Source organism: Aquirufa sp. OSTEICH-129A (assembly GCF_054558355.1).
Genome location: NZ_JBPXKC010000003.1, coordinates 115,343 through 173,013 on the forward strand (window position 1 = coordinate 115,343; position 57,671 = coordinate 173,013).

The 57,671-nt window shown below is 38.1% G+C and carries 47 protein-coding genes (1 of these 47 cut by a window edge); 27 read left to right on the forward strand and 20 right to left on the reverse strand.

The genetic code is table 11. The annotated features are described in order from the left end of the window. Positions 1 to 24: 24 nt before the first annotated feature. Complete coding sequence (locus SKC36_RS07045) at positions 25 to 741, forward strand: SDR family oxidoreductase (protein WP_459453532.1); 717 nt, start codon at positions 25 to 27, stop codon at positions 739 to 741. A 168-nt stretch (positions 742 to 909) separates the two neighbouring features. Then, entirely contained in the window at positions 910 to 1,860 is a 951-nt protein-coding gene (locus SKC36_RS07050; protein ID WP_459465377.1) for a carbohydrate kinase family protein, read from the forward strand. A gap of 139 nt (positions 1,861 to 1,999) precedes the next feature. Here SKC36_RS07050 and SKC36_RS07055 read toward each other — a convergent pair whose 3' ends face one another. After that, positions 2,000 to 2,890, reverse strand: a complete 891-nt coding sequence (locus tag SKC36_RS07055) for a sugar phosphate isomerase/epimerase family protein (RefSeq protein ID WP_459465379.1) — start codon at positions 2,888 to 2,890, stop codon at positions 2,000 to 2,002. Positions 2,891 to 3,065: 175 nt separating this feature from the next. Here SKC36_RS07055 and SKC36_RS07060 point away from each other — a divergent pair, with 175 nt between their 5' ends. Next, positions 3,066 to 4,148: a Gfo/Idh/MocA family oxidoreductase gene (locus SKC36_RS07060; protein WP_459465381.1), complete on the forward strand. Its 1,083-nt coding sequence runs from the start codon at positions 3,066 to 3,068 to the stop codon at positions 4,146 to 4,148. Positions 4,149 to 4,206: 58 nt separating this feature from the next. Here SKC36_RS07060 and SKC36_RS07065 read toward each other — a convergent pair whose 3' ends face one another. Next, entirely contained in the window at positions 4,207 to 6,246 is a 2,040-nt protein-coding gene (locus SKC36_RS07065) for a S9 family peptidase (RefSeq protein ID WP_459465383.1), read from the reverse strand. Between the two features lie 70 nt (positions 6,247 to 6,316). On the opposite strand from SKC36_RS07065, the gene SKC36_RS07070 reads away from it, so the two are divergent. Next, entirely contained in the window at positions 6,317 to 8,350 is a 2,034-nt protein-coding gene (locus tag SKC36_RS07070; protein WP_459465385.1) for a M13 family metallopeptidase, read from the forward strand. A gap of 351 nt (positions 8,351 to 8,701) precedes the next feature. On the opposite strand, the gene SKC36_RS07075 is transcribed toward SKC36_RS07070, so the two are convergent. The 7 genes from SKC36_RS07075 to SKC36_RS07105 form a co-directional block, all read right to left on the reverse strand. Further along, positions 8,702 to 10,147: a RagB/SusD family nutrient uptake outer membrane protein gene (locus SKC36_RS07075; protein ID WP_459465387.1), complete on the reverse strand. Its 1,446-nt coding sequence runs from the start codon at positions 10,145 to 10,147 to the stop codon at positions 8,702 to 8,704. A gap of 18 nt (positions 10,148 to 10,165) precedes the next feature. Continuing rightward, on the reverse strand, positions 10,166 to 13,315 hold the full coding sequence (locus SKC36_RS07080; RefSeq protein ID WP_459465389.1) for a SusC/RagA family TonB-linked outer membrane protein: 3,150 nt from the start codon (positions 13,313 to 13,315) through the stop codon (positions 10,166 to 10,168). 176 nt (positions 13,316 to 13,491) lie between these two features. After that, positions 13,492 to 14,922 (reverse strand): SusD/RagB family nutrient-binding outer membrane lipoprotein, encoded by a 1,431-nt coding sequence (locus tag SKC36_RS07085; RefSeq protein WP_459453522.1) that lies wholly within the window; start codon positions 14,920 to 14,922, stop codon positions 13,492 to 13,494. 21 nt (positions 14,923 to 14,943) lie between these two features. Then, positions 14,944 to 18,150, reverse strand: a complete 3,207-nt coding sequence (locus SKC36_RS07090; RefSeq protein WP_459465391.1) for a SusC/RagA family TonB-linked outer membrane protein — start codon at positions 18,148 to 18,150, stop codon at positions 14,944 to 14,946. Between the two features lie 206 nt (positions 18,151 to 18,356). Further along, on the reverse strand, positions 18,357 to 19,670 hold the full coding sequence (locus SKC36_RS07095; RefSeq protein WP_459465393.1) for a gluconate:H+ symporter: 1,314 nt from the start codon (positions 19,668 to 19,670) through the stop codon (positions 18,357 to 18,359). Between the two features lie 169 nt (positions 19,671 to 19,839). Further along, entirely contained in the window at positions 19,840 to 20,706 is an 867-nt protein-coding gene (locus SKC36_RS07100; protein WP_459465395.1) for a sugar phosphate nucleotidyltransferase, read from the reverse strand. A gap of 8 nt (positions 20,707 to 20,714) precedes the next feature. Continuing rightward, the gene (locus SKC36_RS07105; protein ID WP_459453518.1) at positions 20,715 to 21,791 is read right to left on the reverse strand and encodes a GHMP family kinase ATP-binding protein; all 1,077 of its coding nucleotides are present in this window, start codon (positions 21,789 to 21,791) and stop codon (positions 20,715 to 20,717) included. A gap of 78 nt (positions 21,792 to 21,869) precedes the next feature. Here SKC36_RS07105 and SKC36_RS07110 point away from each other — a divergent pair, with 78 nt between their 5' ends. Continuing rightward, positions 21,870 to 22,955 (forward strand): DUF5009 domain-containing protein, encoded by a 1,086-nt coding sequence (locus SKC36_RS07110; protein WP_459465397.1) that lies wholly within the window; start codon positions 21,870 to 21,872, stop codon positions 22,953 to 22,955. A gap of 106 nt (positions 22,956 to 23,061) precedes the next feature. On the opposite strand, the gene SKC36_RS07115 is transcribed toward SKC36_RS07110, so the two are convergent. From SKC36_RS07115 to SKC36_RS07125, 3 genes are all read right to left on the reverse strand, one after another. Then, positions 23,062 to 23,451, reverse strand: a complete 390-nt coding sequence (locus SKC36_RS07115; protein WP_459465399.1) for a group III truncated hemoglobin — start codon at positions 23,449 to 23,451, stop codon at positions 23,062 to 23,064. After that, a complete protein-coding gene (locus tag SKC36_RS07120; protein WP_459453514.1) occupies positions 23,451 to 24,764 on the reverse strand; it encodes a vanadium-dependent haloperoxidase in 1,314 nt (437 codons plus the stop codon). The genes SKC36_RS07115 and SKC36_RS07120 overlap by 1 nt, the downstream gene beginning before the upstream one ends. A gap of 66 nt (positions 24,765 to 24,830) precedes the next feature. Beyond that, complete coding sequence (locus SKC36_RS07125; protein ID WP_459465401.1) at positions 24,831 to 26,039, reverse strand: NAD(P)/FAD-dependent oxidoreductase; 1,209 nt, start codon at positions 26,037 to 26,039, stop codon at positions 24,831 to 24,833. 86 nt (positions 26,040 to 26,125) lie between these two features. Between SKC36_RS07125 and SKC36_RS07130 the strand changes: the two genes are divergently transcribed. The 3 genes from SKC36_RS07130 to SKC36_RS07140 are packed head-to-tail and all read left to right on the forward strand — an operon-like array spanning position 26,126 to position 28,442. Further along, positions 26,126 to 26,887 carry an alpha/beta fold hydrolase gene (locus tag SKC36_RS07130; protein ID WP_459453511.1) on the forward strand — a complete coding sequence of 254 codons (762 nt, stop codon included), beginning with the start codon at positions 26,126 to 26,128 and terminating at the stop codon, positions 26,885 to 26,887. A gap of 2 nt (positions 26,888 to 26,889) precedes the next feature. Further along, a complete protein-coding gene (locus SKC36_RS07135; protein ID WP_459453510.1) occupies positions 26,890 to 27,558 on the forward strand; it encodes a hypothetical protein in 669 nt (222 codons plus the stop codon). Between the two features lie 2 nt (positions 27,559 to 27,560). Then, positions 27,561 to 28,442, forward strand: coding sequence for an NAD kinase (locus SKC36_RS07140; protein WP_459453509.1), 882 nt, complete (start codon positions 27,561 to 27,563; stop codon positions 28,440 to 28,442). Positions 28,443 to 28,490: 48 nt separating this feature from the next. On the opposite strand, the gene mutS is transcribed toward SKC36_RS07140, so the two are convergent. Further along, a complete protein-coding gene (gene mutS, locus SKC36_RS07145; RefSeq protein ID WP_459465403.1) occupies positions 28,491 to 31,127 on the reverse strand; it encodes a DNA mismatch repair protein MutS in 2,637 nt (878 codons plus the stop codon). A gap of 296 nt (positions 31,128 to 31,423) precedes the next feature. On the opposite strand from mutS, the gene SKC36_RS07150 reads away from it, so the two are divergent. The 10 genes from SKC36_RS07150 (at position 31,424) to SKC36_RS07195 (ending at position 41,953) form a co-directional block, all read left to right on the forward strand. After that, the gene (locus SKC36_RS07150; protein ID WP_459453507.1) at positions 31,424 to 33,178 is read left to right on the forward strand and encodes a GMC family oxidoreductase; all 1,755 of its coding nucleotides are present in this window, start codon (positions 31,424 to 31,426) and stop codon (positions 33,176 to 33,178) included. Next, positions 33,178 to 33,816, forward strand: coding sequence for a gluconate 2-dehydrogenase subunit 3 family protein (locus tag SKC36_RS07155; RefSeq protein WP_459453506.1), 639 nt, complete (start codon positions 33,178 to 33,180; stop codon positions 33,814 to 33,816). The genes SKC36_RS07150 and SKC36_RS07155 overlap by 1 nt, the downstream gene beginning before the upstream one ends. Beyond that, positions 33,809 to 34,555 carry a peptidoglycan editing factor PgeF gene (pgeF, locus tag SKC36_RS07160; RefSeq protein ID WP_459453505.1) on the forward strand — a complete coding sequence of 249 codons (747 nt, stop codon included), beginning with the start codon at positions 33,809 to 33,811 and terminating at the stop codon, positions 34,553 to 34,555. Before SKC36_RS07155 ends, pgeF begins: the two co-directional genes overlap by 8 nt. Before the next feature lie 200 nt (positions 34,556 to 34,755). Next, entirely contained in the window at positions 34,756 to 34,908 is a 153-nt protein-coding gene (locus SKC36_RS07165) for a hypothetical protein (protein ID WP_161566853.1), read from the forward strand. 59 nt (positions 34,909 to 34,967) lie between these two features. Continuing rightward, complete coding sequence (locus SKC36_RS07170) at positions 34,968 to 35,834, forward strand: TOMM precursor leader peptide-binding protein (protein ID WP_459453504.1); 867 nt, start codon at positions 34,968 to 34,970, stop codon at positions 35,832 to 35,834. Position 35,835: 1 nt separating this feature from the next. Next, positions 35,836 to 37,119, forward strand: coding sequence for a YcaO-like family protein (locus SKC36_RS07175; RefSeq protein ID WP_459465405.1), 1,284 nt, complete (start codon positions 35,836 to 35,838; stop codon positions 37,117 to 37,119). A 3-nt stretch (positions 37,120 to 37,122) separates the two neighbouring features. Beyond that, positions 37,123 to 37,842, forward strand: coding sequence for a tetratricopeptide repeat protein (locus SKC36_RS07180; protein WP_459465407.1), 720 nt, complete (start codon positions 37,123 to 37,125; stop codon positions 37,840 to 37,842). Between the two features lie 4 nt (positions 37,843 to 37,846). Then, the gene (locus tag SKC36_RS07185) at positions 37,847 to 38,677 is read left to right on the forward strand and encodes a SagB family peptide dehydrogenase (RefSeq protein ID WP_459453501.1); all 831 of its coding nucleotides are present in this window, start codon (positions 37,847 to 37,849) and stop codon (positions 38,675 to 38,677) included. Between the two features lies 1 nt (position 38,678). Continuing rightward, positions 38,679 to 39,845, forward strand: coding sequence for a zinc metalloprotease (locus SKC36_RS07190; RefSeq protein WP_459453500.1), 1,167 nt, complete (start codon positions 38,679 to 38,681; stop codon positions 39,843 to 39,845). Continuing rightward, entirely contained in the window at positions 39,842 to 41,953 is a 2,112-nt protein-coding gene (locus SKC36_RS07195) for a carboxypeptidase-like regulatory domain-containing protein (protein WP_459465409.1), read from the forward strand. The genes SKC36_RS07190 and SKC36_RS07195 overlap by 4 nt, the downstream gene beginning before the upstream one ends. A gap of 4 nt (positions 41,954 to 41,957) precedes the next feature. On the opposite strand, the gene SKC36_RS07200 is transcribed toward SKC36_RS07195, so the two are convergent. From SKC36_RS07200 to SKC36_RS07215, 4 genes are read right to left on the reverse strand one after another with little or no spacing between them, the layout of a single operon-like run. Next, positions 41,958 to 42,680, reverse strand: a complete 723-nt coding sequence (locus SKC36_RS07200) for a peptidase associated/transthyretin-like domain-containing protein (RefSeq protein WP_459453497.1) — start codon at positions 42,678 to 42,680, stop codon at positions 41,958 to 41,960. A 56-nt stretch (positions 42,681 to 42,736) separates the two neighbouring features. After that, a complete protein-coding gene (locus SKC36_RS07205; RefSeq protein ID WP_459453496.1) occupies positions 42,737 to 43,567 on the reverse strand; it encodes a phosphatidate cytidylyltransferase in 831 nt (276 codons plus the stop codon). Positions 43,568 to 43,576: 9 nt separating this feature from the next. Then, positions 43,577 to 43,783 carry a putative signal transducing protein gene (locus tag SKC36_RS07210; protein WP_459453495.1) on the reverse strand — a complete coding sequence of 69 codons (207 nt, stop codon included), beginning with the start codon at positions 43,781 to 43,783 and terminating at the stop codon, positions 43,577 to 43,579. Further along, a complete protein-coding gene (locus SKC36_RS07215) occupies positions 43,780 to 44,730 on the reverse strand; it encodes a CPBP family intramembrane glutamic endopeptidase (protein ID WP_459465411.1) in 951 nt (316 codons plus the stop codon). The genes SKC36_RS07210 and SKC36_RS07215 overlap by 4 nt, the downstream gene beginning before the upstream one ends. 33 nt (positions 44,731 to 44,763) lie before the next feature. Here SKC36_RS07215 and dusB point away from each other — a divergent pair, with 33 nt between their 5' ends. The 3 genes from dusB (at position 44,764) to SKC36_RS07230 (ending at position 48,015) form a co-directional block, all read left to right on the forward strand. Then, complete coding sequence (dusB, locus tag SKC36_RS07220; RefSeq protein WP_459465414.1) at positions 44,764 to 45,756, forward strand: tRNA dihydrouridine synthase DusB; 993 nt, start codon at positions 44,764 to 44,766, stop codon at positions 45,754 to 45,756. 3 nt (positions 45,757 to 45,759) lie between these two features. Next, positions 45,760 to 46,647, forward strand: coding sequence for a DMT family transporter (locus SKC36_RS07225; protein WP_459453492.1), 888 nt, complete (start codon positions 45,760 to 45,762; stop codon positions 46,645 to 46,647). A 99-nt stretch (positions 46,648 to 46,746) separates the two neighbouring features. After that, entirely contained in the window at positions 46,747 to 48,015 is a 1,269-nt protein-coding gene (locus SKC36_RS07230) for a DUF2851 family protein (protein ID WP_459465416.1), read from the forward strand. Here the strand turns inward: SKC36_RS07230 and SKC36_RS07235 are convergent. Then, positions 48,007 to 49,761, reverse strand: a complete 1,755-nt coding sequence (locus SKC36_RS07235; RefSeq protein WP_459465418.1) for a family 43 glycosylhydrolase — start codon at positions 49,759 to 49,761, stop codon at positions 48,007 to 48,009. The two genes, SKC36_RS07230 and SKC36_RS07235, sit on opposite strands and share 9 nt — an antisense overlap. An 86-nt stretch (positions 49,762 to 49,847) precedes the next feature. Here SKC36_RS07235 and SKC36_RS07240 point away from each other — a divergent pair, with 86 nt between their 5' ends. The 3 genes from SKC36_RS07240 to frr are packed head-to-tail and all read left to right on the forward strand — an operon-like array spanning position 49,848 to position 51,885. Continuing rightward, positions 49,848 to 50,546 (forward strand): fatty acid desaturase, encoded by a 699-nt coding sequence (locus SKC36_RS07240; RefSeq protein ID WP_459453489.1) that lies wholly within the window; start codon positions 49,848 to 49,850, stop codon positions 50,544 to 50,546. Positions 50,547 to 50,597: 51 nt separating this feature from the next. After that, on the forward strand, positions 50,598 to 51,308 hold the full coding sequence (gene pyrH, locus SKC36_RS07245) for a UMP kinase (protein WP_459453488.1): 711 nt from the start codon (positions 50,598 to 50,600) through the stop codon (positions 51,306 to 51,308). Between the two features lie 16 nt (positions 51,309 to 51,324). Next, positions 51,325 to 51,885, forward strand: coding sequence for a ribosome recycling factor (gene frr / locus SKC36_RS07250; protein ID WP_459453486.1), 561 nt, complete (start codon positions 51,325 to 51,327; stop codon positions 51,883 to 51,885). A gap of 79 nt (positions 51,886 to 51,964) precedes the next feature. On the opposite strand, the gene SKC36_RS07255 is transcribed toward frr, so the two are convergent. After that, positions 51,965 to 52,852, reverse strand: a complete 888-nt coding sequence (locus SKC36_RS07255) for a patatin-like phospholipase family protein (protein WP_459453485.1) — start codon at positions 52,850 to 52,852, stop codon at positions 51,965 to 51,967. A gap of 85 nt (positions 52,853 to 52,937) precedes the next feature. On the opposite strand from SKC36_RS07255, the gene SKC36_RS07260 reads away from it, so the two are divergent. After that, entirely contained in the window at positions 52,938 to 53,912 is a 975-nt protein-coding gene (locus tag SKC36_RS07260) for a polyprenyl synthetase family protein (RefSeq protein WP_459453484.1), read from the forward strand. A gap of 96 nt (positions 53,913 to 54,008) precedes the next feature. Here SKC36_RS07260 and SKC36_RS07265 read toward each other — a convergent pair whose 3' ends face one another. Next, entirely contained in the window at positions 54,009 to 56,672 is a 2,664-nt protein-coding gene (locus SKC36_RS07265; protein ID WP_459465420.1) for a TonB-dependent receptor domain-containing protein, read from the reverse strand. 142 nt (positions 56,673 to 56,814) lie between these two features. On the opposite strand from SKC36_RS07265, the gene SKC36_RS07270 reads away from it, so the two are divergent. Both SKC36_RS07270 and SKC36_RS07275 read left to right on the forward strand, forming a co-directional pair. Beyond that, positions 56,815 to 57,375, forward strand: coding sequence for a GNAT family N-acetyltransferase (locus SKC36_RS07270; protein ID WP_459465422.1), 561 nt, complete (start codon positions 56,815 to 56,817; stop codon positions 57,373 to 57,375). 83 nt (positions 57,376 to 57,458) lie between these two features. After that, a protein-coding gene (locus tag SKC36_RS07275) for an N-acetylornithine carbamoyltransferase (protein ID WP_459453481.1) crosses the window boundary here: on the forward strand, positions 57,459 to 57,671 show its 5' portion. Its footprint extends 762 nt past the window's final position; only the first 213 of its 975 coding nucleotides appear in the window; its start codon is at positions 57,459 to 57,461; the stop codon falls past the right edge of the window.

Below are 57,671 nucleotides of genomic sequence, written 5' to 3' on the forward strand. Positions count from 1 at the left end.
TTATCTTAGAAAAAAAATAGAAACATGTCACAAAAACCTCCTGTTGCCATTATCACGGGTGCCTCCAAAGGAATAGGGAAAGCCTTAGCACTCTTATTGGCAGAACATAATTTCCAATTAAGTCTTATTGCTCGAAGCAAAGGAGAACTAAAAGATCTTGCAGAAAGCATTGCTGAGATTGGTCACCGGCCTTTATATTTTGTGGGCGATGTGGCCGACGAAAGCTTTGTAAATTATGCGGTAGAAAAAACAGCGCATACGTTTCAAGGCATTGATTTCCTAATTAACAATGCCGGTTCTGGGGTTTTCGGCCCTACTGAAAGTTATACAGTAGAAAACTGGGACCAAATTTACAATACCAATGTAAAAGGAACATTTCTATTTTCTAAGGCGGTATTATCAAGCATGAAAACTGCCAAAAAAGGTCATATCATTTCCATTGCATCGGACGTTGCTAAGCGTGTGTTTGATGGTGGATCTCTTTATTGCTCCTCTAAATATGCTCAGCACGCTTTTACGGAAGCATTGAGAAAAGAGGTGAGAAAAGACGGAATCAAAGTGTCCACCGTATACTCCGGATTGGTTGATACCATGTTTCACCCAGAGCCTCAGGGAGATGCTAGCCATCAAGCTTGGTTAACATGCGAAAACATGGCAGACAGTATTTATTTTATAATGAATCAGCCTGCGAACGTGGTTATCGATGAGTTAATGATCCACCCTTTGTCACAAGAATATTAAATAAGCATACCTAACATTCGATAAAAAAAGTGAAGCTTTGGGACGATTTTGACAGATACAATTTCCAAGTTCTGGCATTGGAAGATTATTCAATCGATCATAGTCATTGTTATTGAGTGAAACTTATCCATTGTTTTTCGTTTTGAAAGTCCTTAACCTGATTTCCCTATGAGTGTACTCTGTATTGGCGAAGCCTTGATTGATATGATTTGTACCGATAAAGGATCCACTTTAGCGGCTGGAGAAAATTTTCTTAAAAAACCTGGAGGTGCTCCCACGAATGTAGCGGCGGCCATTGCGGCACTTGGTGGAGAAGTCTATTTAAGTGCCAAAGTAGGCAATGATCCCTTTGGAAAGCAATTGCAAGATGTCATGGACAGCTTTGGCGTAAATACCCAGCATGTGCATTTAGACCATCAATATTTTACCACATTTGCTTTTGTATCGCTTATGTTGGATGGAGAGCGGGACTTTGTTTTTAACCGTGGGGCAGACGCACAATTGACGGTAGAAGAAATAAAATTGATTGATTTAAATAAGCAAGATATCATTCATTTTGGTTCAGCTACCGCTTTTTTGGATGGAAACTTGAAAGCCTCCTATTATCATTTACTTCAAGAGGCCAAGGCACTAGGGAAAATTATCAGTTTTGATCCCAATTACCGACACCTATTATTTTCTGATAAACAAGAAAGTTTTATTGAGCAATCCTTGTTTTTCCTTCAAAAGGCCGACTTTATTAAGTTAAGCGATGAAGAAGCCATGCTAATTACCAAGACAGATTCCTTAGAAAAAGCTACCCAGCAGTTGCTTCAATGGTGCAGGGGTGTTTTTGCCATTACATTGGGTAAGGAAGGCACCCTGTTAGGCTTAGCCGGTGAAACTTTTATTGTTCCCAGTATTCCCATTAAACCCACAGATACAACCGGTGCAGGAGATGCCTTTGTAGGGGCTGTATTATTCCAATTAAATGAAGGAGGAGTAAAAAACCTAGGCCAATTAAGTCAGGCAGATTGGACCAAAATTATATTAAATGCTAACAAAGCTGGGGCAAGAACGTGTGAATATATGGGGGCCATGGAAGCATTCCGACATTTGAATTCCAATATCTTTGATTAATTGCTGGTGCCAGTAGATTACCTTAGAAATAAAAAAACTGCCATTGGTCCAAGAAATACATTTCATTAGAAAAAGGCAGTTTATTTTTCAAGCGCACCAGTTTTATATCATGGCGGATTCTTAGGGGATATTTAGGTATTTATAAAATTTTATCCAAAGCACTTTTACCCAAACGAATGCTCTCAAATGCATCTTTTGGCATATCATGCTCCAAGAAATAGTGTTTAAGTCCGCCTATGGAAGCAGCTTTAAAGATAGGTTCATAGTTCACAATTCCTTGTCCTACCGGAACAATGTTTTTATAATCCGTATCAAAGTCTTTAATGTGACAAAGAGGGAAACGACCTGGCTGTTTTTTGAATAATTCAATGATATTCTCTCCAGCTTTGGTAGCCCAACCCAAATCCAATTCAAATTTTAATAAATCTGCTGAGATTTGACTAGAAAATACATCAAAAGCCCTTTGGCCATCAATCACTTTGAACTCCGCATCGTGGTTGTGATAACAGAATGTTAAGCCCGCTTTCTTGGCTAATTCCGCTGATTTACCTAATATATCCACCGATTCCGAAACTTCAGATTTAGACTCTATCGGTATATTGGCACATACTAAATAGCTCAATCCTGCCTCAGCTGCATTGTCAACAATTTGACTTGCATCTGTTTTCAAGGTAAGTAATTTCGGCATTTTACTTGAATCAAAACCTGGACGAGGTTTGAAGGGTGCTCCCAAAACATGGTGTGAAACCCAATTCAATCCTAAATTATTGGTCAATGAACGAAATTCTTTCCCCGTATAACCATAAAACATAGGCTTAAAACTAAAGGCAGATTCCAATTCCTTTATTCCTAAATCAGCTACTTTCTTCAAATTCCCAGGAACATCTTGATCAATCACATTGAATAAAGTGAACAATTGAAGGCCTAGAGGCTTGGATGTCAGCATCTTATCCAAGGCTCCTGATTTTGATAAAAATAAAGATGAGGCAAACAGGGTGCTTGATTGCTGAATAAACTGTCTTCTTTTCATGATTTTCGGGTTTTAATGCTACAAGTTTAATGTATTATTTTGATACAATAAAATATGTTCGACCAGAATTCAAGTTATCGCTTTAATAAAATGTAAGAAAATCACAAAAGCATACAGGCCTTTTCTATTTATCCCCCTTTCTTTTTAATTTCACTTATCAAAAAATGGAAGAGCAATGAGTTCAAAAAATAAATTACGCGTTTTAGTAGTAGGCTGTGGAAATATGGGAGCCTCTCATGCCATGTCTTTTCATACGCATGAGGGTTTTGAGATTTGTGGATTAGTTTCTACGGGAGCCAGCAAAGAAAAATTAAATCAAGAATTAGGCGGTGCATACGATTTGTACTCCGACTATTTGGAAGCCTTAGCTATCACTAAACCGGATGCTGTTTGTATTTCTACCTATCCAGATACACACGAGGCTTATTCCATTGCTGCTTTAGAGTCTGGCTGCCATGTTTTTTTAGAAAAACCTATTGCGGATTCATTAGCTGGGGCCGAAAGGGTTGCCGAAGTAGTTCGCCAAACGGGTAAAAAGCTGGTGGTTGGTTATATCCTTCGTCATCATCCATCTTGGATTAAATTCATTGATATAGCCAAAGGTTTAGGAAAACCTTTGGTTATGCGCATGAACCTAAACCAACAAAGTCATGGATACATGTGGGATGTCCATCGTAATTTGATGAAGAGTTTAAGCCCAATTGTGGATTGTGGGGTTCATTATATAGATGTGATGTGCCAAATGACTCGTTCAAAACCAGTTCGCGTAGCGGCTATTGGTGCTAGATTAACCAACGATATTCCAGCGGGTAATTACAATTATGGCCAGCTGCAAATTCATTTTGAAGATGGTTCAGTAGGTTGGTATGAAGCAGGCTGGGGACCCATGATTTCCCAAACGGCCTATTTCGTCAAAGATGTGTTTGGACCCCAAGGTTCTGTTTCCATCGTGGCTAAGGAGGCGGGAGGAGAAGGAAAATCAGATTCGGTAGAATCGCATACCAAAACAGAATCACTGCGGGTACACAAGGCTGACATCAATGCTCAAAATGAATTTACCCAAGAAGACGAATGGATTAATCTATTGGATGAACCTGATCACCAAGGTCTATGTGATCGAGAGCAAGCGTATTTCTACGATGCCATCACCCATAACTGGGACTTAACAGACCATGTGGCAGATGCCGTAAACAGTTTGAAAATTGCATTTGCTTGCGATGATTCAGTAAAAACAGGCAAAATGATTGAGCTTGATTAATGAATTCCATATACAAAACAAAAGCCCAAGCTGAATTAATGGCTTGGGCTTTTTGTTTTTATTTCAAATAAGTAGCTAACCAATTTCGTATTTCTTGATAATGAAACCGAGAGTTTTCAGCCTTTAAAATCCAGTGGTTTTCTTCTGGAAAAACAATCAATTTACTAGGCACTTTTTGTCGCTGCAATATACTCCAGTTTTCAAGTGTATTATTAATCGGCACCCGGAAATCATTTTCCCCGACTGTCAAGAGGATAGGCGTTTTAAAATTAGCCGCAAATCGCATGGGATTCTGTTCCTTCCAAGTTTTAGTAGGTACCCAAGGTGCTCCTCCATTCATCAATTCCCTTCCCCAAATGACATCAGATGTTCCCCATTGCGCTTCAGAATTGACTAAACCAGCATGTGCAATCAAACATTTAAAATGACTAGTTGTAGCCTGCATCCAATTAGCTAAATGGCCACCATAACTTGCTCCTCCGGCGGCTTGTCTACTTCCATCTATAAATGAAAATCGCTTGATAGCATCATTTGCTGCATCCAATATCTCTTGGCCAGGTCCTTTGAAGGGATCAAACTGGATATCCTGCGTAAATTTTTCGCCATAGCCCACCGAGCCGGTATAATCGGTCATGACAATGACATACTCGGTACCTGCCAGGATATATGGATTCCATCGATACCCATACGTATCTTTAAATGAAATGGCTGGGCCACCGTGCATTAATACGAAAAGAGGATACTTTTTATTCGGATCAAAGGAGGCTGGTTTTAATAAAAAGCTTCTGATTTTCTTTCCTCGACTTGTTGTCCAAAAAACTTCGGCATCTTTCAGATCATAATTTTTAAGGAATGCTTGATTGGCTTTTGAGATGGCTATTTCTTTATCAACATGATGTACAAAAACCTCGGAAGGATTTGCCATACTCTCGTAAGCATATGCAAAAACATTTTCCTGTTGGGATAAGGAAACCTGATTGAATGAACCTTTTTGACCGCCCAAAACAGGCTGAAAAGTCCCATCTTGTAAATTCACTCGAATCAAGCGATCTACGCCCTGATCCTCAATGCTCGCAATCAAATGTTTTGTGGATACTTCTAGTTGATTAATGGGACGATCTAGGGAACTTAACAACTCCGTTTTATTTGACATATCAGGCCAATTGAATCGAAATAAATGGTCTAGTTGATATATCTTATCCTGATGCACACTTCCGGTGGCTAAAGCATATTTCCCATCCTTTGAAAAGTAGATATTTGAATAATCCCATGAATCCTTTACTAATAAGGACTCCTTTCCACCCTGTATATTAAGCTGATAAATCTTAGATGTTGAAAATTGATACGCAGTGGTATTATAATCGGTGCTGGCAATAAAAACTACCGATTGGTTATCAGGAGACCATTTAAATGCCCCTAATTGAAATCCTGGGGATTGAACCAAACTTAGCTCGCTAAATAAATTACGAACCTCTTTGGTTTTCAAATCCAACAAAAAGACATGGGTTTGTTTTTCATCTAGCCAGCTATCCCAATAACGAATGGGGAAAGAAGTATAAACCCTGGCTTTGTATTTCAATTTCTTTTTTTCCTCTGACTGTTTTTTATTCAAAGAATCACTAAAAACTCCAGGAAAAAACCGAGAAGAAAACAAAATTTTACTTCCATCCGAGCTTATTTGTGGACTTCCAATCCCTAAAGAGAAATTGCTTACTCTTTGGGCATCTCCGCCCGCAAAATCTAAACTATATAATTGAGCAGATTCATCTCCTTCACGTTTAGCGGTAAAGAAAATTTTCTTCTCCGTGGGATGCCAAAAGTAATTGTCTTCACCGGCCTTTGTTTGGGTGATTTTTCTAGGAGCTTGCGTTCCATCTGTTGAGGCAATCCACAAGTCACTGGTATTGGATTCTGCCTCATAAGAAACTGCCTGTTGGGAATAAATGACCCATTGACCATCTGGACTTATTTTGGGAGCCCCTACCCGCTTGAGCGAGGTCATGGCTTCATGACTCATGGTTTTCAAAATAGGCTGTTGAGCCAATGTAGAGCCTATTGAAAGAATTAGGATGAAAGAGAATGATAACAATTTGTTCATCGATGAAGTTATATGAGTTTATCTTGAATTTATAAAAAAATCAACAAACTAAAAACAAACTAAACAACTTATGAAGACAATTTACCGATACATTGTTTTATCAGGAATGATGCTGAGTTCAGCACATTTGTTAGCTCAAAGCCCAGCCAAATTCATTGACAAAGCTAACATGAATACCAAGGTTAAACCTGGTGATGATTTTGCTGAGTATGCCAATGGTACTTGGGTTAAGAATAACCCAATCCCTGCTAAAGAAACTAGGTGGGGAAGCTTTAATGAGCTAAGGGATTTTAATATCAATGCTGTTAAATCCATACTAGAGGACCTAAAGTCAAATCAAAAGAGCTTTCCACTGGGCAGTATAGAAAGACGAGTAGCTGACTTTTATACGGCGGCCATGGACAGCCTGATTATAGAAAAATTAGGCTATACACCCATTAAAGCGGATTTAGATAAGGTAAGTGCCATTTCAACAAAAAAAGAAGTGCTAGATGCCCTTGCTCAATTTAGAGTTTCAGGTATTGGTTCTCCATTATTTGGTTTTGGAATAGGACAAGATCGAAAAAATGTGGAAAAAATGGTACCTCAACTGGCCCAAGGTGGGACTACCCTTCCAGATCGTGATTTTTACCTGAAATCTGATGTTCGTAGTGCTAAAGTTAAAGAGGTGTATAAAAACTACATCAAAACTTTATTTGAATTAGTAGGGAATCCGTCTGAACAAGCTAAAGCAAACGCTGAGATAGTTTTTGGTTTAGAGAAGCAATTGGCCAACGCACAAATGTCAAGAGTGGAAATGCGTGACCCATATAAAACCTATAACAAGTTTGCTTGGAATGAATTTCAGCAAAAGACAAATGAAATCGATTGGACAGATTTATTTGCTCAAATGAATGTTCCTAAACAAGACTCTATTCTAGTTTCGGCTCCAAAGTTTTTTGAAGAGGTCAACCGACTAGTTAAAGAAACTCCCATTAATCAATGGAAAGTTTATTTACAATGGTCTATTTTAAAAGGTTCTGCCCCCAATTTGAGTAGTCCTTTCGTAAAAGCAAGTTTTAGTTTCAGTCAATTATTGACTGGCCAAAAGGTACAAACACCCCGTTGGCAGCGTATGTCAAGCCTTACGGATGGCACCGTTGGTGAATTACTCGGACAATTGTATGTTAAAAAATATTTCAAGCCTGAAGCTAAAGAGCGTATGAAGGTTTTGATTGAGAATCTAAGAAAGGCATTTGAAATCCGAATTCAAAAGTTGGATTGGATGAGTGATGTAACTAAACAGAAAGCATTGGATAAATTACATGCTTTCACCCCTAAAATTGGTTATCCTGACAAATGGAAAAATTATGAAGGTTTAGAAATTTCTGGAGATCAGTATTTTCAAAATCTTAGAAATGCCAGCGCTTGGGGCTTTAAAGAAAATGTTAGTCAAGTTGGAAAAAAAGTTGATCGTAGCCGTTGGGGCATGACCCCTCCTACTGTAAATGCGTATTATAGTCCGGTGATGAATGAGATTGTTTTCCCAGCAGGTATATTACAATTCCCATTCTTTGACCCGAATGCAGACGACGCAGTAAATTATGGAGGTATTGGTGCGGTTATAGGCCATGAAATGTCGCACGGTTTTGATGATTCAGGAAGTAAATATGATAAAGACGGAACTTTACGAAATTGGTGGACAGACGAGGATTTGAATAAGTTCAAAGCAAAAACGGCTCTTTTAGGCGCTCAATTTGATGCCTATACCATTTTAGATACCATACATGTCAATGGCAAATTGACCATGGGTGAAAATATTGGTGATTTAGGTGGGCTAAATATGGCTTATGAAGCCTTCAAAATGACGGAGCAAGGACAATCGAAGAAGAAAATTGATGGATTTACACCAGATCAGCGATTCTTTTTATCCTGGGCGCAAGTTTGGCGTGGAACTACCCTACCCGAAACAGCTGCACAACTGATTATAACTGATCCACACTCTCCCAACCAATACAGAACAATTGGTGCACCAGTGAATATGGATGCTTGGTATAATGCATTTAACATTAAACCTGGAGATAAATTGTATAAAAAACCAGAAGATCGAATCAAGATCTGGTAATTCGACTGATTTATAAATTAAAATCCAAACGCCTCCGAATAATCGGGGGCGTTTTTTTATACCTACAGGGAAAAGGCTCGGCCTTTTAAATAAATATATTCTGAATCTTTGGTATAAATTAAATCCTAGAAACATCTTCAAATAACTTCTTATCAAATCATTTAAATTAATTTAACCAATAGGTTATTAAAACCTTAAAGGGTGTAATTATTATCATCAAAATTACAGAAACATCTATTGACCTATTTAATATCAAAAAAAATCACTTCATTAAAAGATTATACTACCTTAGGAGAGGTATAAAAAAAGGGCTTGTCGATGACAAGCCCTTTTATGTAGAAATCACATGAATTACTTACCAATACCAGGGTTGGTTTGAGTTTCAATCAATGGAATTCCATAAATATAACGTGGATCCGTTGGAGGGATGATCGCTCCAGCACCGAATGAATTTATTGAGTCACCTCTACGCAAAACATCATTAGTACGGAAACCTTCTGCAAGGAATTCGATACGACGTTCTGTCAAGATTGCCCTTACCACATTAGCTTTAGAATCTAATCCAGTGAATACATAAGTAGGATCAGAACGCTTGTGTACAGCATTCAAGATATCAATCGCACGATTGATGTTTCCACCTTCTGCTTCAGCTTCCGCAAGGTTCAATAATACCTCAGCATAACGGATGTTTGGCACAAAATCGATGAATGGAGACACGCCACTAAACTTAGTTGACGAAGGAAACTTCGCAATGGTAGTAGTAGGCACTGTCAACTTAGTCTTACGATCATCCGTAGCAGTAAATTGAGGATTACTATAGATACCTGTTGGACCTTGATTTAAATAATACTCCACGTTTCCTGCATTAAAATAGAAGCCCAATTGGTTTTGGGTACCCGGAGGGTTTGTCGCATCCATTGGGAATGAGAAAATCGACTCAGTAGTAGTGTATGGTGCTTTGAACACAGCAGATACGTCTGCTTGCAAAGTATGCGCTACACGAGTATTAGATCTATATGGAGCTGTTGGTGAAACAATTTTATTTGCTTCAGTAATTACACCTGCATAATCTCCTTTAGCTAACAAAACACGAGTTTTCAAAGCAATAGCCGTGTTTTTATGTGCACGAGTTGTGTTCAATAAAGCCGATGCATAGCTATCAGGTAGCTCCGTCTCAGCCTCATTCAAATCTTTCAAGATTTGGTCATATACTTGAGCAACAGTACTTCTAGCTAAATTATTATCCGCAGAGGAAGTCTGTCCTTTCAGACGCAAAGGCAAGCCCGAAGAAGCACCCTTATCTAAGATATAAGGCTTCGCGAAGAATTGTACCAAAGAGAAGTAAGTCAAAGCACGAATGAACTTCGCTTCACCACGGTAATTAGCCGCCAGTGTAGAAGATACTGCATTTGGATTCGCCGCAAGACCTTCCAAAAACAAATTAGCACGGTTGATAGTCAAGTAACCTTGAATCCAAAAACCAGCTAAATAAGTATCTGATGGATCTTGGTTACCTTGATACGTGGAATAACCTGTTACGGAGTTAGTCGTACGGTTAACAAATTCTTCCGCACGAATATCATTATAGATCAAGTAACGACCACCGAATAAGCTACCACTTTTAGCTGATCCATATAAACCATTTACTTGAGAAAGCACGCGAGCTGGGGAATTAAAGACTGTCGCATCAGACAAGTCTAATTCAGGAACTGCACTAAGAAAATCCTTACTGCAAGAGGAAACTGTCAAAGCCAAAGCGATGGTCAGATATCCAATTTTATTTGTGAATAATTTCATTTTATCTATCCTTTAAAATTATAAACCGATGTTAATACCAAATGTGAACGCTCTAGCTTGAGGGATTGAGTTTCTTTCAATACCAGAAGCTAGGTTAGAATCTCCATTGGATGAGATTTCTGGGTCAACACCTTTGTATGGTGTTAATAGGAATAAGTTCGTAGCCTGAGCGTATAGACGTAAGCTAGTAATTCCTAAACGACTTAAATCAGCTGGGATTTTATAACCTAAAGTAGCTGTTTGTAAACGTAAGAAATCTCCTTTTTGGATGTTAGCATCAATCAAGAATGAAGATCCATTCGATACGTTATCTCCGTAAACAGCGCGTGGAATCTCAGTAATATCTCCTTCTTTTTTCCAAGATTTCAACACATCAACTGAGTTATTCCATACACGTTGGTCACGTAGACCCGCTTGAGAACCATTGTAAATGTAGTTTCCTCCTGAGAATGTAAAGTTCAAAGCTAAGTCGAAACCTCCATACTTAAAGGTATTATTAAAACCACCATAGAAAGTAGGAAGTGTATTTCCTAAGATTTGTTGCTCAGAGGATGGAGAAGTTGTAGCCTTACCATCTAAGGTAGTCCAAGCCAATGCACCTCCTAAATGCTGGTATTGTACCTTAGTTCCATCTCTCTTAATATAAATACGGCGACCATTTGCTGGATTAACACCATCCGTTTTAACACCATAAATTTGAGCTGCTGAGTAACCTACTTTGGTAATAGAAGTAGCCTCTAGACCGGAAGTATTCGTCAAAATAGGTGTGTTAGCATCTACCAATGATGTTACCATGTTTTCGTTGGTAGCAAAATTTATGTTGGTATTCCAGCTGAATTTACCTGTATTGATAGGCGTTGCCGTTAGAGCAAATTCAAAACCTTTATTATACATCGAACCAACGTTAGCTAAGATCGAGTTACCTGGAATACCTTTAGAAGGTGCTTGAGGCACGTTCAAGATCAAATTGTTGATATCCTTATAATAGTAGTTCGCTTCTAATGTAATACGATCGTTTAAGAAACTAACATCCAAACCTACGTTGGTTTGAGCTGATGTCTCCCATTTCAAATCCTTATTACCTGCTTGGTTAAATGATAAGGTTGGAATAGATCCGTATAAACCTGATCCAAAGGTAGAATAAGAACCATAGGCATTCGGAACATTACCGTTACCTACTTTACCATAACTTGCCTTTAAACGGAAAGAAGAAATAGTGTTTCCTAAGTCCATATTTTTGAAGAACTCTTCCTCAGAAACAGTCCAACCTAAAGACACACCACCAAAATCTCCCCAACGGTTCTCAGCAGATAAAGCTGAGTTTCCATCACGACGAAGGTTACCGCTTAAGAAATACTTTCCTTTGAAGTTATAACTCACGTTAGCGAAGTATGCCTCATAAGATACTTGAGAAATTCCATTACCTGCTGCCAAGTTAGTACCAAAGTTTCCTTGGAAATCAGTAAAGAAGAAATCAGCTAATGTTTGACGTTGCGCACCCCAGTTTAGGACACGGGTTTTTTGAACGTCTGAACCTACAATGGCTGAGATATTATGCTTTTCTGCTAAAGTAACGTTGTATTGTAAAGTATTGATCCAGTTCCAGTTGTCTGAACGAGCCGTGTTGTTGTAGGCATCTCCCGAAGTAGACCAACCATCACCATTGTATGGGTTAAAGAAACGGATATTCTCTGTATTTCTACGATCCCAAGAATAGTTTGTCTTAGCCGTTAAACCTTCTAACAAACGAATCTCTGCACCTAAATTGGCGATTAAACGCGTATTTTCAGATGAAATTTTATCTAAATCACGAACCACAGCTGCATTAGGAAACTGGGCAGGTAATAAATTGTTTAAACGACCAACCGTATTGTTTTCTAAGTTATATGAACCATCTGGTAAATAAGCTGGTAAGTTAGGCACTTGAGCCACAGCAATACGACCCAAACCCGATGTATTGAAGGCTCCTCCAGCATTTGAACCTGACATTGGTGCCTTGTTATACGTATTCGAGTAGTTGAAATTAGTAGTTAACTTCAACCATTTTGTTGCTTGGTGATCCATATTGAAACGACCAGAACGACGTTGGAAACTGTTGCTTCTCAAGAATCCTTCTTGATCTGAGTATCCACCAGAGAAATAATAAGTAGTCTTATCATTTCCTCCAGTAATAGTCATATTGTGATTTTGAGAAAAACCTCTTTGATATACTTCCTTATACCAATCTGTATCAATCAAACTGCCGTCTGGATTGTAATTTGGTAAAAATGATTTATTTTCTGAGTTACGTTGAGTGGAAGTAACTGCATTTGGATTCAATAATAACGCATTGGCGATAGCCATGTTCTTATGATCCATATATTGCTGAGCGTTTAAAACGTCAGGTAAACGAACAGCTTCACTTACACCTGCCCAAGAATCAATTGATACTTTTGCTTTTCCTGATTTACCACGCTTAGTCGTAATCAATAAAACTCCAGCACCAGCACGTGAACCATATATAGCTGCAGATGCCGCATCTTTTAACACGTCAATGGACTCAATATCAGATGGGTTAATATCCGCCAATGGGTTATTCGTAGTGGAGTTAGCCGAAACGTTGTCAGTACTGATAGGTATACCGTCAATAACAACTAATGGGAATGAGCTTAGAGACAATGAGCTAAGACCACGTACACGAATTACAGGAGGGTTATTTAATAAACCGTTAGGCTGTGTGATATTCACACCAGCAGCCTGTCCCGTTAATCCTTGTGAAAAACTTTGAACGGGTCTTTCTGCGATGGTAGCTGCTTTAATGGTAGAAGCAGAACCAGTAAACTCAGTTCTTTTCTTGGTACCATAACCCACTACAACAACCTCGCTTAATTGCTTGGTGTCAGAAGCTAAGGCAACATCAACAACTGAACGATTTCCGATGGCGATAGTTTGGCTAGTGTAACCAACAAAACTAAAAACGAGAGAAGCTCCGTCTGCCACTTGAATGCTGTAGGAACCATCGGCAGCGGTGGTGGTTCCACGAGTGGAGCCTTTCGCACTCACACTTACTCCGGGTAATCCACTCCCATCATCTGATGAGGTTACCTTCCCCGTAACTTGTTTGTTTTGAGCCATTAGTGAACTGAATACAGTCATCACTAATACCCCAACGAGTAGTAGTTTTTTCATTTTTTTTAGTTTGATAAATGAGTAATAAGTTAAAGACTTTCCGCTCAAAAGCATAAAAATCCGCTCATAAATTAGTTAAACACGTTTATAAAGAAAAATGTTTTAGGAATTTTATAACAAAAAAAAGAGGGCTTTTTTCAAAGCCCTCTTTTTTTATTGAAAAAATCTAAATTATACTAGAATTTATCCCAATACAATTTAGTTGTAACTACGTCACCACCAATGGCAGAAGCAGCAGCTGTATAATTAGTTCCGTTCAATGTTTGCTCATTAGCAGCATAAGTTAAACGAGTTGGGAAACCAGACTTAGCACCAACTGGAGCAGAAATCTTAGGTTGGTCTAAACGACGCAATTCAACCCATCCATCATATGGTCTATTATACAAAGCAATCCACTTTTGAGTACCGATTTTTTGTTTCCAATCACCAGCAGCAGTAGCATAAGCTACAGAAGGCTGAGCTAAATAAGCATCAGCATCAGCAGCAGAACCACCCCAATAGATGATCGAAGCACGAATCGCATTGTTGTAGTGTGATTCTGCAGTACCAGCTACATTAAATCCTCTTTCTTTTGCTTCAGCACGTAAGAATTCAGTTTCAACATAATCAGCCAATACACATGGAGCAGAAGCATCAATGATTTTGGTACCAGCACGAGAGAAATCTACGTAAGTATTACCTTTTCCCACAATTCCACCAGCATAAACACCAGCATTGTTTGGAGTAAAGTAAGCACTTGTACGTGGATCATTCCATCCTAATAATTTATCCATCAAATCTTTACCAGCGATATAGTCTGAACGACCTCCCAAAACGATATCCACATATAATGGGTTTTGGTTAGGAGAAGCAGCCATGTAGGTAAATAAACCATTGTCAGCTGCTGCTGAGATAGCACCTGCATCAGAAGCTTCCACCGCAGATTTAGCCAAATTAGCATCTACATCTGCTTGAATCATACCAATCTTCATACGAAGGGTATTAGCAAACTTCAACCATTTTGAAACTGAACCTTTGTAAATCAAGTCCTCAGCCGATGCAAAACCAGCAGCCGATGTATTGATTTTAGAGATGTCTGCATTCAAACGATTGATTAAATCCGTAGAAATGGTTTTAGCATCATCGTATTTTGGAAATAAAATAGCAGCATTTAAAGACTCAGAGTAAGGAATATTACCAAAAGTATTAACCAAAATACTGTAGGTATAAACCTCCATGATATCAATAATCGCTAATTTATTCGCTTTCTCACCTGGAGTTAAAGCAGCGTCTGCACTGATCAATTTTGCTGACTCACGTAAATCCGCGATAACGTCACGGTACATGGTAGTCCACCATCCTTGAGGAATGTTACGTGTTGCAAAATCATATTGAGCCTCATCTTGATATGTTGACATAGCCCAATGACTCACGGTAAAACGGAATACGTTAGTATTCACACTAGGAGAAGCTAAAGAACCAGAGATGGTCTTAACTGCGTTCGAGAACAAGGTAGGTGCAGGTACTGCAGCTGGCCTTTTAGTCTCAATATTTAATTGAGAAATATCTTCTGTACAAGCCGATGCAAGGAGCAAAAGTGGTACAAAAACTAAAAATATTTTTTTCATCTTTATCAAATTTTAGGATAATTAGAATAATAATTTGATGTTAAATCCAATCGAACGAGTAGTTGGATAAGCACCCGATTGATTTCCTTGGATGTTACCAGCAGAAAGGTTTTCCTCTGGATCAGCATAAGGAACATATTTCTGGATAATCCACAAGTTTCTTCCGAAAATAGAAAGATCAACTCCTTTAACACCTCCTAATTTACGTACAACTGAACCTGGTAAAGAGTAAACAATGTTTGCTTCTCTTAACTTGATGTAACTAGCATCGTAAACGAAAGCTGCAGCTGGGTTATAAGCATAACCATATGTACCATAATCATTTTCCACACGAATTGTATTAGCAGAACCATCCGCTAAAACTCCTGGCATGATTACACCACCACCTTCAGCAACTGGAGAACGAGAAGGATTACCTTTATCATTATTACCAACTGACTCAGGATAAACACCCGTAGCTTGACCATAGTATTGATCTAAAGAGAATACACTACCACCACGCTTCATATCAATCAAGAAGTTCAATGTCACATTCTTATACTTGAATGAGTTGTTGATACCACCAATCCAATCAGGATTTACGTTTCCGATATTGTTTGTTGTAGTAGAAGTCAAGTCATAACGACCATTAGCTTTAACCAATTTCTGACCATTTAAGGTCTTCCAAGTTCTGCCTTGTAAGATACCATATGGTTGACCTACTGAAGCATTTAGGCTAACACCACCTTGGAAAGTAGCTAACTGTAAGTTCTTGCTATCATTGTACAAGCTCAATACTAAACTTGTATTCTTAGTCCAGTTTACGTTAACATTCCATGAGAAATCAGCTGTTTTGATTGGGCTAGCATATAAGCTAACTTCAAAACCTTTGTTCTCAATATTACCAGCGTTCACAAAAGTACTTGAGAAACCTGTTGCAGAAGAAACAGATGCAGGTAAGATCTGATCTAATGTATTCGTGTGGTAATACGTTAAGTCAAAACCTAAACGGTTCTGTAAGAAAGCCATCTCTAAACCGATCTCCTTACTTTGAGTTTGCTCAGGCTTTAAGAATGGGTTGTTCTGAGTCGATGGAGCAGAGAACAAAATGGTTGAACCAAATGGATCTGGTTTGTCATATACGTTCTTGATTGATCCCCAAGGAGCATCATTACCTACTGTTGCATAGTTCATTCTCAATTTACCTGAAGTCAACCAAGGAAGATCTTCAATGTGGTGAGAGAATAACCAGCTAGCTGAACCAGCATAGTATAAGTAAGCATTGTTTGCCACTGGCAAAGTAGACGACTTATCCTGACGGATAGTACCATCTAAGGTTAAGAAATCCTTGTATGTCAAAGTTAAACCTCCAAAGATACCAAATACCTCACGTGGTTGATAACTTTCTCCCGGAGCAGAAACAGTACCTCTTGAATTGGCAATTGAATATAATCCTGGTACAATTAAACCGCCATTGGTTCCAGCAGAAATCGAACGTATATAAGATTTACGTAAGTTCAAACCAGCTAATGCTTTTAGGTTTAAATCTTTTACGATTTCTTTGTCAAAATTTGCCATTAAATCGTAGTTAAGCTCTTGGAAGGTACGATCAAAACGGGTATATCCTGGAACGCCTTGGCTACCAACCGCAATACGCTCTTCTTGGAACTCATTATAAGTATCCACAGTCACACGACCCATGAAATTCAAGAAATCAGCTGCTTTGTAGTTAACCATCGCATTTCCAAAAAGACGAGAACGTGTATCGTTCTGGTAGTTTTGGTAACGAGTCCAATAGTAGTTATCTGTATAGATTGGCTTCAAACCTGCCGCTGATGATGGATCAGACCAGTTCCAAGTTACGTTTTGTTGATTTCTGAAATAAGCTTCTTTTTGCTCTAAGATATCAACGTTAGTTTGATACCACTGACGGAAGTTTTGGTTAACGTTCAAACCACTATAACCAGAACCATAACGCCCTTTACCTTCAATCACTGAGAAGTTAGCTGCAGCAGATGCTGTAACTTTTTTAGAGATATTATAAGAACCAGCTAAATTCATGATGTTCTTAGTTACGTTAGAGTTAGGTAAAGTACCACGCTCATCGTTGCGTGTATAACCTAATTTGAAAGTACCTTGATCCGTAGCTCCATCTAATTGAACGTTAACGTTATTAGAAATAGCCGTCTCATAAAATTTAGATGGCGTATTAGTAGCTGCTACATATGGTCTAGCTTTCAAGTAGTTTGGACCAGCTGGATCAAAAGCGTCCCACTGATAAACCATTAAAGATGGATTGAACTTAGTACCATAAGAAGCATCTTCTGCTGTATTGATAACTAAATCTTTTACTCCATCACCATTGGCGTCAAAATATAAGAAACCATCTTTTTGATATGGATCAGAATAACCAGCACCATATTGGTTTTGGTAAGTGGCAAAGGTAGATTTATCAATTGTTCCTACTGTTAAACCAGCATTAATTGTCAAACCTAATCCTTTTTTCGCTTTTTTAGAAGTAATCATGATGACACCATTGGAAGCACGAGAACCATAAAGAGCTGTTGCAGCTGCACCTTTCAATACCGTCATAGACTCGATATCATCTGGGTTAATATCTGCTGCCGCATTACCATAGTCATAACCACCACGACCCGTTTGTTGGTTACCCGTGTTTTTGTTAGTGTTATCTACTGGTACACCATCTACTACAAATAAAGCCTGGTTGTTACCAGTTAAGGACTTATTTCCACGAATAACGACGTTGGTAGAACCACCAATCGCATTTCCCTGAATAATTTGAAGTCCTGCTACTCTACCTGATAAAGCAGAAAATGCATTACCTGTTCTAACACGAGTCAATTCATCTCCTTTAACCTGCTGTGCAGCATAAGGTAATGAGTTTTTCGTACGTGTTAAACCTAAGGCCGTTACAACTACCTCGCTTAATTCAGCTGCATCAGCCACTAACACCACATTGATCGTGCTTTGACTTCCTACAGAAATTGTTTGAGCTTTGTAACCAACAAAGGAGAACTGAAGAGCCGCTCCATTGTCAACACTGATTTTGTAAGAACCATCAGCTGTGGTAGTTACACCACGCGAGGTACCTTTAAGGCTAACACTAACGCCTGGAAGCGCAGCGCCATCCTCGGAAGCAGTTACTTTACCGGTAACCACCCTTGATTGGGCTAGTAACGAACTGCACGCAGTCGTTACTAGTGCCATCACTAGTAAGAGTTTTTTCATGTTGATTAGTTTATTTAATGAAAAAATAATTTGAAAACGTTGGCAAATTATAAATTTTCCAATAGATACCAAAGAAAATTATGTATAAAGACAAGTCTACAAGCGAAAAAACGCCTGTAAGAGCTATATGGCAAAATTTGTTTTTGAATTTTTCCGAGTTAACTAGAATCTACTCAATTTATTATTAAAAAATTGCAAATTTTCCATTAAATAAATTGATTGAGGACAAGCACCCCGATTAGCCCAACAATGGACACGATACTTTCCATGAGAGACCATGAACGAATGGTTTCTTTAACAGATAAGTTAAAATATTCCTTAAATAACCAAAACCCAGTATCATTGACATGGGAAAACATCAGGCTTCCTGCTCCAATACTCAAAACCATTAAGTTAGGGTTAACTAAACCTGTAGATACTATCGGATAAATCATTCCAGCTGCGGTTAATCCTGCAATGGTGGCAGAACCCACACATACACGTATGATGGCTGCCATCAACCATCCTAAGACTAAAGGCGGAAATGGTAATGTTTGTAGGTAGCTCGCAATCTCCTTACTTACCCCTGAAACTAATAATACTTCTTTCAATGATCCGGCACCAGCAATAATTAACAGAATCATTGCCACATCCTTTACCGCATCCGTATATATGAGCATAACTTCTTCCATTTTTTTACCCATACGTAAACCTAAGGTATAAGTGGCTACACAAATAGCAATCAGCATCACCATGGAAGGATCTGCAATCAAATGAATCAATGGAGTTAAAGAAGAATTTTTATCGATTTTTAAATCTGCCAAAGTGGTTAATACCAAAAGGAATACAGGAAATAAGGCGGTAATGAAGCTAGAAGTTCTACTTGGCAAATTTGATTCAGGGATTGGTTCCCCTTGAAATGCTTTTAGCGAACGAATGGGTAAATGAGTTAAGGTTTTGGAAAATATAGGGCCTGCAAAAACAATAGCCGGAATGGATACAATGATTCCATAAAACAGGGTGGTCCCCATGTTTGCTCCAAACTGAGCAACTAAAGCTGCTGGAGATGGATGTGGAGGAAGAAAACCATGTGCCACTGATAAGGAGGCCATCATTGGAATTCCGGTAACCAAAGGGTGTAATTTAAATTGATGAACCAAAGAAAAAATAAGTGGAATCATCAAAACAAAACCAACATTATAAAAAAGAGGTATTCCTATGATAAATCCCGTCAGCATGAGTCCCCATGCCATATTTTTCTGGCCAAATGCCTGAATCAAGCTACTTGATATTTGCTGTGCTGCTCCACTGCTCGCCACCAACTTCCCTAACATGGCACCTAAAACAATGATGGTGACCAATGAGCCAAGCGTGTCGCCAATTCCTTTTTGAACGGATTTTGCCAAATCACCCAAAGGTAAACCCAGTAAATACCCTGTCGTTAAACTGATGATTAAAAAGGCAATAAAAGCATTAACCTTTTGATATGTAATTAAAAAAACTAAAAGACAAATACATAAAACGACAATAGCAATAGTCATGAGGTCATTTGATAGAGTGAATTAAATGAAGCATCAAAGTTTATTAGCAAAAGCTTATTTTTTCTTTAAAATACTCCATTTAATTCCAAATATATAGAATGCTTTGAACATTTCAGCATCCTAAGTTAGAATGCCAGCAAATCAACGCTATTTACACCTATAATCTCTATTAAAAATCACCATAAGTATCTTCAAGATACTTTTGCATCACTAAAATATCTTCTTTAGATGTTAAATCAGGGACATTTTCAGCCAATGGAATCGCGAAAAATCCTTTACCCGTTCCTTCTCCAAATAATGCTACCGAGGTCGGTAATTCTTTTTCATTTCTCACAGGATGGAAAGGCGTTTTGGCCAAATATGGCAGAAAGGTAGCTGCTTCGAAAACAAAAATATTCATACTTACTCCCAAACGACCTTGTTGAGCCATTAACTCATCAGCCTGTTGGGCAGTAGGTTTCTCAATAATCTCTAATAAGTATCCTTCTGCATCAGTACGAATTAAAGCAAAGGCCGAAATTCTTTCTGCTGGATATAAAAGGCTATCTCGATGATACGAAATCAAAGCTTGCGCATGATCAGTTGACCAAAGTGTTTTTAAGGCATTAACCGAGTATAAGTTATCTGAATTGCATACGATCACCCTGCCCTGCTGCCAATCCGCATGTTGCATCAAGGCTTGATACACTGCATCAGCTGTTCCTGCTGGTTTTTCTCGATCGGCAGGTATTTGCTGACGAGCAAACACGATTTTCAAACCCCAGCAAGCATCCCGCGACATCAAATCTTCACAATAAGCTTGAGTTACTTGATCGGTGGGGTGCAACAACAGCATAACCTCTTCTATACCAGCTAAATGAGCATTGTATAATTGATAATCGATTAATGTCTTCCCATTTTTACCCACTTGAATCATTCCTTTGGTAACAGAATTTGCTTGGGCTACCAAGCTAGGATCCAAATCACTTCCTTCGGAAAGCGCCTTTTTCATACGAGAAGCCATGCCTCCAGCTAAAATCAATAATCTTTTTTTCATTTCCTGAATTAATAAAACAAACTTTCTTTTTCCACTTTAGTACCTTCGTCTACACGAATAATGTAGGCCTTTCCTCCCTCCTTTTCAATGGCTTCTACCACTTTCTCTGGATGTTTGGGTGCATACGCAAACATACAGCCTCCTCCCCCAGAACCATTGATTTTTGCTCCTAAGGCACCGGCATCTAGCGATGCTTGAATCATTCGATCGATTTTAGTAGTCGATATTTTTTTATGTTCACGTAAGTTTACCTGATGTCGATTCAACAAGTCGCCTAATTTTTCATCGCTCCACTCTGACTTTCCCTCGAACATAGCCTTAGCTTCCAATAAAATATCTCGATCTGAGATATTGGCTTGAAGTAAAACCCATTCTGCTTCCGTCAAAATGGCTTGATATGCTAAACAGTCCTCCAACTGAGCTTTTTCCAAATCAAAGTCAGGATTCACCTGCTGAATTTTTTCCAAGCCACTCAACATGCCAAACTTCACATGGGCTAATATTTTTAGTGTATCCTTGGCTTCAAGAGAATCTCCTAACACGAAAGTGCCTAAATCGCGGGAATAGGTTTCAATAGCTATCTTGGGTCTACTTTCTAAAAATATCACATTCCCTACGGCTGTAGAATACTGGTCCATCATTCCTCCTGGCTCTGTAAATTCCAACACTTCTGCTTCATAGGTAATTTCACCAATTTCCTTCTGTGTGGCAGGAATTTGATACATTTCACAAAGAAACTTAACCCATGATACGATCAGTGCAGATGAACTTGAGGTCCCTGAATTAATTGGAATATTGCCCCGAACTTCTATTTCTAAACCTTTTGCTAGTGAATGTCCTTTACGATGAAGAACATTGCAAACACTTTTGAAATAATCTCTTTCTTTGGTGTAAACTAATGGAAATTCTAATTCAAATTCTTCAACAGCTTGGATGTCTGGAAGGGAAAATCGAACGGTTTTGTCGGCCCGAAATTGGCCTTTCATTTGTATGCGTTTCGAAATTGCGGCTGCAATGACAGGTAATCCTAAATAATCTTGATGTTCGCCAAACAAGCAAATCCGACCGGGAGTAGAAACAATCATGCTAAAATTTAATGTATAACAAAAGTACAAATTAGATTTAAAAAAATACCTTACCTTTGAAACACTTAAATACTATCGATGATTACGAAGCGCATCCCATCCGTCGATTATTTCCGAGGCTTTATCCTCTTTCTTCTTGCTGCGGAAAGCACAGATTTGTATCATAATCTGGACAATCTATTTCCTGACAATTTTATCATCACCCAATTTTTCCATGTCAAATGGCAGGGTTTACACTTTTGGGACTTAATCCAACCTGGATTTATGATGATAGCTGGGGCAGCCCTGTACTTTTCTACCTATAAAAGGTTAGACAGTGGGGATACCTATTTAACTCTATGGCCAAAAGTTCTAAAACGTTCTTTACTTTTATTTTTATTTGGAACAGGATTACATTGCCTTGGAAAAGAGAGACTCGTTTTTGAATTGTGGAATGTGCTAACACAGCTATCTGTCACCACCATCATAGCATTTTTCTTACTACGTTTTTCAATTCCTTTACAAATAGCTGCTTCATTGCTGTTATTATTGCTTTCACACAGCTTATACGTATTTAGTGATATTCCCGGTTACAATGAGCCCTATACCCCTGATAAAAACTTTGGTTCTTATATGGATATGCTCTTCATGGGGAAATTAAGTGGTGGGCATTGGATTGCCATCAATTGCATTCCTACGGCTGCACATACCATTTGGGGGGCATTAATTGGACGAATCATCCACCGAAGTTCATCACATCAAATAGTAATTAGAACCCTATTTGGATTGGGCTTATTAGGAATCTTAGTGGGTTATGGACTTGATTTTGCTGGAATCCCCATTATCAAAAGAACAGCTACCCTTTCCTTTACGCTAGCATCTGGGGGATGGATATCCTTAATGATGGCAGCCTTTTATGTAAATTGGGAGAGAAGTCAGGCCATCATTCCCGCGCCAAACTACATACTTTCTTTTGGCAAAAATTCTATTTTTATTTATTTGTTTTTTGAATCCGTCGGACCACAATGGCTAAATAAAGCCTCCTTTGTATTTGTGGGTGGTTTTTTAGAGAAAATTCATATTACTGAAAATATTGCTGAACTAATTAACTCCTTGGTGGTACTTGGAATCATTGGTTTTATTGCCGTTTGGCTAGATAAGCATAAAATCTACATTTCATTGTAGGCAAGAACAACGTTGTCAAGGTTTTAAACCTTGACAACGTTGTTTAAACCCCTCCCGAAAAAGCAAAAAAATCCTGATTTATCACTCAAATAAATTGATAATCTATCTATTTATCCAATTTGTTCATATAATCAAATTTATATGCCCAGGTTTGAGCGATATTGAAGGCTTTCGTTTTAGCTTCCTCTGCCTTGGGTCCTTCAAATAAGGAATCTATCGTTTTGGTAAATAATTCTATCCAATGCTCGAAATGGGCTTTGGTAAGTGGGACAATTTGATTCACTAACAAATGGGGTTGCATGGGTGCCCCTTTGTAGGCATGGCCATCCAACAAAAGCATCTCCCAAAAATCATACATTTTGGGCAAATGATGATCCCAATCCACATGCATCACATCAAGAAAAATATGCCCTACCAAATCATCTGAGGTCATACTTTTATAAAAAGCATTGACAAAAACTTGAATATCTTCTTTCGATGTGATGTCGCTTTTCATTAATGGGTTTTTATTTTTTGTGTCAGCCAAGTAGCTACTTTTTGTCCTTGTTTCGCACCTTCATCTAAGGCTGGTAAAAAGTGAATGCCTCCGTATAATCGACTGATGGATGCTTCGTCAGCGGCTTGAATGAAAGAAGTAAATTTTCTAGGTGGTAAGCCATAAGGAATCTCAGTTGAATCATTAAAGGCTACATTTTCCCCAAACAACTTGGTTAAAACAACCGCCGCCGAACGCGAAATGGTGCTATGACCAGAGGTGTATTCAGGAAATGGAGGTGTCTGCAAAACAGGCATCCATGTTTTATCTATACTAGCATTGATAATCGTTTCAGGTCGAATACGAATGGATCGATATTTTTCGTCCCAACAAGAAATAAAACCATCAAAAATAGCAATGGAAGTTAAGGCGAAAGCCTCTGCTGTTTCTATATAATTCTTTTTCAACTGCCTAGAAACCTGACCCGTTATTCCCAACCAGTGGCCTCCGGGTGACATCTTTTTGGTAGCAAACATGGCATGGCCGGTGATATTCATTTTGAAAGGATTACAATCCCAAAAATTAGCAATGTCTCTTTGTTCATTCGTTAAATTCTTCACTGTTTCATAAGATTGCATCACCTCTTTGTAATAAGGGCTACCCTTAGTCATATCAAATTTACTAGGTTCAGGAGCCCTAAATTGAGAAGATGAATCCAAAACTGCCGGTCTAATTTTGGTCCAAAAAGGCTCTACGGCATCAATGTAGGCTGGAGGTGTTGGCGTCCAAGTCCCAGGTAAATTTGTCACGGTAAATCTGAACCCCCTCGTTTGTTTGTAATTATCTTTTGCCGCGTATTTCATGATGGATTCGGCTACAGAATCACCAAAAGCAATGGAACGCGCATACACATCTTCTGGAATACCTATTTTCTTATAATCAGCTTCTAATTTCTTATCAAATTCTTCATAAAGTTCTTGGGCAAAGGTCAACTTCTTTCCTACTGCCAAATAAGCTCGAACAGAGGCCACTGGAAAACAGTATTCCTCTCCAGCTTTCGGTTGCGCTACTTTTTCAAATCCATTCAGTTGACCAACTAAAGATTTATACCCTTTATTCCCATGTAAAGCAGCCTCATATCCTGCAATGCTGGCATACATGTAAATTCTTGAAGAAACCGGCGGTGCAAAAATATCATGAATGATACTTTCTGTCAGCATTACCTCAGAGCGAATCAAAAACTCAGGATTAGCAGCTTCCTCTTGATAATTAGGGTTATCTGATTTGCAGGCAGCAAAGCATATTGCAACAAACAAAATAAAATATCTCTTCATTGGGTTTGATTTTTGGAATAACAAATATACCAATACTTCTATTTAGAATGGAAACATTGACAAAAATCAGCTAATCGCTGACTCTGCGGCTAAGCGACCCGATGCAAATGCCGCTTGCAAAGATGGGTATTGTGTGTAATCTCCCGAAAGTACGATTCCCTTTTCAAGGGCTTTCTGCTTAATCAAATTCCAAAAACCTTGTTTAGGCAAAGATTCCGGAATTGAGTATGCTTTTAAAAATTTCCAATTTAATTTTTCCTGCCCAAGAAAGCGAGCCATTTCTTTTCTAATCTCTTCCTCGCTTAGCTCTGTTTTTAGGGTAGTAACAGAAATCAATTCTTTTCCTGCTGGTGCATAGCTTGGGTTCACCTTACTGAGACAAGCAAAATGCAATATGTTTGATTCCTCAGCCTTAGGTATTAGATGTAATAATTTCCCCTCATTAGGAAATTCGTCGGCAGAAAAATAGCATGTTTTACTTTGAAGAATAGCCCCCTTATCTACTGGAATATCTAAAAGGTGGCTAGCAGCCGTAGGATTAGCAGCCAAAATAACCTTTGCACATTCCAAAGTTTCACCATTTTTCAAAACGACCTTTCCTTCTTCTATACTTTCCACCTCGGTATTCAATCGAACCGAACTGGCAGGCAAAGATTGTAGCAATTGATTGGAAATAGCGCCCATACCACCTTTTGGAAGCGCTGCCCTCCCTTCTAAAAATTGTTTCAAATAGAAAACAAATAATGAAGCAGGCTGAGTTAATGATTCATCCAAGAAAATACCATAGAAAAAAGGCTTCAAAAATCCGTCTTGGAAAGTCGGCGAAAAACGTAAGGAATCAATGTATTCTTGGGTTGTCAACGGATTGTTAGACATAGGCTTCGCATCCAATTGAATTTTCAGCCAAAGTTGAGCCAACTTAACCAAATCACTCAAGCTAATGATTCCATCACCTAAGGCTCTGAATAAAGAAAAGGTTTGTTGCCATGGACTAAAAAAGCTCAGCCAAGATTTATCTTTCCATAAATAAGCCCCAGAATCAAAATAAGATAAATCCAAATCGGCCAATCGTAAACTTTGCTGCACCTCCGAGTAAGAAGTTTGTAAAACTTGAAAGCCATGATCCAAAGTAAATCCTTGAAAATGCTCACTTTGTACCCTACCCCCTACATGAGCTTGTTTTTCAAGCAAGACAAACGGAATTCCACCTTCATGCAACACATTAGCTGCTTGTAAGCCTGCAATACCAGCTCCGATTATAACGATTGGTTTCATGATAAATTTATATTTAAACAAACTCTTGGAACTTACAAAAGTTTAAAGTCTTTTTTATTACTTTGCATATTAAATGATTCCCTGGAATGAATTACAAAATTAAGGAGGAAAACGGTTATCACTATATCGACGAGGGTAAAGGGGAAACATTATTGATGTTACATGGGCTTTTTGGAGCTTTAAGTAACTGGGAAGGTGTGATATCTCATTTTAAATCCAATTACAGGATCATAATTCCATTAATGCCCATACATGACATGCCTATAAAAGAGGCAGGTTGTGAGGGTTTAACTGTTTTTATAGAAGAATTTGTTGAGTTCAAACAGTTAGAAAAATTTAGCCTAATTGGCAATTCTTTGGGAGGACACGTTGCCTTAATTTATACCCTAAGACACCCAGAGAAAGTTCAAAGATTGATTCTAACTGGTTCGTCTGGATTATTTGAAAATTCCATGGGGGGATCTTATCCCAAACGTGGAAATTACGAATACATCAAAGAAAGGGTCGAATATACATTTTATGACCCTAAAACAGCTAGCAAAGAGTTGGTTGATGAGGTTTTTGAAATCACCAATAGTATACCTAAAGTAATGCGCATCATTGCCATTGCTAAGTCTGCGCAAAGGAATAATATGGCTAAAGATATTGTCCGTATTAAAACCCCTACCCTATTAATTTGGGGATTGAATGATACGATTACGCCTCCTCATGTAGGTCATGAATTCAATCAATTAATTCAAGGTTCAGAACTTCAATTCATTGATAAATGTTGTCATGCCCCTATGATGGAAAGACCTGATGAATTCAATGCCATTTTAGATAAATGGTTGCAAAAAACGAAAGTTTAACCATGTTAGTCCTATCCTATTTGTCCTTTGACTATCCTACGCTTTCTCTGCAAGATAGCCTTCAAAAGGCTTTAAAGGTAATAGAAGCACATAAAGTACCTGCACTAAGTGTATTGGATGGGAAAAAATGGGTGGGGACTATAACTGCCCTACAAGTAGCCCAAAACCTTTCCTCAGCGGCTAAATTGAAAGATATTCAAGCAGATTTCCAACAGGATAAATTAGAATTAGAAGAAGATATTTTAGCTAGTTTGCCCCTTTTTGAAAATACCGGATTTAGTTTATTGCCAGTAGTAAATGAAGAAGGCAATTGGATGGGCTATATTCATCAAGATGTAATTTCAACCATGTTTATTCAATCTGGATTTACTGGTAAAAATGGAGGGATTTTACGCATCTCCTTTCACGCTCAGCGGGATTCCATGAGTGTAATACTCCGTATCATTGAAGAAAATAAAGGCCTAATGGTGCGTAGTTTTTTTCATCGCTCTGAGAAAAATCCACAAGCCTTGCCTGAGTGGGTTATTCAAGTTCAAACTGACCAATTTTCTCAATTGGTAAAAAGCTTGGAACGACATGAGGTCGCCGTTGAAAAAGCCTTTACTTTTGGCCATCAAGAGGATGTGGATCAAGCTCGATTTGATTTACTTTTGAAATATTTAAATCCATAGTTTTGAGTCTAAAAATCGCCATTCATGGAAAATCCTTTACAGGTGATACCAAAAACCTAATGGTAGACTTATGGGCTGACATTATTGCTAAAAATTGTCAGATTACCCTTTCAGATGTATTTAAAGCACACTTACTAACACATTCCTTTGATGTGGAGCATATTCCTTCCTACTCATCTATGGAAGGTCCTAGCCATGTAGATATGGCCTGGAGTATTGGAGGGGATGGCACTTTGCTAGAAACCTTGACACACATTGGAGACAAAATGATACCCATTTTAGGTATCAACACAGGTAGGCTAGGGTTTTTAGCTACCATTTCACCCCAAGAAGTTTCTCAAGCGCTAGACTTTTTATTAGAAGGAAATTATCGGGTAGAAGAACGAGGACTAGTTGCGGTAAAAACCGAGATTGATCTTTTTGAAAACAAGTCCTTTGGCCTCAATGAAGTAGGAATCATGAAAACGGATACTTCCTCCATGATTGTTATAAAGGCCTATGTAGATGGCAATTACTTGAATTCTTATTGGGCAGATGGTTTAATTGTGTCCACGGCAACAGGCTCTACTGGCTATTCGCTTTCCGTAGGAGGGCCTTTGGTCATGCCTACTTCCGATATTTTTATTATTGCCCCCATGAGTCCGCATAACCTGAATGTGCGACCATTGGTAGTTTCTAGTGACACGCATTTACGATTCGAAGTGAGTAGTCGAAGTCAAAATTTCCTTATCTCCATAGATTCGCGATCCAAAGTAGTGGATAGCCAATTTAGTATTGAAGTTCAAAAAGCACCTTTCCCGGCTAGATTAATTAAAATCCCAGGTGATGATTTCCTTCAAACCCTAAGAAATAAATTAAATTGGGGATTGGACGTTAGAAACTAATGGAATCAAGGTATTTTTGATTGATTCAATCACCTCAATAAACAATTCCTAATGAATCATTTTCTTGAGTTCATTTAACTTCAATAATGCCTCGATTGGAGATAGCGAGTTGACATCTAATTTTTCCAATTGATCATTAACCTCTTTTAGGCCTGCTGGTATTTCGGCACCAAAAAGACTTAATTGATAATTAGCTTTGGGCATATCTTTTAACTTTTGGTCATGATCCTCTTTGATATGATCTTTTTCTAAATGTTGTAAAATTTCATGGGCCCTAAGTACCAATGCCGTAGGCATACCAGCCATTTGAGCCACATGAATACCAAAGCTATGCGCTGAACCTCCTGGTAATAATTTTCTTAGAAAAATGATTTTATTCCCCATTTCCTTGACAGAAACATGGAAATTTTTGATTCTAGGAAAATCATCCGACAACTGATTCAATTCGTGATAGTGGGTTGCAAAAAGGGTTTTAGCCCGACTCTTTGGATGGTTATGTAAATGCTCAGCAATGGCCCAAGCCATTGATACCCCATCGTAAGTAGACGTACCCCTTCCTATCTCATCTAAAAGGACCAAAGACTTGCTCGATAAATTATTTAAAATAGCTGCCGTCTCTGTCATTTCGACCATAAAGGTAGACTCCCCTTTGGATAAATTATCTGAGGCACCTACTCGTGTAAACACCTTATCTACCAAACCAATGCTAGCTGCCTGGGCAGGTACAAAGGAACCCATTTGTGCCATCAAAACAATCAATGCGGTCTGGCGCAACAAAGCAGATTTACCAGCCATATTGGGACCTGTGATCATCATGATTTGCTGAGATTCATTATCCAAATAAACATCATTGGGAACATAATTTTCCCCTACGGGTAATTGCTGTTCTATGACAGGATGACGACCTTCTTTGATATCAATCGTATCATTTTCCAACAATTCAGGTTGCACATACTGATGCTTTATGGCTATATTAGCAAAACTTTGTAACACATCCAGGGTTGCTATTCCTTGAGCATTCACTTGAATAAGTTCCAGATAATCCAAAGCTTCACGAATCAAATCTTGAAATATTCCATATTCAATTTGCGAAATACGATCCTCTGCGGTCAGAATTTTCTCTTCGTAAATTTTTAGTTCATCCGTAATGTATCGCTCAGCATTGACTAGCGTCTGCTTTCGAATCCACTCAGGTGGTACACGGTCTTTATGGGAATTGGTTACTTCTAGGTAATAACCAAAAACCTTATTATATGCCACTTTCAAGGATGATATCCCGGTACGTTCTATTTCTCTTTTTTGTAAATCTTGTAAATATCCTTTCCCGTTGGACGAGAGTAAATGTAGCTCGTCCAATTCTGCCAAAAATCCTGTTTTAATTATTCCCCCTTGATGTGCTAACATTGGGGCATCATCACGCAAGGCGTTTTCAATTTTTTCTACTAAAAGGGTACAAGGATTTAACCGTTCGGCCCATTTTTTCAAACTTCCTTGGCTATTATCCCATAATAATTCCTTGATTAAGGGAATTTGTTGCAATGCCCTTTTTAATTGAACCAACTCTCGGGGATTAATCCTGCTAGCTGCCACCTTTGAAATCAATCGCTCTAAATCACCTATTGGTTTCAAATAACTGAGCAATAAATCCAGTAAATCCTTGTTTTGAACCAGTTCAGCAACCCCAGATTGCCGATCTTGAATCTCAGCCAGCTGTTTAAGGGGTAGCACCATCCACTTGCGTAGTAGGCGAGCTCCCATAGCTGTCAGCGTTTGATCCATTAAGGATATCAAAGGAACACCCCCTTCTTGGGAGGGATGAATTAACTCCAAATTACGAATGGTAAACCGATCTAGCCAGACATATTTATCTTCCTCAATGCGTTGAATGGAAGAAATATGAGCTACTTGTTTATGTTCCGTTTCTGCCAAATAATGGAGAATTACCCCAGCAGCTATGATACCCAAGGGCATATCTTCAATTCCAAAACCCTTTAAATTTTGGGTTTTAAAATGCTGTGTTAATAATGGATAGGTAAAATCCTGTGTAAAAATCCATTCTTCTAAACTGAAAGAATGAAACTGATCGCCAAAGGAATCCAAAAATTGATTTCTACATTTTTTGGGATACAGAATTTCAGCTGGCAAAAAACTTTGAATCAGCTTTTGAATATAGGCTAATGGCCCCTGAGAGCACATATACTCTCCAGTGGAAATATCCAGTAAGGCCAATCCAAATAGATTTTGGGTAGTTGAAGGAAAGGCAATGGAGGCCAGGTAATTATTTCTTTTGTTATCTAAGACTTGATCATTAAAAGAAACGCCAGGTGTAACTAATTCTGTCACACCACGTTTGACTATTCCTTTCGCCTCAGCAGGATTTTCCAGTTGATCACAAATAGCTACTCGCTGTCCTGCCCGAACCAATTTGGGCAAATACACATCTAATGAATGATGAGGAAAACCTGCCAGATGATCATCCGCATTTCCATTATTACGACGCGTTAAAACAATTCCTAAAATTTTTGAAGCCTTGACTGCATCCTCCCCAAAAGTTTCATAAAAATCACCAACCCTGAAAAGCAAAATCGCTCCAGGGTACTTGGCTTTGATTTGATTAAATTGTCGGGAAAGTGGAGTTTCACCTTTTTTTAAAGGCTCTTGTCCATCTGCTGCTTTTCTGGCCAAATTAGAATAATATAAGGGAGGTAAAAATAAGAATTTTGCCCGAATTATTTCATCCTTCAGCTTAATTTTGAAGCTTAAATCCAAACAAAAATGAAAGTATTTTGGTTGAGAAAAAATAGCTTTTTAACGAAATACAAAAACTGAACAATGGATAATTTTCCGTTAAATAAACCTACCGAAAGAAGACAAATAAATTAGCGTTCAATATTCCTAGGTAAGCTATTTTTCAGGATAAGAAAATTAGAAATTGAAAAATTATTTCCCTATTTTGCCAAATAATTTCGAAACCCATAACTATGATTAATTCTTCCATATACATCAAATCTCAACAAGAGGTTTTTGATGTGGTGATTGTTGGCTCAGGTGCTGGTGGTGGTATGGCTGCCCATATGTTAACCAAAGCAGGAGCGAAAGTCTGTTTATTAGAAGCAGGTCAACCTTATGACCCAGCTGATCCCAAAAATATTACCCAATTAAAATGGCCTTATGAATCGCCGCGCCGTGGTGCAAACACCACTCGTCCATTTGGTGATTTTGATGCAGCCTATGGTGGCTGGGATATTGATGGTGAACCCTATACGCGTAAAGAGGGAACCAAATTTGATTGGTTTAGATCCCGTATGGTGGGAGGTAGAACCAACCACTGGGGACGTATCTCTTTGCGTTTTGGTCCAGATGATTTTAAAAGAAAAAGTATTGATGGTTTAGGTGATGACTGGCCTATTGGCTATGATGACATGAAGCCATATTACGATAAAGTAGACCGTTTAATTGGTGTTTTTGGAACCAATGAAGGAATGAGAAATAATCCAGATGGTATTTTCTTACCTCCTCCTAAGGCGCGTTTGCACGAATTAATGATTAAAAAGGCGAATAAGGCCATTGGTATTCCAACCATTCCTTCTCGTTTATCTATTTTAACTAAGCCCATAAATAATGAGCGTGGACAATGTTTCTATTGTGCACAATGCTCGAGAGCTTGCCAGGCCTATGCCGACTTCTCTTCATCTTCGGTATTAGTTAAACCCGCTGCAGCAACAGGTAATTTAACCTTATTGCCTTATGCCATGGCCAGAGAAGTCATGACAGATCCAATTTCAGGATTAGCCACTGGCGTTTCTTACGTACACACAGGTACCTTACAAGAGTACTCAGTAAAAGGTAAAATTGTTGTATTAGCGGCCTCTGCAGGAGAAACGGCACGTTTATTATTAAACTCAAAAAGCTCTCGCTTCCCGAATGGCATCGCTAACTCCAGTGGAGTGGTAGGTAAATACATCAACGACTCAACAGGAGCTTCTCGCTCGGCCATTATACCGGCTTTATTTGATCGTAAAACATACAATGAAGATGGTGTGGGTGGATCTCACATCTACTCTCCTTGGTGGGGTGATAACAGTAAATTAGATTTCCCTCGTGGATACCATATTGAATACGGTGGTGGTATGGGTATGCCTAGCTATGGTTTTGGTTGGGGTATTGAAGGATTAAATGGACGTGAAAACTTCACCCGTGATGGTTTGAAAAAAGCAGCCGGTGGATATGGAGCGACCTTGAAGGAAGATTACCGTCGCTTCTATGGTTCTTATGTCAGCTTTGCTGGTCGTGGAGAACCTGTACCAAGAGAAGACAACTACTGTGAAATTGATCCAAACGTAGTGGACAAATATGGTATACCAGTACTACGTTTCAACTATAAGTGGAGCGATTACGAAATCAAGCAAGCTAAGCACATGCAAGATACATTTGAACAAATTATCGATGCGATGGGTGGAAAGCCGATGGGTAAGAAACCTGGTGCTGATTCCAATTACGGTTTAGCTGATCCAGGACGTATCATCCACGAAGTAGGAACTGCTCGTATGGGTAACAATCCTAGTACATCCGTGGTAAACTCTAACTGTCAAGCGCATGATGTGAAGAACTTGTTCTTAGCTGATGCTGCACCATTTGTGTCTCAAGGGGATAAAAATGCCACTTGGACCATCTTAGCTTTATCGATGCGTACTTCCGAATATATTATTGATCAACGTAAAAAAGCCAATTTGTAATGAAAAGAAGAGATTATTTAAAAAATATCGGCTTAAGTTCATTGGGCTTAGCTGCATTGAATCCTCAAGTAAAAGCCATGGAGGCTTTAGAAGGGGCACCCGATCCTAAAAAAGTCGCTCCGATTAAAGTACCCAATGGTAGAACCTTAGATGAAGCGGAACGTGATGCCAAATTAATGGCTGAGAAGTTCCTAAATGCGCATGAATTAGCGACGATCACCATATTATCAGATATTATTATCCCGGCAGACGGTAAATCAGGAAGCGCTTCTCAAGCAGGAGTGACTAAGTTTATCGAGTTTATTGTTAAGGATAAGCCAGAATTTAAAACACCTATGCGAGGTGGATTAAGATGGTTAGATGGTGAATCTAAACGTCGTTTCAGTAAAGTATTCACTGAAATTACCCCTAAGCAACGTATTGAGATTGTCGAGGACATCGCCTATCCTGAAAAAATTAAGCCGCAGTTTTCTCAAGGTGTTAGTTTCTTTTCTTTGATGAGAAATTTAACAGCCACAGGATTCTATACGTCTAGAATCGGATTGGACGATTTAGCCTATAAAGGCAACACACCAAACGAATGGAAGGGTGTTCCTGATGACGTATTAAAGCAATACGGATTATCTTACGATGATTAAACATTCCGATTTATATCTTAAACCGGAAATTTTCAAACATATTCCTCATTTAGTGGCGGGTGTAAGTACCCGCCACGGAGGAAAAAGTCAAGCTCCCTATCATTCCCTAAACCTAGGGGTACATACTGACGACTCCCCTCACATCATTCAGGAAAATTTAAAGCTTCTATGTCAATCATTGGGTATCAATCCCCAAGACTTTGCTAGATCTTATCAAACTCATCAAGATCAAATTTGGGAATGCCAAAGTCCAGATTATCTGAGTGGATATGATGCCATCATCAGCACTAAAAAACAAATATTTTCAGCTGTTGGAATAGCGGATTGCTGTCCCATATTAATAGTCGACCCCATTCAAAAAATTACTGCTGCTATCCATGCAGGATGGAAAGGGTCCGTATTAGGCATAGTTACAAAAACGGCCCATGTTTTATTAGATAAATACCAAAGCAAACCTGAAGATATTTTGGCCTATATTGGACCATGCATTAGTTTAACTCATTTTGAGGTTGGGGATGAAGTGGCTGCCCAATTTCCTGATGATTGTAAACAAAAACCTGGCCTAAAATGGCATGTAGATTTAAAAAAACATCAGGTAAATCAATTAGAGGGTCTAGGGATTTCCCACATAGAAGTATCTCCTTGGTGTACGGTTGAACATAACGAACACTTTTTTTCGCATCGAAAAGAGCAAGGTATTACCGGCCGAATGCTAGCTTTTGCTGGTTTTCAAGACTAAATTTTTACCAAGTTTTTGAAATCTACTCGGCTTCGACTTTTCCAAATATGCCTCCTTAGGGGCTCCTCAAACAGATTCTAACCTTTCAAATTATCTATAAACTGATATTGTGCTCATCATGCCTTGACAAGCATTGGGTAATTAAGGCATTTTTTTGAAATTGCCTTCGAAATAATTCAATCAACCTAACCCTAAACACAATGAAAAAGTTAAAATTGACTTTAACTGTTTTAGAAAACAGAGATGCCTCTTTCGGAGGATCAAACGAAGTTGCCCTTGCTGGATCAACTTGTACCTGTACTTGTACTTGTTGCAAATCAAACAATGATGCACCTGCAGAAGCAACTGCCTAATTATTGATATGGGTGGAGATTTTTATCTCCACCCATTTTTATAAAATACCTTTCCACACATGAAAACTACGATACCCCACCAAGCCATATTTTGTGGTCCAGATTCTCTATTCATCTTAGATGGTGACCAAAATTTAATAGAAATCAATGGAGAATCATCCTCCCTTATCAAAGAGATTCTTAAAGAAATTAGTCAGGAGCATTCGCTAAAAAGTATTTTCGAAATCCACCAAGATCAATTTGAAAACGATAATGCCTCATTTCAAGAATTAATAGATTGGATGTTGGATAAACAACTAATCCAACAATCAGCCCAAATTCAAAAAATTAAAATTCATGTATTAATTGATTCCTTCCCAACTAATCAATCCGCCTACCTCATTGATTCCCTAAATCAAGTAAATGAAAATCAAATAGAATACATCCAGGAGGACTCCCTCAAGAATGCCGATTTAATCCTTTTTGTAGGTTCACTTTTAAATCAACGCAAAAAAATCCAGCAATTAGCCCAACTTAGTTATGAAACAAAAATCCCACTGCTGTATTCAGAAATTGATCGTTCGTCCTTCACGATTGGTCCTATTATTTCCTCCGATCTGTTAAGCCCATGCTTGAATTGTTTTGCCGATAGAAAGCAAGTGATGTTAAAAAATCCCAAAGCTTTTTCGTCCCTACAAAAAGCGCAAAACCACGAATATATTTTCAAGCCATCCCTTAAACATAAATTATATTATGCTGCCTTCGTGAATTTCCTGGGTCGTGAAATTCAAAAATTTTTCTACTCCAACTTGTCCAATTCTCCTCTGCTGGGTCAAAGCTATTATGTAAATGGACAGTCATTAGAAATACAAAAAAGCAAAATCCTAAAAGTGCCTCATTGCACCATTTGCTGCAAGAAGAATCAATCCATGACTTTCAATAATTAAGATGAAGAATCCAACAATAAATTGGGTTAAAGGTGATTTAATCCATGGAAATCAATACCAAATTCCAACAAGAAGGTGCTTGCCTACTGGCTTGTTCCAAAGCTATGTTGAAGCCTCGCATCTCAATTTATTGGCTTCGAATACTGATGGGATCCAAGGTTCAGGAATTGGTTTTAATCAAATTGAGGCTCATAATTCAGCCATAGGTGAATGGGTAGAAAGATATGCTGCCTCTCATCAAGATTTCAAGGACTTGGTATTTGCCACGGAAGATGAATTAAAAAGTCAGCACAAATCATTCTTACCTGTTGAATCTTACATTCCCTTTCTTCCAGAACAATATGGAGAAGATTTACCATATCACCCTTGGAATAAAGAGGCTAAAATTAGTTGGATTGAAGGTAAAAATATATTGAACCAACAGTCCATTTTGGTACCAGCCTTCGCTGTTCATTTACCCCATAATACGGATTGGGATCAAAAAAAGTCCTATGTTCTTCAAACTTCCACAGGAATATCAGCAGGAGAAAACTTACAAAAATCCATGATAGGAGGCTTTTTGGAATGCGCTGAAAGAAATGCATTTGCTGAATTTTGGTACCGACAAGATTATTGGATACATCGCATTAGACGAATGAATCAAAGCTCAGTATTAAAGGCCTACCCAAACCCAAACATCCAGCATTTATTTGATAATACGAGAGTTCAAATCCAACTATTTGATTTATCTCCAATTAGTCCGATTGAAACGCACGTGGTTGTTTTATTTTTCCCGTACAAAGGACAAATACTCCAATCCATGGGCTGTGCTGCTCGATTTAATCGGGAAGATTCCATCATCAAAGCATGCTTGGAAGCTTACCAAGGAATTGAATATGCCATTGGATTAAGTCAAAAACCTGCTGACTGGATACTAGATCAGGAAGGATTTGTTTCCATCAATAGTTTTGACAAGCATTTTGCATTTTATAATCGCTTTCCTCATTGGAGAGTAAAATCTCCCATACTTCAAGCCGCCTCCTTGTTGGATACCTTCTTTCCAAAAAATGAAAAAACAAAGAAAAAAATTTGTGCTTGGGAAGAAGTAAACCAGCTTGGCTTAAGTCATATTTTGGTCGTACCCTTAAGCACAGAAGATGTACAATCCCAAGGTTTTGAAGTAGTCCGAGTGATTGTCCCTGGGTGGAATTTACTCACCGGAGTACATACTCAGCCCTTTTTGAAAAATTTACATCCACAAGTAGGTGAAAACCTATTTACTACCTATCCACATCCTTTCCCATAAATCATGAAAACAAGATTCATTTTTTTACTCCTCACCTTCCTATTACCAAGCATTTGCTGGTCACAAGGCAATTTAGAATCCTTCATTCAAGATGTTCAAAAAATAACTTGGAAGACACCTAAAGATAGTTTACAAAAAATCATATCCTCTATGAATAACCATCCCAGCAACGACTATTACTATTGGTATTGGAATGCCTATGCACATTATATGGATTATTTCAATTATAAATTATCGATACCTGCCGAAGAGAAAAAAGCACAGTTATGCCTAGAAGAAGCCAGCAAATACTTAAGCAAAATACCCAAATCTAACTCTGAAACCCTGGCTTTGCAGTCGCTTATAGATGGCTTGAAACTCAATTTTACCAATGTCTTTTTATTGCCTATTAAAGCCGGAAAGGTGGGTAAATTAGCCGAAAGAGCCATCGAATTAAATCCCAAAAATCCTCGTGCTTATTATGCATTAGCGATTTATGATTTTTATACCCCAAAAATGTATGGAGGTAGAAAAATCGTAGAATTAAATCTGAGCAAAGCCATTTCACTCCCTTTAAGCTCACCTGAAAACGCGAAGGAACCACAATGGGGAATCACGGAATCCTATTTATTCCTCATTCGATATCTAAAGGAAGAAAATCAAAAGGCTAAAGCATTACACTATTTGCAAGAGGCCAAAACCAAGTTTCCGAATAATACCTTATTTCTTCAGTATAAACTTTAACACCATGGCAAAGGTCAGAAACCTATTATTTGAACCGTGTATTACTGATGTTTCCTATGATTTTTTGGAACAAAGTAAACTTTATAGCTTTCAAGCTAAGGAATATAGTGAGCGACTTAATGCGGTTATGTCCAGTGACTATTTCATGAGCCATATCAGTCAGCATAGCATTGAGTTGGGATTTTGTGAAGAATATGATTTATTGAAAATGGATGAAATACCTCCTTTGGCGCAAGCCTTGAATCAATTAAATCGCCTAAGAAATAGCCAAAGAAATTACGACCAAATCAACAAAATATCTTTGCAAGACCTTTCCCATTTTCTTCAGCTGAGCTATACCATAACCCAACGGTTTGACGCATCATTATTAATGCCTCCACGTAGAAATATACCATCCGGGGGAGGCTTATACCCTATCGATGTGTACCTCATAAACCAACATATTACCGAGCTTCCTTTAGGTGTCTTTATATACGACTTGTTTACCAATAAACTTAAATTATTGCATGCTTATGACCATCAAGAATCGCTAAATCAAGCATTAAATAAGACCCTATTTGCTCAACAAAAAAATGATATAGATTATAGCCATGCCAGTGCATTTTTAGTTTTAGGGGCAGAATTAGAGAGATCTTGTTTCAAATACCTAGACAGAGGCATTCGCTGGGCTATCCTAGAGGCAGGAGAAATAGTGCAAGCCATGTATTTAGCAAGCGCATCTTTAGACCTGGGAAGTTGTGCTATCGGGGGATTCAATGATGAAGCCTTAGCTCAGTTAATCGGCTATCAAAATCCAAGTCAAATTACACTCTTAGCTCTAGCCTTAGGAAAATAACATGAGCTACCTACTTAATCCTGACTTTAAGCTGATTTATCAGAAGGAAAGTTCTGAAGATCTGTTTTTTAAGCATTCTTGGAAGGATTGTCTTATTCAAATCAGTCAATTAGAATGGGAAATACTATCCCATTTGGTCAAGCATCGAGATCAACATAAAACATTGGCTTACTTGAGGCAAAGTTATGAGGCAGATAATAACATCCTACATCAATTAATAGAGTATTCCCTAGAAATCGAATTACTGATTCCAGAGGAATCCTATGAAGCATACTTGAACCAAAAGCATCAGAAGATTAAGCAAGGTATTTCAACTTGGAAAATGGGGGTTATTAAACTATTTTCTCTACTATCTATACCCATTGAATTCATTGGTAGTGGGAATCTACGATTTTATAAAATTGCCAAAATTCCATTGGAGAATACTTGGATCGAGGTTTTAGCAAAGAATTCTATCTTTCAATATGCCTTTATTTCCCTGAATATAATTCTATTCACCATGGGTATTTACCCAATAGTTAACAATGCACAATTTCTTCAGCAATGGCTATCGTTCGAATTATGGGGTGAAAGTTCGATGCTACTACCTTTTTTAATTGTCGGCTTATTAGTTACAAGCTTTTTACATGAACTAGCCCATTATACCACCTACTTGAGATATGGTGGAATGGTAGCAGATTTAGGATTTTCCTGGGTACTAGGGTTCATTCCATTTATTCATATTACTACCAACTCGCTTCATTTCTGGGAAAATAATACCCATAAAAGAATCGTGATATTGGCAGGTATCCTACTAGACCTTTCCTTATTCTTGGGCATAAATTTTATTTTGAACTTGAATCTTGACAAAGTCTGGCTATCTCATTGGCAATTCATACAAGGCTTTATTGCTTTCCGTGTTCTATTTAATAGTATTCCTTTTATCCCCGGAACAGATGGATATTTTTTAGTATCAGACTGGCTAAAAGAACCAGCACTATTTCATGAAGCTAGTCGCTCATTTCAAAAATTCAAATCGACCATCTTTCAAAGGGAAGCTAAAGTATTACTTACCAAAGACTATATCTACCTAGCCTATATCTTAATGAGCTATTGCTTTATTACAGCCTATTACTGCCTACTTGCTCTTTGGATAATCCTTCCCTATTTCATTAGTATTCTACCATGAAAAGAATAAGTTTCCTCCTTTGTTTTTTAGCTTTTTCAATCCTGACCAATGCACAATCTGGAATTAAGGGAAGAATAATTGACCACTACCACCAAATCTATTTGGAAAATGTAAGCATATATTTAATCCAAAATAAACTCAGCTCAATCAGCGATTCCACAGGCTCATTTGAATTCAAGCCATTAAACAAAGGACTTCCAGATACATTAATTGTATCCCTTCTAGGTTACAAAAAACGAATAATCCCCATCACGGATTATCTATTTAAAAACATTCAACTTGCCTTAGATAAGCCTAATGCGCTTTCAGAAATTAAAGTAAAAGCAAGTGTTCCTATGTCGGAAGATTTTGTAAATCAAAAATTAAATTTCTTAGATGTGGTATTAAATGCTTCCTCAAAAGCAGATCCCCTATTGGCTGTACAATCCTCCACTGCTGCTAGTCCTTATGGAGAATCTGCCACCATCAGTTTTCGTGGCAGTAATCCCCAATTAAGCCAAATTTATATCAATGATATTCCCATACCTGAACCAGTCAAGTTCACCCAAATGTCGAGCATAGGAACTTTTAGCCTTATTCCCATCAATACGCTTAAAGATTTACTTATTTTCCCAAGTAACCCTCCAATTGACCTGATGAATGCGAGCACCGGTGTCGTTCAAATTCAAACCATTGAATCATTCAATAAGCCAAAAGTCGAACTAGATCTTAGCCTTGGACAAGCAGGTCTTTATTGGACTCCTTGGGTTAAAGGGAACAATGGAATAAGTGTTTTTAGGCATCATCAGTTTGGTACTTTATTAAAACACCTTAACCCAAAGTCTTTTCTTGATTTGCCCTATTTTAATGAAAGTGATTGGGGAATAAATGCCCATTTTCAAACAAAAAACCTTTGGAGAATTAAGCTCTTTAATTTATTTATGACGGAAAAATATGCAAGTCTATTTCGGCATCCCTCCTATGAGGGTTTATTTACATATCAAAAAACTAGACATGTTCAAACGATCAATCTGTCGAAACTGCTTGAACGTGCTCAATGGACTTTCAAATTTGGACTACATGAGTCTGAACAACAGGATAGCACAGGGAATTATGTATACCGACCTAAATCGATTCACATTTTCAGTGGCATCGATTTTCAATTATTTCCAAAAGAAAGTTGGACTATAAAAATGGGTTATCAATGGCTACAAGCCAAAACCAATTACCAAATAAAAATTCCCTTTTATAACTTTGATTATCGACCACAATCACGTTTTATACCCTATTCCAATAAATCTAAACTATCACAACATGAACTTTTTATCAGCAGTAACTATTCAATATCGAATTCATTTAGGATAGGCGCTGGCCTTAAACTCACTCATTCTAGTCCTGAAAATTTATCGCTTTTTTCGCATCAGCTTCACACAAGATGGTATATTCACGATTCTAAAACCTATACCAACCTAGCATGGAGCAAGCATATAGCCAGTCTATTCCATACCGAAAAAGGCTACATCTGGGTCAATACCCAGCAATTATCATGGGATATTATTCATGAAAAAGAATTATCCAAATGGAGTTTTAATGCTTTTTATAAAACAGAAAAATCCGTCTTAAATGAAGGAAAAGCATGGGGAACAGAGTTAAACTACAGTCTTTTAAGGGCGAAATCAAAACATGAAATTGGCATAGGCAGCCATTGGAGTGAAATTCAAACAGGATCTATTATTCAAAAATCCCCCTACCAAATTCCCTATTTTTTGCGTACCCAATCACAATGGAAATGGCCTTGGTTTGATGTAAGTATCAGCCAAGTCTTCCGATCGGGTAATTATTATAAATCCCTACTAGCTACTACATATGACCCTGACTTGAATATCCATATTCCACAATTTGAAAACGTGGCCAACAAGACTTTATCTCCCTATTGGAGGATGGATGCCATGATTAGTAAAATCATTCAAAAAACCGATAAATCTTCATGGATCATTTATTTGTCTGTCGGTAATATAGTCAACAAGGACAATGTTAGAGCCATGAATTACAACCAAGATTACCAATTTTCCTTTCAAGAATTTTACCAGAAAAGAATTTTCTATCTAGGCGTTCAACTGAGATGGTGAAATACTATTTGGCGTTCGAGTCGCGTAAAAACTGTTGTCTTGAAATATTTTCTTTGGGCAAAAACTCGTAGGCTTTTTTCCATTCCTTTTTCTTTAAATCCCCATTTTTGATGGATTGAATGAAATTAATCCAAGCAAAAGGATTTGTTAAGGATAAAATAGGACTTGCATAAAATGTTCTGTTAGCCTGTGCAGCAACCATTTGATCTGAGAAATTCCTGAAATTTGAGGAAGCTCCCATACCAGCTTGTAAGGCAAAAACATTGAGTTTGGATTGTTCCAAATTATTGGCCAAAATACCCCTTTGTTTCTCATCCCTTAAACGCATATTAAGAAACGCTTGCTTAAATTCCTCCTCAGAACTATGCGGAAAAACTTTTACTTCAGATAGTATCTTTGATTCCTCTGACAAGGAGATAATTGCTCTATGGACTTGGTCCGTATTTTTAGGAATGATGTAATATTTTTTTTGATAACCTACATAAGTAAACACCAAACTATCTCCGGGAAAAACATACATTTCCACCATACCAAAATTATCACTCAAAGCCCCTCTACCTGCCTTTGGATTATATACATAGGCTAAAGGTAAGTCTTCAGCTTTGGTTGCTGTAACTACCCTTCCTAGAAATAATACCGTCTTATCTTGGCCTTGAGCCATAAGATCTTGACTGAGGCCTGCAACTAAAAAGAAAAGTCCCAATATGACTTGTTTGCAAATTTTCATTGAGCTGCAAATAATATTTTTATGTTTTAATTGATCCATTCCTAAACGAATGAAGCTTAAAATAATTTCAAAAAAGTAATAATAAATGGTATGGATAATAATAAACCATCAAATCGGTCTAAAAAACCACCATGCCCAGGAATTGTATTTGCAGAATCCTTGATATTAATGCTTCGCTTAAATAAAGATTCTACTAAATCACCATAAGTCCCTGCTACTACAATAATGCCTCCAATGGCAAACCATTCCCATACTTGGTAATTGGTAAAATATATGGAAATAAAATATGCTGCCAACATAGCACTCAATAATCCTCCTACCAAACCTTCCCAAGACTTTTTGGGAGAAACCCTTTCAAACAATTTAGTTTTACCAAAATAAGTTCCAGCAAAATAAGCCCCAGAATCACTCGCCCACAATAAAAACAAACAACCCATAATAATGTTCGCATCATAAGCACCCGATCTCATAAAAGCCAATACGGTCAATAAGGCAAAGGGCAATGCCACATAAATTATTCCCAAAAAGGTAAAAGCAATATTCTGAAAAGGTTTTCCATCATTTGATTTATACAACTTGATAAAAAAGATAATGGTTAACAATGGCGATAGAATGTAATAATTATGGTAGCCTATCATCCCTTTTTCGATAAAAAATGTCAGTAAATGGAGAATAACCCCACAAAAGGTTCCATAAAAAGTCAAAGGTAAATTCCCTTCTAAACTTCCCACTAATTTATAAAATTCCAATTGAGCCAAAACACCTATCAACAGGAATAATCCTAAAAAAGTATAGTCATTAAAATTGATACAAAATAGCAAAAATGGAACGGCAATCACCGCCGCAATAATCCTTTGCCATAAATTACTCAAATTGGACAAGCCCATAGGTTGATGTTAAATCTTGGTTTCAGCGATGGCTAATTTAGCCTGATCGACATGATCTTGGTGTACGTATAATTCAAATACCCCTAAATTGTAAGGGCTTATTTTCTTGTTAATTACCACGGCTGGAATTTCATAGCTATCAGCAAGCATCGACTTCAACAATTCCAAATCAATGCCATTTTGAGAAGAACCCAACAAAACCCAATCCTTGATCATATTTCCTCTCTTTGTTGATACATTAAACGAATATAATAAATAAGAAACATCAATGAAATGGCCGCAGACCACCAAGGAATCACGTCCCCTACTTGTTCAGGATCTAAATCAATCAACTTTTCTTGATGCAGGTATGATAAAGTTAATGTCCAAGCATTATTGAAAAAATGCGCAAGAATAGGCAACCAAATATTCCTAAACCAAATGTACAGATAGCCAAAAAAAGCTCCTAAAAGCATCCTAGGAAGGAATCCATAAAATTGAAAATGGATGAAACTGAAAATAGCCGCTGAAAGCCACACGGCCACATGAACATTGACTACATATCGCTCCAAGAGATTTTGTAAAACACCACGAAAAAACAATTCCTCTCCAATAGCAGCCATACCAGCTATGACAGCAAGTGCTGTCAAAAAATCCATGGGTGTCTCAAAATGCAATAAAAACTTGGTCAAACGAGCCATATTATCCTCTGAGGACCGCATCCATGTTTCTAATTCCTCATAACCTGCCGGAAGTATAATCGATTGATTCCATTCAATGATGTACTCCATCATGGGAATAGAAACAATTAATGCAATAATCGACCATGAAAATATTCGCCAAGAAGGTGCCTCGAGTGGACTTAATTCATATAATGACTTTTTTTCTATAAATCTCAAATAAGCCCAAGAGCCTCCTACAAATGTAAATAAGGAAACAAACCATTGTAAGGCCATTATTCCCTTAAATGCACCATCGTATTTCTCGGGACTAGCCATAAAATTCAATACCAGCTTTTGAAATTCTACCACATTGGTAGTAGGAAATTCCATAATTAAAACTACCGCTACTAAGCCCAAAAACTGCCCCAAAAAGCTTCCAAGCAGAAAAAATCCCAATAGGCTAAGTAACTTTGAAAATAGACCCAACAAACGTGCTGGCCCAGAAATATAGTTTTCTTCCATAATGGTCGTAAATTTACTGAATTTTTAATGAGAATGGTAAAAATAGGCAACATCGAATTAAGCTCTTTCCCGCTACTTTTAGCACCCATGGAGGACGTTTCAGACCCACCGTTTCGAGCCGTATGTAAGGAAAATGGGGCGGACTTGATGTATACGGAATTTATTTCTTCCGAAGGCCTTATTCGAGATGCTGCAAAAAGCGTACAAAAGCTAGACATCTTTGAGTATGAGCGGCCTATTGGTATTCAGCTTTTTGGTTCTTCCATTGAAACCATGGCCTCTTGCACAGAAATAGCTACCCAAGCAGGCCCTGATTTAATTGACATCAATTATGGTTGTCCTGTAAAGCAAGTTGCTTGCAAAGGCGCAGGAGCAGCACTTTTACAAGATATCCCCAAAATGGTCGCTATGACCAAAGCGGTAGTAAATGCCACCCATTTGCCCGTGACCGTAAAAACCCGATTAGGCTGGGATGAATCAACCAAAAACATTGAGGAAGTAGCTGAAAGACTTCAAGACATTGGAATTCAGGCCTTGAGCATTCATGGGCGCACTCGTGTTCAAATGTACAAGGGAGAAGCCAATTGGGAATTAATTGCCAAAGTCAAAAATAATCCTCGCATAAAAATTCCCATTTTCGGAAATGGAGATATTGACACTCCCGAAAAAGCATTGGAATATAAAAATAGATATGGCGTTGATGGGGTAATGATTGGTCGAGCTACCATTGGTTATCCTTGGATTTTTAATGAAATCAAACATTTTATTAAAACCGGGGAACACCTCGCTCCTCCTACCTTAGAAGAGCGAATTAGCATATGCCAAAGCCACCTTGATTTTTCCATCAAATGGAAAGGAAATCACGGAGGTATCGTAGAAATGCGTCGCCATTATGCCAATTATTTCCGGGGCATGGACCATTTTAAACCGTTTAGAAGTCGATTGGTAACTTCTCATTCTTACGAGGAAATAAGTTTAACACTTCAAGAAATTGCGGAACATTACCAAGCAATTTCACCTGCATAAAACATGACATCAACACAAAAAGTACCTACCCTTTGGGTCATTTTAGCCATCGTGGCTATTTCTTTAATTTGGGGTAGCTCCTTTATTCTAGTAAAAAAAAGCCTTAGTACTTATACTGCCATGGAGGTAGGTGCATTACGTATTGCCTCCGCAGCATTGTTCTTTTGTCCATTCTTTTTCAAAAGAAGAAAATACATCCAAAAACAGCATTGGCCTTCCTTCTTGCTAGCTGGTCTAACAGGAAATTTATTACCTGCCATCCTCTTTTCCATTGCGGGAGAACACCTTCCAAGTGCTCTATCAGGCATGTTAAATGCCTTTACACCTTTATTTACCCTAATCATCGGAATCGTATTGTTCCAACAAAAATTCATCTTAAAACAAACAGGAGGTATCATCTTAGGTTTAATTGGATGCATTGGATTATTAGTCGCAGGAAAAAGCTTCTCCTTACAATTTAATTATCATGCCCTTTGGGTCATTTTAGCGACCTTCTTGTATGGCATCAATTTGCATACTGTCAAATCAAAATTTGCTGATTTACACCCGTTGACTTCTACTGCTGGAGTATTCATGATGATAGGCCCTTTGGCATTAGGCTTGCTAGCCTACTCGGGTTTTTTCCAAAGACCCTGGTCTGATCATGCACAAATGTGGCCTCTACTAGCAGCTATCGCACTTGGCTTGTTTGGATCGGCCATTGCCATGGTGCTGTTTAATCAATTAATCAAATGGACCAGTGCCATCGTTGCGAGTTCGGTTACTTACCTTATTCCGATAGTGGCCGTGGCATGGGGACTTTTTGATGGAGAAACCATTTATTGGTCCCAGATAGTGTTTATGTTCATTTTACTTTGGGGAGTATATCAAGTCAATAATTCAAAATCTTGATAAAATTTTCAAATTCACCAAGGCTGATTTGATTATCAAATAACTTTTAGAATTGACATGTAGATTGCTCGGACTTATTCATCTGTCCCAAATCAATCTATGAACGAACTTATACTGAGTCAAATCTGGAGTAAACAAATTTTTAATCATAAAAATTTACGAAGCCAACAAGGAGACTACCTTCAAATCATTCATCCAGGATTTTTGAATAAGCACGCTGGAGCAGATTTCCAAGAAGCACACATCCTGTTAAATGATTTTGCCTGGATAGGCTCCGTAGAATTACATGTCAATGCCTCCGATTGGCTAGCTCATGCGCATGACCAAGATGCGTCATTTGAAAATGTCATTCTTCATGTGGTTTGGAAGGCCGACCTGGCCATCTATTACCAAGATGGCCGAGAAATACCCACCCTTGAATTATGCCATCGTGTACCGGAAACAAGCATGGTAGAATCCTTTATCCATCAACCTGATTCCATTCCCTGCCACAAATTTTTCCCTGAAATTTCACATGTACAAAAAACCTATATGCTAAACCTTTGTGCTCAAGAACGCATGCAAATTAAGTATGAATCCATTTTGGAACTTTGGCATAAAAATCAAGAGGATTGGGAAGAAACATTTTATCAATCCTTGGGGAAAAGCTTTGGATTTGGATTAAATGCGGATCCCATGCTTCGACTAACCCAAGCTATACCGCTAAAACTGATCTTGAGAAATAGGGATCGACCTTTAGGTATTGAGGCGGCCATGATGGGACTCGCAGGACTACTTGAAGAACCAATAAAAGATGAATACCAATGGAACTTAAGAAGGGAATTCATTCACCTCAAAAAAAAATACCAATGGGAGAAGGCATATTTGCAAGCATCCGATTGGAAATTCCTACGATTAAGGCCTGCAAATTTTCCCACCATACGCATGGCTCAATTTGCCGAAATCATTCGAAATAATTGTTCCCTATTATCTATATTATTGGAAATTCAAGATTTGAAAGTCATTCAAAACCTATTTGAAATTAGCCCCTCGCCTTATTGGCAAAAACATTATCACTTTGGTAAAGTGAGTAAAAAAGGAAGTATTCAATTAGGAAAATCTGCCTTTTATTCTCTTTGTATCAATGCCCTAATTCCCATATTACTAGCTTATTCCTTTGTCAAGAATGACAAGAAATATACCGATAAGGCTTATCGGTGGTTATTTGAAATGGAAGCAGAAAATAATTTGATCACGCGCATATATGCTCAGCTAGGTTTAGCCATTAACAATGCGCACGACTCTCAAGCCTGCCTTCATTGGCACAAACACTATTGCCAAACAAAAAAATGCCTTAGCTGTTCCGTAGGCCAGGAAATTCTACTCTGACTTAATGATAGGTCCACGTTTTCCAATCCCATTTTCATTGAATGCCTCGATCTGAAAATAATAGGTTTTGTCTTTATCCATGGATTTAAAATAATATTCATTGGCACCAAATACCTGTACCGAGGTATACAATTTATCAGGAGAAATCCCCGAATAAATTACATAACCTGTTGCCTGTGGATCATGTCGCCATTTCAACCAAGCCGACCTTTTATCATGTTCTCCACGTAAAACCACAAAATCTTTTACCTCTTTAGCCAAGGCGCCATGCCCTTTACCAAATACCCTCAAACCACTAATAGCAAATTTCCCCGCCGCCATATGTTCATTTACCAATTTGACATACCTTGCTTCCAAAGGTTTAGCTAGTTCCACATAATCATGTGGAACATCCGTTTTATTCTTTGATTTGTCAATGATTAATTGCCAAGTCTTGCCATCCTTACTGGCAAAAACACGATACTGATGATATATACCTTGTATTTTCCCCAAAAAACTTGAGTCCACATCTTGATCAGCATAATTAATTTGAATAGCTCTAATGGTGGATATTTCGCCTAAATCCGACTGAATATATTCTCCTTTGTTGGCTGTTTTGGCAGACCAATATGTCTTCATCTGCTCATCAACGGCATAATTGGGTCCATAACCTGCTAGGCTAGAAGATACCTTAACGGGTTTATTATAATTCAACAGCATCCAGCCAGTAAATAAATCGGAAGGTTTATCAAATGTAGACTTTGGCATACTATACGGATAATCTCCATATGCTGTTTCCGTATATATAATCCCATCTTGATCAAATTTGCTAGGCCATAGTCCTAACCGACGCTCGAAGCTATTTTTTACTGCAATGGTAATGGTGGAAACATGCCACCAGTTACCATATTGACCTTCAAAAGTTGCCCCGTGGCCAGCACCTCGGGTAAATCCCCCTGGTTTAAATGAAAATGGATTATGAGATTGATAAGTAAAAGGTCCCATGGGTTTATCCGATGTATAAACCCCATCACCATAGGCTGAAAACTCTGTACCAGGTGCTCCATATTGTAGGTAATATTTACCCTTGTATTTATTCATCCAAGCTCCCTCCATAAAGGGTTTCAAAAAGGTATTATCCTGATATTCCCCGAACCTTTCCCAACCATGTAATTCATCATTCAATCGGATTAAATCTTTTCTTTCTCCAATCGGCTGTAAGGTCTTTCGGTCAATCTCTTGCCCATACATGGGATAAAAATTACTAGAACCATGGTATAAATAAAGCCGACCATCATCATCTAAAAAAAAGGCTGGATCCCATGCCCCAGCGGTAAAAGCATGCACCGACTCCCGCCACGTATCTGTTTCGGGTGAATGACTCGACCAAAGTGTAAAATCTTTGGCATAGGTGGACCCAATCACATACAAACTATCCCCCATAACAAAGGTGGCTGGAGCACAAAGCTCATCATAAACTTTATGGTAAGGTTGTAGGAAACGCCTTGACACAAAATTCCATTTCAACATGTCTTGACTCCACCAATAACCCCACTGATTCGTTGAAAACAAATAATATTTATTCTTAAAATAAGTAATAACTGGATCTGCCGTAGCCCTATGACGGCCGGCTTCCGAAAAATTAGGAATTGGAGTGAATCCATAATCTAAATTCATCGGATTACAATAGGTACTTTGAGCCAATACTGGATATGAATAATAGGCCAAACAAAAGGCCAATATCAATGTTAAGTATCTAGATTTCATGTTTACTTGTAGAAAATATTGACCAAAATACACATTGATCTCGATAAAAATACCAATTTTACATCGACAAAGTCTTTAATGCCCCTATGAAAAAATATACTGGTCTAATGAGTGCAGGCTTGATCATTCTACTCTGGGGTTTACATCTTGGTTTTTGGATTCAAGATCCATTCGATTTCAAAAACCCTTGGTTTTACTTGGCTATTTTAGTCCAAACCCATTTATATACAGGTCTTTTCATTTGTTCCCATGATGCCATTCATGGGGTGGTTTCTAAAGAACATCCCCGGCTTAACCACGCCATAGGCCGACTTTGTGCGACTCTTTTTGCCTTCAATAATTATACGATTTTACGCAAAAAACACCACCATCATCATGCTTATGTGAATACCAAGGAAGACCCAGATGTACATCAAGGAAACTTCTTTATTTGGTGGTTCAAATTTATGTTTCAATACGTGCATTGGACGCAGATTCTAGCCATGGCGATCACCTACAATGTCTTGAAAATTTGGTTTCCCATGAATAATATCATACTTATCTGGGAGGTCCCTGCTATATTAGCCACTTTGCAATTATTCTATTTTGGTACCTATTTACCCCATCGTGGTGAACATGATCCTGGGAATAAACATCAGTCCAGAAGCCAAGCCAAAAATCATATTTGGGCATTCATTTCTTGCTATAACTTTGGCTACCATTATGAGCATCACGATAAACCCTATTTACCCTGGTGGAAATTAGCAGAAGCAAAGGAGCAAAACAGCCAAATTTCTACTAGATAGATGAATATTTTTTCTAAATTTGCAGCGCACTAAATCGACCCGAATATTCCAATGTCAGAACCCAAATACAAGCGAATTTTATTAAAACTTTCTGGTGAAGCCCTTTCCACTCCTACGGAAGTCATTGATCCAAGCATTTTAGATCAATACGCAGCAGAAATCAAAAAAGTCCACGATTTGGGAGTTGAAGTAGCCATCGTTATTGGAGGAGGAAATATTTTCCGTGGTGCTAGTGCCGCTAAAGCTGGTATTGACCGTGTTCAAGGTGATTACATGGGAATGCTAGCCACTGTCATCAATGGTATGGCTGTCCAAGCCTCTTTAGAAAAACATGGATTGTACACCCGCATGATGACAGCCATTAAGGTGGAAGCTGTGTGCGAACCGTTCATCCGAAGAAGAGCCATGCGCCATCTTGAAAAAGGTAGAATCGTTATTTTTGGAGCTGGAACAGGTAATCCTTATTTCACCACAGATTCCACAGCATCTCTTCGTGCTATTGAAATTGAAGCAGATGTCGTATTAAAAGGAACGCGCGTCGATGGAGTCTATACAGCGGATCCTGAGAAAGACCCAACAGCCACCAGATATACCCAATTAAGTTTTTCTGAAGCTATTTCAAAAGGCTTAAAAATCATGGATACTACGGCGTTCACCTTATGCCAAGAAAATAAATTACCGATCATCGTATTTAACATGAACAAAAACGGGAACTTATGTGACCTCGTTTCTGGAAAAGATGTAGGAACCTTAATCAGTTAATAAGCAATCAAATTAAATGGAGGAGTTAGAATTTTATATAGATGCTGGACAAGAAACAATGGAAGGTGCAATCAAGCACTTAAACATTGAACTTTCTAAAATTAGAGCCGGTAAAGCGAGTACCAGTATGTTAGATGGATTAATGATTGAGTACTATGGTGTGCCTACCCCGATCACAGGAGCTGCATCCATCACTACGCCTGATGCTAGAACCATCGCCATCAAACCATTCGAGAAAGGAATTTTTGGGGAAATTGAAAAAGCAATTCGTAACTCAAACCTTGGTTTAAATCCCATGAATGATGGAGAATTGATTCGTTTATCTATCCCGCCATTAACTGAAGAGCGTAGAAGAGATTTGGTAAAAAGAGTAAAACAAGAAATTGAAACAGCTAAAATCAATATTCGTAATGCTCGCCAAGATGCCAATAATAGCATCAAAAAAATGAAAGGAGAAGGCGTGGCTGAAGATGATATCAAAGCCTCAGAAGAACGCATCCAAAAGTTAACAGATGCCTTTGTAGCCAAAATTGATCAAATATTTTTAGATAAAGAGAAAGATATCATGTCGGTATAATCTCTGAACTATTGCATAAAAAAGCTGAACCTTAGGTTCAGCTTTTTTTATTTCAAGGACTTTGCTGATTTAAATTTCCCTAAAAATACGCTTCTGATTTACCCATGGCATAACCAATCTCCAACATCCGACGAATATCCAATTTATTAAAGTTTTGAATATCAATGGCAATGGGTTGAATTGGCCTTATCGAATGAATAGATAAATCACTACGCTGATTTTGAATTAATAATGCTTCCTTCAAATCTGCATTCAAAATTTCATTCACCGCAATGTCCATAACTCGGTCTACCAATGCCAATAAATCTCCTGTTTCGAATATGCCTCCTTCGATGGTTTGAGTATGACAACTGATACAAACAATATGCTTTCCCCCGTCTTTTATCGCCTTTTGTAATGGTGCCACATCACGTAATCCTCCGTCTAAAAAACTACGACGCTTTTCTTGATTAATTTGGACAACAGGCATCAGAATTGGTACGGCTGAGGAAGCCAATAAATAATCATAAAAATGCTCGTAACTAGGGTCTACATAATGAATGCCCCCATCAATAATATTAACTGCCCCAATACGCATTTCGATAGGACTAGCTTTCAAATTACGGATATCCAGAACGGACTCTACTAATTCTCTCAAAGGCTTGGTACTCACTAAACCTCTGAATTTTTTGGTCAATGCTGTCCATCCCAATTCCCATAAGCTAAAGGGTTTAGATAAACATTCAGGATGAGTGATTCTAGTTTCCCAAAAATCCCATAAATCCTGGCCAGCTTGAGGAAAATTTAATGGCTCACCATTCAATTTTTGTCGACCTAATTGATTAACCAAATAAGCCGCATTTAAACTTCCCGCTGAAATTCCATAAATCAATTCAGGTTTATATCCTCTCTCAAATAATGCCCGAATTACACCCGCCTGAAAAGCACCTTTAACAGAGCCTCCAGATAATGCCAGTATCTTACTCATAAATTTGAATATTGAAAGGACTATTTGTCCCAAATTGTTATAAATTTACACAATTAATCAGCCTAAAGCTTCTACTATACATAATATGTCCTATTCGCTTTCATCCATTCAAGTACCCATAGCGGAACCGATGAAAGCTTTCGAAGGTAAGTTTCGCCAATTCATGCGTTCCAAAGTGATGCTTTTGGATACCATCATGAATTATATCATCCAACGTAAAGGAAAACAAATGCGACCTATGTTCGTATTTCTTTCTGCGGGAGTTATGGGTGAAATTAATGAAAAAACACATCGAGGAGCAGCACTAATCGAATTATTACATACAGCCACGTTAGTGCACGATGATGTAGTAGATGATTCTAATTACCGCCGTGGTTTTTTTTCCATCAATGCCATTTGGAAAAATAAAATTGCTGTTTTAGTAGGTGATTATTTACTTTCCAAAGGATTACTTCTTTCCATTGAAAATGATGATTTTGATCTACTTAAATCTGTTTCAACAGCGGTAAGGGAAATGTCTGAAGGGGAATTACTCCAAATAGAAAAAGCTCGGAAACTTGACATTACGGAGGATATCTATTTTGATATTATTCGAAAAAAAACAGCCACACTCATTTCCGCATGTTGTGCCGTAGGTGTACAATCCGTGGGGGCTAGTGAGGAATATGTTCAAATAGCGCGTGACTTTGGTGATCGTGTAGGGGTAGCCTTTCAAATTAAGGATGACCTTTTTGATTATGGTGACGCCGAAATAGGTAAACCACTAGGTATTGATATCAAGGAGAAAAAAATGACCTTACCATTAATTTATTCTTTACAACACACTACCTCCAGTACCAAAAAGAGGATTATTCATTTAATCAAAAACGATTCTGAAAACCCAAAAAGCATTCGTGAAGTCATTGAATTTGTCAAAAATACCGGTGGATTAGAATATGCCACCCAACGAATGCACGAGTTTGCTCAAGAAGCCAGAGATATCTTACATAAATTCCCAGAATCACCGTATCGGAATTCTCTTCATGATTTATTGGGATATACCATTGAAAGAAATAAGTAAGCCGAGTATAATAAACTACCTCAATTTATAAAAGCATAAAAAGCTGGAAACCATCGGTTTCCAGCTTTAAGCACTAAACTACTTTAAAACAAAATCTTATCTAGGTCCTCCGCCACCCATTCCGCCGCCTCCGCCGCCGCCCATTCTTCCTCCACCTGGCATTCCCATTGGCTGAGCTTGTACTGGCTGTGGTGTAGCATCTCCGCCTCCGTCTTTCTGATCATCATTATTTACGGATTTCTTTCTTTTTGTTCCTCCAAATGTCATTTTTCCAATTCTGTAGGAGAAATTAACTTTGAAGTTCATGTTGCGCATGGTGTTGAATCCTACTTGTGAGATAACTGGGGTATTTGTTTCACTACGAATGACCATTTCAGATGTGAAGAAGTTTTCAGCACCGAATCCTACGCTACCCTTTTTGTTCTTGAAATCCTTTTTGAAACTTAAGCTGTAAATTCCAAATCCACCACGCTTACCCTGTAACTGTATTTCATTAGCACGGTAGAAAGAGAACAATTGAGCTCCCCAGCCTCCGCCTAAATTGTAGTTACCGAAAATACGGAAGTTAGAAACTAAGCCTTCATTCTTAGCATTCAATAATGGATCAGGTACATTGTTAGCCAATTTCAAATAAGAAAAATCAGCACCTCCACCAATCATCAATCGGTTGGTTAAATTAGCATTGATATTTAAGTTCAATCCATAAGCATCTTCATTTCCAATGTTCACCGAACGTGTCTTCACCGTATCTCCAATTACCTGGCGAATTTGGTTAATGGCACCCGTCGTATTTCTTACGAATACTGCAGATGAAATATAAAATGACTTGATATACTTACTATAACCTATTTCAAAGTTATTAGTAAACTCCGGAGCCAAATTTGGATTACCCGTTGAAATGTTCAATGGGTTAGTAGAATTCACGTTTGGATTCAAGAATTGAACCGATGGACGCTGAATTCGTTTATTATAACTAAATCTCCACGTTCCTGATTTAAAAGTCTTAGACATATTAAAACTTGGTACAAAAACCCCATAAGGAGGAATAGACAAGTTTTGACCTTCTTTCTTCAAGAAACTAGCCGAAATATCTGTATGCTCATAACGAGCTCCAGCTTTAACACTCCATTTGTTTTTAGTGGTTAAGGTATAAGAAGCGTAAGTACCCCAAATATTTTGATTATAATCAAAAACGTTGGTTGGTAAAGTAGCCAAATTCACTTGGTTATAACCCGCTAGATTATTACCTGTTGGGTTAATAAATGACTTGTAATCAGAAGATGCATTTCTTATGATACCTTTTCCTCCAAATTCAATCATTTGATTTTTAAGGATAGGTGTCTGGTAATCCAATTGGAAAGTAGCCTCTTCATTATATGCCAAGTTCTCATTTTTAATCGAACTCATGATTTGACTCATTGTGGCATTTGGATTCATGATATCGTTATAGAAATCACTTGTACGATTACTACGGCTATACATGGACAAAATGCTAAACTCTTTTTGTGGAGTATCATAGGTATGAGAATAGTCAATATTCAAATCCACATTACCTGACATATCCGATGAATTCGTATTTCTCAAACTAGTTAAAACACCATTGCGAATCTGCTGTAAGTTATCTTGGTAGTTATTTCCATTTCTTACTCCAAATCTGGATGAAGCCGTGATGGAATTGTGCTTATTGATGTCCCAATCAAAACCTATCTGATAATTACCAAATAAATTATTAGTTCTACTTTCTGCTGTTTGAACATTGATTGTTTCTGCTCCTTGGCTTCTAGTGGTTTGCATATTTTCATACTTTCCTGTCACATTATACTGAGAACGACCAAAGCCTCCCAATGACATACCCCAAGTCTTATTGCGGAAATTACCGTTCAAAGATAAATTGGAACCACGAACTCCCACACTACTATCAAAACCCAAGGTTAAACCTTGTAAGGTATTTTTCTTAGTAACAATATTGATGATACCTGCCGATCCTTCAGCATCATATTTAGCGGAAGGTGAAGTAATAACCTCAACCGTTTTAATCATATCGGCCGGAATCTGCTTCAAAGCATCAGCCACATTGGATGCCATGATGGAAGAAGGCTTGTTATTAATTAATACCCTAATATTAGTAGAACCACGGAGCGAAGGATTTCCGTCTAAGTCGACAGATAACATCGGCACCTTTTTTAATACATCTGTCGCATCACCACCACGATTAGTTTGATCACGCTCGGCATTGTAAACCGTACGGTCAACTTTTTCTTCAATCATAGCTCTTTGGCCTTCAACAGTTACTTCCTGTAACATCTTAGTAGAAGACTGCATTTTGATTACTCCCAAATCATGATCATCTTTTTTGGCGGTTATGTCCATAAAAATGGTCTTGCTTTCATAACCCAAGAAAGAAATCACTATTTTATAGCTGCCTACCGCAACTTTAGTCAAAGTAAATTTACCCACCTGATCGGCCACCGTACCATCTACTGGTCTATTGGTCGCTTTATTGATTAAAGCCACTGAGGCAAATTCTACTGGTTTGTTGTCTGTTGAATCTAAGGCATAACCCACAATTTTAGCTGAACCTTTGGGAGTTGCTACCACTGGAGCTGCTGCTGCATCTCTTCGAACTGGTGCGCCTGATGCTCCTCCAGTTGGAGCTGCTGCTTCTCTTCGAGCTGGTGCACCAGGTCCTCCAGCAGGAACCTGTGCGTTAAGCTGTAAAGCACATACTACTAAGGCAATAAGGGCGAATAATTTTTTCATAATTTTTTTACGTATTGGCTTTTGATTTTATACCTGTAAAATCGAATGCAAAACTGAAGTAATTCCATTGAGTAATTTCTTTTTTGCGACCAATAGTCATAATTTGTAGGTCAATTTCACTGATGCAAAACGTCAATAAAACATGATTGCTATTAAAACACCACGTTTACAATTAATTCCGCTTGACCATTCCTTATTGACAATTTGGGCAGACCAGGGCCGTGATGCCCTAGAAATTCAAATAGGTTTACAACATAATACCTGGGAAATAGAAGCTTTTTTTCAAGAAGAAGCCCAAATGGCCTTACAAGACTATTGGCTTCCGATGACTAAAAAATTTCCCTTCGATTTTATTTGGTACACAAATTGGGAAATAATCCTAACAGAAAAGTCCTGCTCTATAGGGGGAATTGGTATGGCTGGACTTCCTAACGATCAGGGCTTCACTGAGGTTGGATATTGTTTGGATAAAAAATTCAGGGGTCATGGCTATGCCAGTGAAGCCTTACAATACCTCATACAATGGGCCAGTCAGGATCAAGGACTTCACTATCTCGTCGCCGAGACTCCCATAGATAACCTAGCTTCTCAATCCGTCCTATTAAAAAATGATTTTGTAAAAACAGGACAAAAGAAATTAATGCAACCTGAAGGGATGGAAGTTTTCACTTGGAAACGGCTCATTCAGGTCAATCGAACATAATTCTCCTATTTTATTTCCTTTCGAGCATTTTTCGGTAATTTTACTGAATTATAAATGCTTAAAGTCCCAAAGGACCCTATCATATGCATCATTTCACCTCCATCCATGACGCTTACAACATTCCTCAATTGGTCAATGAAGCGCTATTAATGAAAAGAGCTCCCCATTCTGATTGTTTCATCGGCAAGAATAAAACCATCGGATTGCTGTTCTTTAATTCAAGTTTAAGAACCAGATTATCTACCCAAAAGGCTGCCCAAAATTTAGGAATGAATGTTATGGTCATGAACGTAGGA

Bases quoted from the DNA above. Each gene is read 5' to 3' on its own strand.
- SKC36_RS07065 (WP_459465383.1), bottom strand. From the start codon at position 6,246: ATGAACAAATTGTTATCATTCTCTTTCATCCTAATTCTTTCAATAGGC.
- SKC36_RS07195 (WP_459465409.1), top strand. From the start codon at position 39,842: ATGAAAAGAATAAGTTTCCTCCTTTGTTTTTTAGCTTTTTCAATCCTG.
- SKC36_RS07215 (WP_459465411.1), bottom strand. From the start codon at position 44,730: ATGGAAGAAAACTATATTTCTGGGCCAGCACGTTTGTTGGGTCTATTT.
- SKC36_RS07085 (WP_459453522.1), bottom strand. From the start codon at position 14,922: ATGAAAAAAATATTTTTAGTTTTTGTACCACTTTTGCTCCTTGCATCG.
- SKC36_RS07075 (WP_459465387.1), bottom strand. From the start codon at position 10,147: ATGAAATTATTCACAAATAAAATTGGATATCTGACCATCGCTTTGGCT.
- SKC36_RS07165 (WP_161566853.1), top strand. From the start codon at position 34,756: ATGAAAAAGTTAAAATTGACTTTAACTGTTTTAGAAAACAGAGATGCC.
- dusB (WP_459465414.1), top strand. From the start codon at position 44,764: ATGGTAAAAATAGGCAACATCGAATTAAGCTCTTTCCCGCTACTTTTA.
- SKC36_RS07225 (WP_459453492.1), top strand. From the start codon at position 45,760: ATGACATCAACACAAAAAGTACCTACCCTTTGGGTCATTTTAGCCATC.
- SKC36_RS07090 (WP_459465391.1), bottom strand. From the start codon at position 18,150: ATGAAAAAACTCTTACTAGTGATGGCACTAGTAACGACTGCGTGCAGT.
- SKC36_RS07180 (WP_459465407.1), top strand. From the start codon at position 37,123: ATGAAAACAAGATTCATTTTTTTACTCCTCACCTTCCTATTACCAAGC.
- SKC36_RS07155 (WP_459453506.1), top strand. From the start codon at position 33,178: ATGAAAAGAAGAGATTATTTAAAAAATATCGGCTTAAGTTCATTGGGC.
- SKC36_RS07110 (WP_459465397.1), top strand. From the start codon at position 21,870: ATGATTACGAAGCGCATCCCATCCGTCGATTATTTCCGAGGCTTTATC.
- SKC36_RS07105 (WP_459453518.1), bottom strand. From the start codon at position 21,791: ATGATTGTTTCTACTCCCGGTCGGATTTGCTTGTTTGGCGAACATCAA.
- SKC36_RS07100 (WP_459465395.1), bottom strand. From the start codon at position 20,706: ATGAAAAAAAGATTATTGATTTTAGCTGGAGGCATGGCTTCTCGTATG.
- SKC36_RS07050 (WP_459465377.1), top strand. From the start codon at position 910: ATGAGTGTACTCTGTATTGGCGAAGCCTTGATTGATATGATTTGTACC.
- SKC36_RS07270 (WP_459465422.1), top strand. From the start codon at position 56,815: ATGATTGCTATTAAAACACCACGTTTACAATTAATTCCGCTTGACCAT.
- SKC36_RS07230 (WP_459465416.1), top strand. From the start codon at position 46,747: ATGAACGAACTTATACTGAGTCAAATCTGGAGTAAACAAATTTTTAAT.
- SKC36_RS07150 (WP_459453507.1), top strand. From the start codon at position 31,424: ATGATTAATTCTTCCATATACATCAAATCTCAACAAGAGGTTTTTGAT.
- SKC36_RS07185 (WP_459453501.1), top strand. From the start codon at position 37,847: ATGGCAAAGGTCAGAAACCTATTATTTGAACCGTGTATTACTGATGTT.
- SKC36_RS07190 (WP_459453500.1), top strand. From the start codon at position 38,679: ATGAGCTACCTACTTAATCCTGACTTTAAGCTGATTTATCAGAAGGAA.
- frr (WP_459453486.1), top strand. From the start codon at position 51,325: ATGGAGGAGTTAGAATTTTATATAGATGCTGGACAAGAAACAATGGAA.
- SKC36_RS07210 (WP_459453495.1), bottom strand. From the start codon at position 43,783: ATGATCAAGGATTGGGTTTTGTTGGGTTCTTCTCAAAATGGCATTGAT.
- SKC36_RS07255 (WP_459453485.1), bottom strand. From the start codon at position 52,852: ATGAGTAAGATACTGGCATTATCTGGAGGCTCTGTTAAAGGTGCTTTT.
- SKC36_RS07070 (WP_459465385.1), top strand. From the start codon at position 6,317: ATGAAGACAATTTACCGATACATTGTTTTATCAGGAATGATGCTGAGT.
- SKC36_RS07170 (WP_459453504.1), top strand. From the start codon at position 34,968: ATGAAAACTACGATACCCCACCAAGCCATATTTTGTGGTCCAGATTCT.
- SKC36_RS07175 (WP_459465405.1), top strand. From the start codon at position 35,836: ATGAAGAATCCAACAATAAATTGGGTTAAAGGTGATTTAATCCATGGA.
- SKC36_RS07200 (WP_459453497.1), bottom strand. From the start codon at position 42,680: ATGAAAATTTGCAAACAAGTCATATTGGGACTTTTCTTTTTAGTTGCA.
- pyrH (WP_459453488.1), top strand. From the start codon at position 50,598: ATGTCAGAACCCAAATACAAGCGAATTTTATTAAAACTTTCTGGTGAA.
- SKC36_RS07115 (WP_459465399.1), bottom strand. From the start codon at position 23,451: ATGAAAAGCGACATCACATCGAAAGAAGATATTCAAGTTTTTGTCAAT.
- SKC36_RS07130 (WP_459453511.1), top strand. From the start codon at position 26,126: ATGAATTACAAAATTAAGGAGGAAAACGGTTATCACTATATCGACGAG.
- SKC36_RS07120 (WP_459453514.1), bottom strand. From the start codon at position 24,764: ATGAAGAGATATTTTATTTTGTTTGTTGCAATATGCTTTGCTGCCTGC.
- SKC36_RS07080 (WP_459465389.1), bottom strand. From the start codon at position 13,315: ATGAAAAAACTACTACTCGTTGGGGTATTAGTGATGACTGTATTCAGT.
- SKC36_RS07055 (WP_459465379.1), bottom strand. From the start codon at position 2,890: ATGAAAAGAAGACAGTTTATTCAGCAATCAAGCACCCTGTTTGCCTCA.
- SKC36_RS07095 (WP_459465393.1), bottom strand. From the start codon at position 19,670: ATGACTATTGCTATTGTCGTTTTATGTATTTGTCTTTTAGTTTTTTTA.
- SKC36_RS07265 (WP_459465420.1), bottom strand. From the start codon at position 56,672: ATGAAAAAATTATTCGCCCTTATTGCCTTAGTAGTATGTGCTTTACAG.
- SKC36_RS07135 (WP_459453510.1), top strand. From the start codon at position 26,890: ATGTTAGTCCTATCCTATTTGTCCTTTGACTATCCTACGCTTTCTCTG.
- SKC36_RS07260 (WP_459453484.1), top strand. From the start codon at position 52,938: ATGTCCTATTCGCTTTCATCCATTCAAGTACCCATAGCGGAACCGATG.
- SKC36_RS07060 (WP_459465381.1), top strand. From the start codon at position 3,066: ATGAGTTCAAAAAATAAATTACGCGTTTTAGTAGTAGGCTGTGGAAAT.
- SKC36_RS07240 (WP_459453489.1), top strand. From the start codon at position 49,848: ATGAAAAAATATACTGGTCTAATGAGTGCAGGCTTGATCATTCTACTC.
- SKC36_RS07045 (WP_459453532.1), top strand. From the start codon at position 25: ATGTCACAAAAACCTCCTGTTGCCATTATCACGGGTGCCTCCAAAGGA.
- pgeF (WP_459453505.1), top strand. From the start codon at position 33,809: ATGATTAAACATTCCGATTTATATCTTAAACCGGAAATTTTCAAACAT.
- SKC36_RS07235 (WP_459465418.1), bottom strand. From the start codon at position 49,761: ATGAAATCTAGATACTTAACATTGATATTGGCCTTTTGTTTGGCCTAT.
- SKC36_RS07125 (WP_459465401.1), bottom strand. From the start codon at position 26,039: ATGAAACCAATCGTTATAATCGGAGCTGGTATTGCAGGCTTACAAGCA.
- SKC36_RS07205 (WP_459453496.1), bottom strand. From the start codon at position 43,567: ATGGGCTTGTCCAATTTGAGTAATTTATGGCAAAGGATTATTGCGGCG.